Source organism: Chloroflexia bacterium SDU3-3, assembly GCA_009268125.1.
In the GTDB taxonomy this organism is placed as follows: domain Bacteria; phylum Chloroflexota; class Chloroflexia; order Chloroflexales; family Roseiflexaceae; genus SDU3-3.
Genome location: WBOU01000022.1, coordinates 1 through 57,002, shown reverse-complemented (window position 1 = coordinate 57,002; position 57,002 = coordinate 1). Strand labels below are relative to the sequence as shown.

At 67.2% G+C, this 57,002-nt stretch carries 50 protein-coding genes, 1 tRNA gene and 1 pseudogene (1 of these 52 running past the window's edge); 30 read left to right on the top strand and 22 right to left on the bottom strand.

Going from position 1 to position 57,002, the window contains the following annotated elements; translation table 11 throughout:
* The 3 genes from F8S13_25175 to F8S13_25165 form a co-directional block, all read right to left on the bottom strand.
* Positions 1-873, bottom strand: the 5' portion of a protein-coding gene (locus tag F8S13_25175; GenBank protein KAB8140140.1) for a tetratricopeptide repeat protein. It extends 612 nt beyond the left edge of the window; the window shows 873 of its 1,485 coding nt (coding positions 1-873); the start codon lies at positions 871-873; its stop codon lies beyond the left edge, outside the window.
* Between the two features lie 128 nt (positions 874-1,001).
* Positions 1,002-1,607 (bottom strand): superoxide dismutase, encoded by a 606-nt coding sequence (locus F8S13_25170; GenBank protein ID KAB8140139.1) that lies wholly within the window; start codon positions 1,605-1,607, stop codon positions 1,002-1,004.
* Between the two features lie 121 nt (positions 1,608-1,728).
* Complete coding sequence (locus F8S13_25165) at positions 1,729-2,370, bottom strand: transcriptional regulator (GenBank protein ID KAB8140138.1); 642 nt, start codon at positions 2,368-2,370, stop codon at positions 1,729-1,731.
* A 266-nt stretch (positions 2,371-2,636) separates the two neighbouring features.
* Between F8S13_25165 and F8S13_25160 the strand changes: the two genes are divergently transcribed.
* Complete coding sequence (locus F8S13_25160; protein KAB8140137.1) at positions 2,637-4,019, top strand: S8 family serine peptidase; 1,383 nt, start codon at positions 2,637-2,639, stop codon at positions 4,017-4,019.
* Positions 4,020-4,475: 456 nt separating this feature from the next.
* On the opposite strand, the gene F8S13_25155 is transcribed toward F8S13_25160, so the two are convergent.
* Positions 4,476-5,735 carry a PAS domain S-box protein gene (locus F8S13_25155; GenBank protein KAB8140136.1) on the bottom strand — a complete coding sequence of 420 codons (1,260 nt, stop codon included), beginning with the start codon at positions 5,733-5,735 and terminating at the stop codon, positions 4,476-4,478.
* A 104-nt stretch (positions 5,736-5,839) separates the two neighbouring features.
* Positions 5,840-5,915, bottom strand: a tRNA-Arg gene (locus F8S13_25150).
* 404 nt (positions 5,916-6,319) lie between these two features.
* On the opposite strand from F8S13_25150, the gene F8S13_25145 reads away from it, so the two are divergent.
* From F8S13_25145 to F8S13_25120, 6 genes are all read left to right on the top strand, one after another.
* Positions 6,320-6,670: a 50S ribosomal protein L19 gene (locus F8S13_25145; GenBank protein ID KAB8140135.1), complete on the top strand. Its 351-nt coding sequence runs from the start codon at positions 6,320-6,322 to the stop codon at positions 6,668-6,670.
* A gap of 17 nt (positions 6,671-6,687) precedes the next feature.
* Complete coding sequence (locus tag F8S13_25140; GenBank protein ID KAB8140134.1) at positions 6,688-7,446, top strand: methyltransferase domain-containing protein; 759 nt, start codon at positions 6,688-6,690, stop codon at positions 7,444-7,446.
* Positions 7,431-8,093: a ribonuclease HII gene (locus F8S13_25135; GenBank protein KAB8140133.1), complete on the top strand. Its 663-nt coding sequence runs from the start codon at positions 7,431-7,433 to the stop codon at positions 8,091-8,093. The genes F8S13_25140 and F8S13_25135 overlap by 16 nt, the downstream gene beginning before the upstream one ends.
* A complete protein-coding gene (locus tag F8S13_25130; protein ID KAB8140132.1) occupies positions 8,090-8,812 on the top strand; it encodes a hypothetical protein in 723 nt (240 codons plus the stop codon). Before F8S13_25135 ends, F8S13_25130 begins: the two co-directional genes overlap by 4 nt.
* A 249-nt stretch (positions 8,813-9,061) precedes the next feature.
* The gene (locus F8S13_25125) at positions 9,062-10,093 is read left to right on the top strand and encodes a hypothetical protein (protein ID KAB8140131.1); all 1,032 of its coding nucleotides are present in this window, start codon (positions 9,062-9,064) and stop codon (positions 10,091-10,093) included.
* Positions 10,094-10,192: 99 nt separating this feature from the next.
* Positions 10,193-12,688: a phospholipid carrier-dependent glycosyltransferase gene (locus F8S13_25120; protein ID KAB8140130.1), complete on the top strand. Its 2,496-nt coding sequence runs from the start codon at positions 10,193-10,195 to the stop codon at positions 12,686-12,688.
* A gap of 807 nt (positions 12,689-13,495) precedes the next feature.
* On the opposite strand, the gene F8S13_25115 is transcribed toward F8S13_25120, so the two are convergent.
* Together F8S13_25115 and F8S13_25110 are read right to left on the bottom strand one after the other, a co-directional pair.
* Positions 13,496-16,960: a cyclic nucleotide-binding domain-containing protein gene (locus tag F8S13_25115; GenBank protein KAB8140129.1), complete on the bottom strand. Its 3,465-nt coding sequence runs from the start codon at positions 16,958-16,960 to the stop codon at positions 13,496-13,498.
* Between the two features lie 8 nt (positions 16,961-16,968).
* Entirely contained in the window at positions 16,969-17,778 is an 810-nt protein-coding gene (locus F8S13_25110; GenBank protein KAB8140172.1) for a hypothetical protein, read from the bottom strand.
* 1,025 nt (positions 17,779-18,803) lie between these two features.
* Between F8S13_25110 and F8S13_25105 the strand changes: the two genes are divergently transcribed.
* The 16 genes and pseudogenes from F8S13_25105 to F8S13_25030 all read left to right on the top strand — a co-directional run bounded on the left by F8S13_25105 (position 18,804) and on the right by F8S13_25030 (position 31,861).
* Positions 18,804-20,060, top strand: a complete 1,257-nt coding sequence (locus F8S13_25105) for a 3-isopropylmalate dehydratase large subunit (protein KAB8140128.1) — start codon at positions 18,804-18,806, stop codon at positions 20,058-20,060.
* A 117-nt stretch (positions 20,061-20,177) separates the two neighbouring features.
* Positions 20,178-20,786, top strand: a complete 609-nt coding sequence (locus F8S13_25100; protein ID KAB8140127.1) for a LysE family translocator — start codon at positions 20,178-20,180, stop codon at positions 20,784-20,786.
* Between the two features lie 46 nt (positions 20,787-20,832).
* The gene (locus F8S13_25095) at positions 20,833-21,336 is read left to right on the top strand and encodes a homoaconitate hydratase (protein KAB8140126.1); all 504 of its coding nucleotides are present in this window, start codon (positions 20,833-20,835) and stop codon (positions 21,334-21,336) included.
* A gap of 3 nt (positions 21,337-21,339) precedes the next feature.
* A complete protein-coding gene (locus F8S13_25090) occupies positions 21,340-22,404 on the top strand; it encodes an isocitrate/isopropylmalate dehydrogenase family protein (GenBank protein ID KAB8140125.1) in 1,065 nt (354 codons plus the stop codon).
* Positions 22,405-22,493: 89 nt separating this feature from the next.
* A pseudogene (locus tag F8S13_25085) lies at positions 22,494-22,586 on the top strand (FmdB family transcriptional regulator).
* Between the two features lie 207 nt (positions 22,587-22,793).
* On the top strand, positions 22,794-22,961 hold the full coding sequence (gene lysW, locus F8S13_25080; GenBank protein KAB8140124.1) for a lysine biosynthesis protein LysW: 168 nt from the start codon (positions 22,794-22,796) through the stop codon (positions 22,959-22,961).
* Positions 22,962-23,020: 59 nt separating this feature from the next.
* Entirely contained in the window at positions 23,021-23,872 is an 852-nt protein-coding gene (lysX, locus tag F8S13_25075; GenBank protein KAB8140123.1) for a lysine biosynthesis protein LysX, read from the top strand.
* Positions 23,873-23,983: 111 nt separating this feature from the next.
* Positions 23,984-24,601, top strand: coding sequence for a GNAT family N-acetyltransferase (locus F8S13_25070; protein ID KAB8140122.1), 618 nt, complete (start codon positions 23,984-23,986; stop codon positions 24,599-24,601).
* 49 nt (positions 24,602-24,650) lie between these two features.
* On the top strand, positions 24,651-25,685 hold the full coding sequence (locus tag F8S13_25065) for an N-acetyl-gamma-glutamyl-phosphate reductase (protein KAB8140121.1): 1,035 nt from the start codon (positions 24,651-24,653) through the stop codon (positions 25,683-25,685).
* Positions 25,686-25,709: 24 nt separating this feature from the next.
* Positions 25,710-26,195, top strand: a complete 486-nt coding sequence (locus tag F8S13_25060) for a GNAT family N-acetyltransferase (protein ID KAB8140120.1) — start codon at positions 25,710-25,712, stop codon at positions 26,193-26,195.
* Positions 26,038-27,801, top strand: a complete 1,764-nt coding sequence (locus tag F8S13_25055; GenBank protein ID KAB8140119.1) for a pyruvate carboxyltransferase — start codon at positions 26,038-26,040, stop codon at positions 27,799-27,801. Before F8S13_25060 ends, F8S13_25055 begins: the two co-directional genes overlap by 158 nt.
* 114 nt (positions 27,802-27,915) lie before the next feature.
* The gene (locus tag F8S13_25050; protein KAB8140118.1) at positions 27,916-28,551 is read left to right on the top strand and encodes a chromate transporter; all 636 of its coding nucleotides are present in this window, start codon (positions 27,916-27,918) and stop codon (positions 28,549-28,551) included.
* Positions 28,548-29,057, top strand: coding sequence for a chromate transporter (locus F8S13_25045; GenBank protein KAB8140117.1), 510 nt, complete (start codon positions 28,548-28,550; stop codon positions 29,055-29,057). The genes F8S13_25050 and F8S13_25045 overlap by 4 nt, the downstream gene beginning before the upstream one ends.
* Before the next feature lie 77 nt (positions 29,058-29,134).
* Entirely contained in the window at positions 29,135-29,938 is an 804-nt protein-coding gene (locus tag F8S13_25040; GenBank protein ID KAB8140116.1) for a [LysW]-aminoadipate kinase, read from the top strand.
* Positions 29,935-30,630 carry a histidine phosphatase family protein gene (locus F8S13_25035; protein ID KAB8140115.1) on the top strand — a complete coding sequence of 232 codons (696 nt, stop codon included), beginning with the start codon at positions 29,935-29,937 and terminating at the stop codon, positions 30,628-30,630. The genes F8S13_25040 and F8S13_25035 overlap by 4 nt, the downstream gene beginning before the upstream one ends.
* A 58-nt stretch (positions 30,631-30,688) precedes the next feature.
* Positions 30,689-31,861: an aspartate aminotransferase family protein gene (locus tag F8S13_25030; GenBank protein ID KAB8140114.1), complete on the top strand. Its 1,173-nt coding sequence runs from the start codon at positions 30,689-30,691 to the stop codon at positions 31,859-31,861.
* Between the two features lie 78 nt (positions 31,862-31,939).
* Here the strand turns inward: F8S13_25030 and F8S13_25025 are convergent, their stop codons facing one another.
* From F8S13_25025 to F8S13_25005, 5 genes are all read right to left on the bottom strand, one after another.
* Positions 31,940-32,272, bottom strand: a complete 333-nt coding sequence (locus F8S13_25025) for a cupin domain-containing protein (protein KAB8140113.1) — start codon at positions 32,270-32,272, stop codon at positions 31,940-31,942.
* Positions 32,273-32,676: 404 nt separating this feature from the next.
* The gene (locus tag F8S13_25020; protein ID KAB8140112.1) at positions 32,677-33,957 is read right to left on the bottom strand and encodes an insulinase family protein; all 1,281 of its coding nucleotides are present in this window, start codon (positions 33,955-33,957) and stop codon (positions 32,677-32,679) included.
* 43 nt (positions 33,958-34,000) lie between these two features.
* Positions 34,001-35,299 carry an insulinase family protein gene (locus F8S13_25015; protein ID KAB8140111.1) on the bottom strand — a complete coding sequence of 433 codons (1,299 nt, stop codon included), beginning with the start codon at positions 35,297-35,299 and terminating at the stop codon, positions 34,001-34,003.
* Between the two features lie 56 nt (positions 35,300-35,355).
* Positions 35,356-36,279 carry a hypothetical protein gene (locus tag F8S13_25010; GenBank protein KAB8140110.1) on the bottom strand — a complete coding sequence of 308 codons (924 nt, stop codon included), beginning with the start codon at positions 36,277-36,279 and terminating at the stop codon, positions 35,356-35,358.
* A 559-nt stretch (positions 36,280-36,838) separates the two neighbouring features.
* A complete protein-coding gene (locus F8S13_25005; protein ID KAB8140109.1) occupies positions 36,839-37,858 on the bottom strand; it encodes an aminoglycoside phosphotransferase family protein in 1,020 nt (339 codons plus the stop codon).
* Between the two features lie 96 nt (positions 37,859-37,954).
* Between F8S13_25005 and F8S13_25000 the strand changes: the two genes are divergently transcribed.
* Positions 37,955-39,121, top strand: coding sequence for a DUF711 family protein (locus F8S13_25000; GenBank protein KAB8140108.1), 1,167 nt, complete (start codon positions 37,955-37,957; stop codon positions 39,119-39,121).
* Positions 39,122-39,526: 405 nt separating this feature from the next.
* Here F8S13_25000 and F8S13_24995 read toward each other — a convergent pair whose 3' ends face one another.
* The 3 genes from F8S13_24995 to F8S13_24985 all read right to left on the bottom strand — a co-directional run bounded on the left by F8S13_24995 (position 39,527) and on the right by F8S13_24985 (position 43,629).
* Complete coding sequence (locus F8S13_24995) at positions 39,527-42,343, bottom strand: CHAT domain-containing protein (GenBank protein KAB8140107.1); 2,817 nt, start codon at positions 42,341-42,343, stop codon at positions 39,527-39,529.
* 2 nt (positions 42,344-42,345) lie between these two features.
* Positions 42,346-42,861: a hypothetical protein gene (locus F8S13_24990; GenBank protein ID KAB8140106.1), complete on the bottom strand. Its 516-nt coding sequence runs from the start codon at positions 42,859-42,861 to the stop codon at positions 42,346-42,348.
* 195 nt (positions 42,862-43,056) lie between these two features.
* A complete protein-coding gene (locus F8S13_24985) occupies positions 43,057-43,629 on the bottom strand; it encodes a sigma-70 family RNA polymerase sigma factor (GenBank protein KAB8140105.1) in 573 nt (190 codons plus the stop codon).
* A gap of 491 nt (positions 43,630-44,120) precedes the next feature.
* Between F8S13_24985 and F8S13_24980 the strand changes: the two genes are divergently transcribed.
* The 5 genes from F8S13_24980 to F8S13_24960 all read left to right on the top strand — a co-directional run bounded on the left by F8S13_24980 (position 44,121) and on the right by F8S13_24960 (position 48,768).
* Positions 44,121-45,335 carry an MFS transporter gene (locus F8S13_24980; protein ID KAB8140104.1) on the top strand — a complete coding sequence of 405 codons (1,215 nt, stop codon included), beginning with the start codon at positions 44,121-44,123 and terminating at the stop codon, positions 45,333-45,335.
* Positions 45,336-45,343: 8 nt separating this feature from the next.
* Entirely contained in the window at positions 45,344-45,937 is a 594-nt protein-coding gene (locus F8S13_24975; GenBank protein ID KAB8140103.1) for a hypothetical protein, read from the top strand.
* Complete coding sequence (locus F8S13_24970) at positions 45,937-46,512, top strand: SCP2 sterol-binding domain-containing protein (protein KAB8140102.1); 576 nt, start codon at positions 45,937-45,939, stop codon at positions 46,510-46,512. The genes F8S13_24975 and F8S13_24970 overlap by 1 nt, the downstream gene beginning before the upstream one ends.
* Before the next feature lie 9 nt (positions 46,513-46,521).
* On the top strand, positions 46,522-47,151 hold the full coding sequence (locus F8S13_24965) for a response regulator transcription factor (protein ID KAB8140101.1): 630 nt from the start codon (positions 46,522-46,524) through the stop codon (positions 47,149-47,151).
* Positions 47,152-47,784: 633 nt separating this feature from the next.
* Positions 47,785-48,768 (top strand): YHS domain-containing protein, encoded by a 984-nt coding sequence (locus tag F8S13_24960; GenBank protein KAB8140100.1) that lies wholly within the window; start codon positions 47,785-47,787, stop codon positions 48,766-48,768.
* Positions 48,769-48,774: 6 nt separating this feature from the next.
* On the opposite strand, the gene F8S13_24955 is transcribed toward F8S13_24960, so the two are convergent.
* The 3 genes from F8S13_24955 to F8S13_24945 form a co-directional block, all read right to left on the bottom strand.
* Positions 48,775-49,335, bottom strand: a complete 561-nt coding sequence (locus tag F8S13_24955) for an AAA family ATPase (GenBank protein ID KAB8140099.1) — start codon at positions 49,333-49,335, stop codon at positions 48,775-48,777.
* Between the two features lie 108 nt (positions 49,336-49,443).
* Positions 49,444-50,460, bottom strand: coding sequence for an NAD-dependent epimerase/dehydratase family protein (locus F8S13_24950; GenBank protein ID KAB8140098.1), 1,017 nt, complete (start codon positions 50,458-50,460; stop codon positions 49,444-49,446).
* Positions 50,461-50,475: 15 nt separating this feature from the next.
* The gene (locus tag F8S13_24945) at positions 50,476-51,471 is read right to left on the bottom strand and encodes an aldo/keto reductase (protein KAB8140097.1); all 996 of its coding nucleotides are present in this window, start codon (positions 51,469-51,471) and stop codon (positions 50,476-50,478) included.
* Between the two features lie 197 nt (positions 51,472-51,668).
* Between F8S13_24945 and F8S13_24940 the strand changes: the two genes are divergently transcribed.
* Positions 51,669-52,580, top strand: a complete 912-nt coding sequence (locus F8S13_24940) for an AraC family transcriptional regulator (protein KAB8140171.1) — start codon at positions 51,669-51,671, stop codon at positions 52,578-52,580.
* 110 nt (positions 52,581-52,690) lie between these two features.
* Here the strand turns inward: F8S13_24940 and F8S13_24935 are convergent, their stop codons facing one another.
* The 4 genes from F8S13_24935 to F8S13_24920 form a co-directional block, all read right to left on the bottom strand.
* Positions 52,691-55,180: a copper-translocating P-type ATPase gene (locus tag F8S13_24935; protein KAB8140096.1), complete on the bottom strand. Its 2,490-nt coding sequence runs from the start codon at positions 55,178-55,180 to the stop codon at positions 52,691-52,693.
* Between the two features lie 155 nt (positions 55,181-55,335).
* Positions 55,336-55,590 (bottom strand): heavy-metal-associated domain-containing protein, encoded by a 255-nt coding sequence (locus tag F8S13_24930; protein KAB8140095.1) that lies wholly within the window; start codon positions 55,588-55,590, stop codon positions 55,336-55,338.
* Positions 55,591-55,659: 69 nt separating this feature from the next.
* A complete protein-coding gene (locus tag F8S13_24925) occupies positions 55,660-56,307 on the bottom strand; it encodes a DUF305 domain-containing protein (protein ID KAB8140094.1) in 648 nt (215 codons plus the stop codon).
* Positions 56,308-56,456: 149 nt separating this feature from the next.
* A complete protein-coding gene (locus F8S13_24920; protein ID KAB8140093.1) occupies positions 56,457-56,825 on the bottom strand; it encodes a four-helix bundle copper-binding protein in 369 nt (122 codons plus the stop codon).
* Positions 56,826-57,002: the final 177 nt, after the last annotated feature.

Sequence of the window (57,002 nt, the reverse complement as noted above, 5' to 3'; positions counted from 1 at the left end):
GCCTGCGGCGTCGCCGGTGCGCAGGCGGGTGTAGGCCGCATACGACTGGGCGCGCACCGCCAGCGGGCTATCGCTGGGCACAGCGTCGAACTGGGCCAGCGCCAGCTCGGCCATGCCCGCCGAGAGGTAGGCCTGCCCCAGCTGCATGGCGCGCTCGTCTGGCTGGCCCTGGATGGCTGCCGCCAGCAGGTCGGGCGCGGGGCTAGGCTTGGGCAGCAGCGGCGCGACCATCAGCGGGTCGGGCAGGGCGGGGGCGATGCCGCCGATGCCGCCCAGCAGCGCGCTGGCCTCGCCCGCGCTGTCGCTGGCGCGCAGCGTGGCCAGCCGCAGCTGCACCGCCCAGCGCCACTCCTGGGGCAGCCTGGCCTGCCGCAGCCCATCGAATGCCTGCTCGGCGGCGGCGTAGTTGCGCCCGCGCAGCAGGGCCTCGGCCTCCAGAACGCGGGCGTAGGGGGCCATGTCGGCGTGGTCGTCGATCAAGCGCCAGGAGCGGATGGCATCATCGTAGTAGCCCTGGGCCAGCGCGCTGCTGCCCTGGTAGAGCCGCACTAGCGTGTAGTCGCGGCCAGCCACACCCATGCGCAGCGCGCTGCCGAAGCTACGGCTGGCGGCGGCGTGCTCGCCGCGCACGGCCTGGATCATGCCCAGCCGCGCCATGCTCTGCGCGCTGGGGTGCTGGCTGGCTAGGCTGCGGTAGATCTGCCACGCCGCATAGTAGCGCCCTGCGCCGAACATGGCGTCGCCCTGGCGCATGTCGTGGTCTGGCTCGTCGCGGAACACTAGCTGTGCGCCTGCCAGCACAATGGCCAGGGCGGTGACTAGCGGGAACACGCGCAGGATATGGTGGGTGGTAGGGATGTTCCAGATCTGCATGGGTGGTTGCAATAGACCGCGGCTACTAGGGAGATCATAGGTGGTTCTGCGGCAGCCGTCAACCTTGCGGCAAAACAAAAGGCGAGCCGCAGGATGCAGCTCGCCAGAGATCGTTGGGTTGGTGATGACTACGCGCCGTAGAGCTCGGCGACCTTGGCCCAGTTGACTGTGTTCCACCAGGCGCTCAGGTAGTCGGGGCGCTTGTTCTGGTACTTCAGGTAGTAGGCGTGCTCCCACACGTCCACGCCCAGGATGGGCGTCAGCCCCTGGCTGATCGGGCTGTCCTGGTTGGCGGTGCTGATCACCGAGAGCGTGCCGCTGGCATCCTTCACCAGCCACGACCAGCCGCTGCCGAAGCGCTTCACGCCGGCATCGTTGATCTTGGCCTTCAGCTCGGCGAGGCCGCCGAAGGTGCTGTTGATCGCATCGGCCAGCGCGCCGGTCGGCTCGCCGCCGCCGTTCGGGCCCATGATCTCCCAGAACAGCGTGTGGTTGGCATGGCCGCCGCCGTTGTTGATTACGGCCTGGCGGATCTCGGAGGGCACATCGTTGATGTTGGCCAGGATCTCCTCGATCGGCTTGGCCTGCAGCTCGGGGTACTTCTCCAGCGCGGCGTTAAGGTTATTCACGTATGTGGCGTGGTGGCGATCGTGGTGGATCTGCATGGTCTGCGCATCGATGTGCGGCTCCAGTGCAGCGAAATCATACGGCAGCGGCGGAAGTTCGAAAGCCATAGGGATTCCTCCTCCAAAACTCGGCAAGAGAGAACGCTCTTCGTACACCTGTACGAAGAGCCGACGCGTTTGGTTTTCTTAGGTGGATGGGTGCCGCATATCTGATTGCGGCGGCTCCGCCCTAGAGGGCTGAAGCGGGGATGCGATAGCGACAGCAGGTGTCATCTTCGGTGATGTTCTGCTCGCGGATGATCGGCGTGCCCAGCAGCGACTCGTAGAGCGTTAGCTCGTGCGAGCAGATCTGCTGATAGGAGCGCGCAACGCAGTCGATCGGGCAGTTGTGCTCGGTGAGGATGACGGAGCCGTCAGGCTCCTGGGAGACTTCGCACATATAGCCCTGCTCGTTGAGGATCTCGGCCAGCGCGAAGACTCGTTCGCGCGGGGTCTTGTCGGCAAGCTGCAGGGCATACTGCTTCTCAAGCTTGCCGCGGCGGTAGGCGAACAGCCGGTTGATGGCCTCGTCGCCGCCCAGCATCTCGACAAATTCGAGGGTTTCCAGGGCGATTTTGTCGTAGCGCTTGGGGAAGAGCTGCTCGGCGTTTTCAGTGAGTGAGTAGAGATGGCTAGGCCTGCCGATACCTCGGCGAACATCGGCGATGCGCACCAGATTGTCGCGCTCAAGCAGCGCCAGATGCTGGCGCACGCCCACCGCACCAATCCCGAGTGCAGAACTGAGCTCAGCAGCGGTCATCGAGCCGTTCTGCCGAAGCAGGCCCAGAATCTCTTGCCGAGTTTCGCCTTGTTCGCGATGTTCAAGCACCATGGTGTCCTATGCTCTCTCGTTAATCAGTTCCTCTGGCCGTAAGTATAGCACTGCTGGTTTGAGTTTGTCAACTATTTACTTTCGAAAGTCAAATAATATTTTATGTGGCTAGGCCCCCCTGTCATCCCACGGGCCTCCATCGTAGGGTTGGTATGCCCTTGGTTCGTGCGCCACGTATAGTGGTGCTCGTCCTAGTCGCAATCAAATTGATACCATTTTGTCTATATTGTCCCTGAAGACAATATCGCAAAGAGAGATATTGCGCCATGTTGTCGCGTAGAATCTTTTTTGTGGCCCTTGGCATTGTTCTCATGGCGCTCCCCGGTGCGCAGGCCAGCGCCCAGCCCTCCTCTCAGAGCACGTGGCCCCCTGCTACGCTGAATGCCTCGATTGCGACCGACCGCGTGCTGGTGCGCCTGGCGGATGGCTCGCCAGCACTGCCCGGTGCCGCACCCCTGTTCGGCCAGTGGTACACGGCTCCCGTGGTGCCCGGCACCCCGCCCCAGCAGGCGCTGGCTCAGACGCGCGCGCGCTCCAGCGTGGTCGCCGCCGAGCAGGACTATGTGATCCAGATCAGCGATGCGGCGGTGCGCACAAGCAGCCCGGCGCAGCCCGGCGCAATCAGCGGCGCCCTCGCTTCGTATCAGTGGCACCTGCGGGTCACGCAGGCCCCGGCGGTCTGGCCGCTCACCACCGGCGCTGGCGTGGTGGTGGCGGTGATCGACACCGGGATCGCGACCAACGCCCCCGACCTCGGCTGCCACAGCTTCACCTCGCCCTACAACGCCATCACTGGTGCGGAGGGGTTGGCCGCCGCCCAGGATGACAACGGCCACGGCACCCACGTGGCTGGCACGGTGGCCCAGTGCGAAAATAATGGTATGGCCAGCGGCGTCACCCTGATGCCGATCAAGGCGTGTGACGAGTCGGGCAGCTGCCTCATGTCCAACGTGGCCAAGGGCATCGCCTGGGCCAGCAGCCACGGCGCTGCTGTGATCAACCTCTCGCTGGGGGCCGACTGCACCGGCGTGGGCACCGGCCAGTGGCCCGACTGCTCGTCGGATGTTGTGAATGATGCGATCGCGATGGCTACTGCCGCCGATGTGGTGATCGTCGCGGCGGCGGGCAATTTTGGCGAGTCGACGATCGATTTTCCCTCCAACCACCCCAACGTGATCGCGGTGGGCGCGCTGGATGTGCTGCAGCAGCGTACGCGCTATACCAACACAGGCAGGGGGATCAATCTCACGGCCCCCGGCGGCGATCTGTTTGCCGATGTGGATGGCGATGGCTATGCCGATGGCGTGGCGCAGCAGACGCTGGGGGCGCTCTGCGGTATGCCGAGCGAGTTTGCATGGTGCCTGCTGCAGGGCACCTCGATGGCCGCGCCACATGTCTCGGGCGCCGCCGCGCTGCTGCGGGCCGCCGCCCCCACTGCTACTCGCGGCGAGATCCAGGCGGCGCTTGAGAGCGGCGCGACGGATCTGGGTGTGGCTGGCTACGATGAGATCTATGGCTATGGGGCGCTGCAGGTTCAGGCGGCGCTACACATCCTACGGCCCGACATCGATATGACCACCCCGCCTGAGCAGCCTACCTCAGGGCTGCACACGACACACTCGATCTATCTGCCGCTGTTGGCGCGCTAGGGCGCATGTGCTAGGGGCTAGCTAGCCAAAAGCAGCGCGGGCAAAGAGCTGCGCTGCTTTTGATTTGTCGGGAATGGTGCGCTGCTGGGCAGCCCTGCTGCTAGTGGGGAGAAACAGGTCGATCTATCCTATAATATGGCCTTATCCGCACGTTTGATTCTATGCATCATTGTAACAACTGAAAAGAGAGGCGAATCTTCCATGCTGAAGCACGTCAAGAATCTGCGCGTCTATATTCTTTTGTACCTTCTTTTCTTTATCGGAATGATCGGTCTCGCGATCTATGCGGAGATCCCGTGGTACTGGGGGGTGGTCATTGGCCTGATCGGCATGGTGATCGAGGTCGGGCGGCACTACATACCCTTTTTTGACTAGGCCCTGCGGGCGCAGAGCGCAGCAAAAAGCCGCTGCCCAGAACAGTCTGGGCAGCGGCTTGGCGTATCGGGCTGGTGCGGGCTACTGATCGTGGCCAAATGCCGCCGCAATGCTCTGCTGCAGATCGCGCTGGGTGGTGATGGTGCCGAGATCCACGCCGAGGTGCACTAGCGTCTGCGCCACCTCGGCGCTGATGCCGCTGAGCGTGACATCGGCCCCCAGCAGCTTGGCGGCCTGGGCCGCGCGCATGAGCGCGTTGGCCACTTGGGTGTCCATGATCTTCACGCCGGTGAGGTCGAGGATGGCCTTTTCGGCCTGGTGGGTGCTGATGCCCTCGAGCAGGGCTTCGAGGATCTGCATGGCGCGGTTGCTGTCGATCGTGCCCACGATCGGCATGGCGATGATGCCCTCGGCCAGCGGGATGAGCGGGGTCGAAAGCTCGCGTAGGGTGGCCTGCTGGGCCTGGATGATCTGCTCCTGCATGGCGGTGTGCTCGGCCTCGGCCTCGACCACAGCGGTGATGTCGCGTACCATCAGGCCGATCAGGCTCTCGCCAGCGAGGGTCTTGAGCATGAAGGCCGTGACGGCCACCGGCACCAGGTGGCCAGCTTTATGCCGATAGTTGGTGCGCCCGCTCCACTTGCCAGTGCTGGCCAGGGTGCCGCGGATGTCCTCGGCCTGGGAGAGGTCGAGCACATCGTTGCCGTTCATCCCCAGCAGCTCATCGCCGCGCCCGATGATCGAGCGGAAGGCCGAGTTGGCGTAGAGGAAGGTGCGGTCGCTGCTCATATAGGCGACGCCGTCGGGGGCGTTCTCGATCATCTGGTCGAAGATCTGCAGCCGCTGCTCGTTGTTCTGCTGGTCGGTGATGTCGCGGAAGAATGAGATGAACTGCTGCGGCTGATTCTGCTCGTCGGAGATCACGAAGATCGACGCCATGCCGGTAAATGGCGTGCCGTCGATCTTGGTCTCTTCGATGGCCCCGTGGAAGTAGCCGGTGGACAGCAGTTGCTCGAAGAACTTCTGAAATTGCCCGCTGTCCTGGTGCCGCGCGTGCGAGACCACATCGCGCCCGGTGAGCGGCTCGTCGTCGCTGAAGCCGTAGAGCTTTCGATAGGCGTGGTTGGCGAAGGCGATGGTGCCCTGCAGCGTGGTGACCAGCACAGCCTCGTGGCTGCGCTCGGCCAGGATCTGAAAGGGCCTGAGCGCGACGACCTGGGCCTGCAGGCGGTGGTTTTCCTCGTGCAGGCGGGCTAGCTCGGCCTGAAGCGATTCGATAGTTGGGGTATTGCTCGACACAGCTGCCTCGTTTTTGCAGTGATTGGCTAAGGGTAGATCTATGCTGGGCTATAACGATTTTGTCTCTAGTATCGCAGCGGGGCGTTACGTGCAAGTAACCGCCCAGCAACAAAAAGCGCCGCGCGATTGATCGCGTGGCGCTGCGTTGGTACCCCCGAGCCGACTCGAACGGCTGACCTGCGGTTTAGGAAACCGTTGCTCTATCCACTGAGCTACGGGGGCGGGCAGGATCTATTATAGCCGAGCCGCTAGCGAGCGTCAACGTTATGTGGGTGTGGGTCAGGGTCTATAGTGTTCTCGATAGAGCGCCGATTCGTTTACCACCAAGACTCTAAGACACCAAAAAAAGGCAACCAAAAACCACGAAGGCACAAAGATTCGAAGAAAAGTAGTAGAAATCTTCGAGCCTTCGCGTCTTGGTGGTAAAAAATCTTCAGTGGATCACGAACCCATAAACCCTTGGATGTGGGCCCTGCAGGCGGTGCGGTGGCATTTGCCCCATGTCCACACTTATGTTATAATCTGCCGCAGGCTCAACCAATGGTCAGGCGCTTTTTGGGGCCGATGGGGAAACAGCTCTATCGGGGCCCCATTTATTTGTGTAAAAAGGCAAAGGCTGGTTTCGCATGTCGCAGCAGATTTTGAATGAGATTGAGCAGCGCCAGTACAAAGCTGATATCCCCAGCTTCCGCGTTGGCGACACGCTCCGCATTGGCGTGCGCGTGGTCGAGGGCAACCGCGAGCGCGTGCAGGAGTTCGAGGGCGTGGTGATCAGCCACCGCAGCGGTGGTATCAACGAGAACTTCACGCTTCGCCGCATCGCCTCGCACGGCATCGGCGTCGAGCGCACCTTCCTGCTCCACTCGCCCCGCATCGAGAACATCCGCGTGGTTCGCCAGGGCAAGGTTCGCCGCGCCAAGCTGTACTACCTGCGCGGTCTCACCGGCAAGGCTGCCCGCATCAAAGAGCGGCGCTAGCCGCCTAGCTGGCACCCATGGCTGGGCGTGATCACAACACGCAGGCGCAGGGTGGGCCAGCGGGCATAGCATATGGCGTCTACGCGCGCCTGGTGCGCTGGGCCTTCGCGCGGTTCTACCGCGAGCTGGCCTGGACCTACGACACCGTGGCGGCGATAGTCTCAGGCGGTCAGTGGCCCCAGTGGTCGCTGGCCGCTTTGCCGTTCCTGCGGGGGCGGGTGCTGGAGCTGGGCTGTGGCACCGGGCACCTGCAGCTGGCCCTGGCCAGCCGCCCGCAGCACGCCGCCGTGGGGCTGGATGTCTCGCGGCAGATGCTGGGCCTCACGCGGGGCAGGCTGGCCCGCGCCGGGCTGGCGGCCCCGCTGGTGCGGGCCAGCGCCGGGGCTGTGCCGCTGCCCACCGCCGCCTTCGACACCGTGGCCGCCACCTTCCCCAGCGAGTACATCGTGGCCCCCGCCGCCGTGGCCGAGGTGGCCCGCGTGCTGCGCCCTGGCGGGCGGCTGGTGGTGGTGCTCTCGGCCCAGCTGCGCGGGGGCGGGCTCTACCACCGCGCGCTCGACCTGCTCTACCGCGCTGCGCTCCAGCGCCCCGTGCTGGCCCACGACCCGCCGCCAGCGCCCACGTCGCTGGTGGGCCAGCGCTACGCCCAGGCCGGGTTCGCCGTGCGCGAGCTGTGGCACCCGGCGGGCGGCGCATCCCTGCACATCATCCTGGCCGAGCGCCCTGGTGCGCCCCAGGCCCACACCGAAGAAGGCAACCCGTGGCACCCACTGTAAACGAGGAGCTGCGCCTGCGCGCGGCGGGCCACCGCGTGATCGCGGGCATCGACGAGGCCGGGCGCGGCTGCTGGGCCGGGCCGGTGGTGGCCGCTGCCGCCGTGCTGCCCGATGCCGTGCTGGAGCGGCCCGAGCTGCTGGCGGGCGTGGATGACTCCAAGGCGCTCTCCGCCGCCCAGCGCGACACGCTCTACGCCCGCGTGACCCAGGCCGCCAGCGCGTGGGGTGTGGGCGTGGTGCCCGCCCACGTGGTCGATAGCCACGGCATCCTGGCGGCCACCAAGGTGGCCATGCAGGTGGCCCTGCTCTCGCTGCCCGCCCTGCCCGACGCGCTGCTGATCGACGCCGTGCAGCTGCGCGACTGGCCCTGCCCGCAGCGCGCCATCATCCGGGGCGACGCGCTGTGCCTCAGCATCGCCGCCGCCTCGATCATCGCCAAGGTCACCCGTGATAGACTGATGACCGAGCTGGGCAGGCACCTGCCCGCCTACGGCTTTGCGGCCCACAAGGGCTACGGCACCGCCGCCCACGCCAGCGCGCTCGCGCGCCACGGCGTCACGGCGCAGCACCGCCGCACCTTCCGGCCGATCGCCGCGCTGCTCGACCAGATGGCCGAGAGCGAGCAGAAAAGGAGCATAACGCCATGACCGTTGACTTCGCCGCCAGAGAGCACGTGCAGAAGCTGCGCCGCGCCGGGCTGCGCCCCAGCGAGGCGCTCATCCATACCATTACCCGCAGCGGGGCCGCCGCTTTCGCCCCGCTGCTTGAGCTGGCCACCAACTTCGAGCTGTTCGACGGCGAGGAGCCGGAGATCTTCGCGCCCATCCACGCCCTGCGCCTGCTGGGCGAGCTGCCCCAGCTGGCCATGATCGAGCCGCTGCTGCGCAAGTACCCCGTGGCCACCTACGGCGAGTGGGATGAGCTGCCGCGCCTCTGGGCCACCGAGACGCCACAGATCATCGGGCGGCTGGGCGCGGCGGCCCACCCCGCCCTGTGGGCGATCGTGGACTCGGCGGAGTGGGAGCCGACCGCGCGCACCATGGCCACCATCGCGCTCTCCAACACTACCGCCGTGGCCCCCGAGCTGCGCCAGCCGCTGATCGAGGCCTACCGCGAGCGCATGCGCGGCAGCGAGGACATGGTGGTGCGCACCAACGCCGTGGTTGGCCTCACCGGCCTCGGCTCCAGCGAGGACTACCAGGAGATCATGGCGCTCTACCGTGGTAGCACCGTCAACAAGGGCGTAGTGGCAGCCTCCACCGCCCGCCAGCTGCTGCTGGGCGGCGGCGAGAAGACGATCGCATGCACCACCCACACCCTGGCCGAGCGCTACGAGCAGCACGGCCCCAACGAGAGCGCCGAGTAGCAGGCCCGGCGCAGATGGCGGCAGATCGCACATCGATCTGCCGCCATCTTCATTTCTGCCCAACGGCCAGCGTAAGAATCGCCCTCTTCTGAACCCTTCGCGTCCATAAAGATTCCTCTATACCGCCGAGACCCGCCCCAAGACCGATGGAAGTTCGGTGCTTCTCGGGCATAATAGGCCGCGCACCCCTTCACGAGCGACCTATACGGAGACGGAGTTTCGCCTTTTTTGAACGGAAAGATTTTGCGCATGTCCTCGCAGCTGATCAGCAACACCATCCGCAGCTCCAACATCCGCCGCATCATCACCAGCGTGATCATCGCGCTGATCGTGCTGGGCGTCGGCCTGCTCAACATCCGCTACATCGCCAACTTCTTCGCTGGCCCGCGCGATATCGACCACAGCGAGCTGCTGCAGATCGACGATGCCGACAAGGTCTCGCGCAACTGGGTGAATGTGAAGGCCGACCAGGCGATCGACACCGGCTACCAGATGGTCGAGACCAGCCGCACGGGCCGCGAGACCGTGGAGTCGAACTACCTGGCGCTGGTGATCGACGACCGCATCCTGCTGGTCGAGTCGCCCAGCGCCGACGAGGTGACTGAGGTCTCGGGCGCGCTGATCCCGATCTCTAACGAGATCCGCACCAAGATAGTTGCCGAGATCGAGCGTGAGGAAGACCTGGACGATGTCTTCCTGCCCTACATGCTCGACGCTGGCAACTTCCGCATGCCGGGCTATATCGGCATGGGCATCGGCGGTATCATCCTGCTGTTCTGTGCCTGGGGCGTGTTTTCGGGCGTGATGAACACCGACCCGACCCGCCACCCGATCATGCGCCGCCTGTCGCGCTTCGGCGACCCGACCATGACGGTGTCGGAGATCGAGAACGAGCTGCTGGCCCCGCGCTGGCAGCACGACAAGCTGCGCATCACCACCAGCTGGCTGGTCTACACCGTGGCCGCCGACTTCAGCGCCATGCGCCTGAACGAGCTGGTGTGGATGTACAAGCAGGTGACTCAGCGCCGCGTGAACGGCATCCCGGCGGGCAAGACTTTCACCGCCATCTTCTGCGATAGCCACGGCCAGCAGATCACCGTGCAGGGTAAGAACGAGCAGGATGTCGAGGCGATGCTGACCGAGGTGCACGGATTCGCGCCGTGGGCTTTGGCGGGCTACAACAACGACATCGAGCAGGCCTGGAAGAAGAACCGCGCCGCCCTGATCGAGGCCGTGGCCCAGCGCCGCGCCCAGCCGCAGCAGCCCGAGACCGAGGCCTAGCGACCCACACAGCCTATACAGCCACACCGCCAGGCGCGGGGACGATCCATGGTACTATCGTCCCCGCGTTCTCTTTTTGTACTACTGGCAGGTTCGCCCGTGAAGCTCCCCCCCACCGCCGCCCGCTGGCGCATCGCGCTGCTGGCCTGCGCCGCCCTGGCCCACCTCGCGCTGCTGCCCGCCCTCCCGCTGGGCCTGCGCGGCACCCTCGCCCAGCTCATCCTGCTGCTGCCCGGCGCGCTGCTGGCCCTGTGGCTGCTGGGCGACGAGACCGACGGGTGCGAGCTAGCCCTGCTGGCCCTGGCGGGCGGCGTGGCCTTCCAGTCGCTGGCGCTCTACGGCATCTACCTACTGCCCGCCGCCATGCCGTGGTGGCTGGTGCTGCTGCCCTTCGACGCGGCGGCGCTGGCCGCTGGCTGGCGGCTGCTGGCCGCCTCGCCGCGCGCCGCCGCCCCGCCGCCCCGCGCCGAGCTGCTGGCCCTGGCCGCCGTGCTGCTGGCGGGCGCGGCCTTCCGCCTGCCCTACCTCGGCCACGCCGAGTACCAGGGCGACGAGGCCCGCGCCATCCTGATGGCCGCCGACGCGGTGCGCGGGCGCGAGGACATCCTGCTCTGGCACTCCAAAGGCCCGGTCGAGATCCTGCTGCCCGCCGCGCCGCTGGCCCTGCTGGGCGCGGCCAACGAGTGGGCCGCGCGCCTGCCCTTCGCGCTGGCGGGTCTGGGGGTGCTGCTGGGGGCCTATGTGCTGGGCCGCCGCGTGCTGGGCAGCGGCCTGGCCGGGCTGGTGGCCGCCGCCGCGCTGGCCTTCGACGGCTTCATGATCGGCTTCTCGCGCCTGCTGCAGTACCAGATGGTGCTGGCGCTTATGGCTGTGGCCGCCGTCTGGTGCGCCTGGCGCTTCCGCCAGGGCGCGGCGCGGCCCGCCCGCCTGCTGCTGGCCGTCGCGCTGTTCGCGGCCACCGGCCTGCTGGCCCACTACGACGGGCTGTTTGTGCTGCCCGCCCTGGCCTGGCTGGCCATCGCGGGCGGCGTGCAGCGGCGCTGGCGGCCCGCCCAGTGGCTGCGCATGCTTGGCCCGCCGCTGCTGCTGGCCGCCGCGCTGCTGGCCAGCTTCTACGTGCCCTTCTTCCTGCACGAGCACTTCCTGCGCACGCTCAAGTACCTGGGCAAGCGCACCGGCCAGACCGACGGCGTGGCGCTGTTCAACAACCTGCCCGCCTACTACATCCGCGCCACCTTCTACTCCACCGCCTACCAGATCATCGCGCTGGGCGCGGCGCTGCTGGCGGGCATGCTGGCCTGGCTGTGGCGCTACGGCAGGCCGCGCCCGCTAGGCCTGGCCATGGCCGCCCTGCTGCTGCTGGCCAGCGTCGCCACCCTGGCGGGCTGGCCGCTGGCCCTGCCCAGCGGGCTGAACCTAGCGCTGCTGGCCTTCGGCCTGCCCCTGGCGGCGCTGGCGCTCTCCCCAGCCACGCCCGCCCCGCTGCGGGCCGTGCTGGTCTGGTTCGCCGCGCCCTTCCTGGCCGAGTCGTTCGTGCTGGGCGACCCCAAGACCCACTTCTACACCATGTACCCGGCCTGCGCCCTGCTGGTGGGCCTGGCGGTGGCCCAGCTGGTGGGCCTGCTGCGCCGCCGCGCCCGCCCGCTGCTCTGGCCGCTGGCCTGCGGCGGCGCGGCGCTGGCCCTGCTGGCTGCGCCCTTCCTCGCCATCGCCTACCTGCGCCAAAGCCCCGAGTACCGCTTCACCTTCGGCCAGAAGCCAGCGATCTACCAGGCATTCACCACCACCGATCTGGTCGCGGTCGGCGGCTTCTTCGGCTTCCCGCACAGCGCCGGGTGGCGCGCGGTGGGCGAGCTGTACCGCACCGGCGCGATGCGGGGCACCTTCGGCAGCAACGAGGACTACCTGATCGGCCACTGGTATACCCGCCGCGCCCCGCGCTGCGACACCAGCCCCGACTACTATGTGCTGGCCGACATCCCCTTCGACCAGAACAAGCTGCCCGAGGACCAGATCCGCCAGCAGTTTCACCTGTTCGCCACCATCCGCGTGGGCGGCGAGCAGAAGATGCAGATCTACAGCCGCCAGCCCGTGCCCGCCCCGCGCGAGCTGTCGCTGGAGCAGGATGGGGCCAGCTACGACCAGCAGCTGCTGGTGGACGTGTGGCAGCGCCACACCATGCTGGATGTGACGCCCGCCCAGCACACGGGCGCGCAGTGGCCCGGCGGACTCACGCTCAAGGAGTACGACCTGGGCCTCACCGCGCTCTACGGCGGGCAGGACAACACCCTCAAGCTCACATGGAAGGCCGAGCAGCCGATCGACCGCGAGTACACGGCAGCGCTGGAGATCGTGGATGCCTCGGGCGCGGTCGCATCCGCCGTGGCCCCGCCCTGCGTGGAGTCGCCCACAACCCAGTGGCACACCCACAAGAACAACCCCGTGACCTACCCCTGGGTGGTGGATGACGCGCTCGCGCCCGGCAGCTACACGCTGCGCCTCACCCTGCGCGAATCGGCCAGCGGCGCGGTGCTGCCCATGGCCGACGGCGCGCAGTCGCTCGATCTGGCCACGATCCAGGTGCGCCAGCGCTAGATCGGGCCAGCAGAGGAGGAAAAATCGGGCTTCGGCACCATGCCAGCGTTCCCGCGCTGGGGCAGGAGATCTGCGCTATCGTATCTCCCCCTTCGGCGCAGATCTGTACCAGCGGGATAGCCCTCGCCCGCAGCGGGAGCACCTTCACCCGCAGCGGTATCGCCTTCACCCGCAGCGGTATCGCCTTCACCCGCACCGGGATCACCTCCACCCGCAGCGGATATTACTTTTCTAGGCGTGGCATAGGGACACGGCAAATACTGCACAACCGCCTGCCAGACCATGCACCGCGCCCACAACGCACATGAGCCATGATCGCTGCTCCACCCCACCACCCGGCCCATGCGGCGAAGGTGTCGCTGATGTTTTGATGGCCATATGCACAAACACCAGCCGCCAGCGAACAGCACAGGAACGCCTCAAATTGGCGTCCAGGGGCCACTCCCCTGGCGGGGGTTCAGGGGCGCGGAGCCCCTGACGCCGCCCGCGTAGGGCATTCACCCACCACGAAAGAAGAACAGGTATCACTGATACAACCACAAGGTCGGGCCGACCTTCACCCGCAGCGGGATCGCCTCCACCCAAACCATGCAAACCTTTTCACCACCAAACAAAAGCACGAAGATCGCTTGATCTTCGTGCCTTTCCATCTCCATGGTTATTCGTCTTCTCCGTCCCTTGGTGCCTTGGAGTCTTGGTGGTAAAAGACCTTCGCGCCTTCACCTCTTCGTGGTATTCGTCTTCTCCGTCCCTTGGTGTCTTGGAGTCTTGGTGGTAAAAGATCTTCGTGCCTTCGCGTCTTCGTGGTTAATCGGTCGTGCGCAGCTCCAGCTTGCGGGCGCTGCCCACCTGCTCCAGGCCGCGTGCCGTCGCCGTGTTGCCCATGGCCAGCGCGCGCACCGCCTGATGGGGCAGCGCCAGCACGCGCAGCTCGGTGGCCGCCAGCACATAGGCGCGGGGCGGCGTGCCATCGATCAGCTCCAGCTCGCCGAAGAACTCCTCCGCGCCCAGGCGGTTCACCAGCCGCAGCCGCTGCTGGCCGCGCTCATCCTCGCCCGCCCGCACCATCACCGCCGCGCCGCCCTCCTGGATCACATACAGCACGCCCGAGGGCTTGTCTTGGCGGATGATCACGCTGCGCGGTGCGAAGCTGCGCTGCTCGGCCAGCTGGGCCAGGCTGCGCAGCGCGCCGCGCGGCAGGTCGGCGAAGATCGGCACGCGCTCCAGCAGGCGCAGCACCGCCGCGCTGTCGGCGGCCTGGGCCGCGTGGGGCGCGGCCTCGCGGATCAGGGCGATCAGCTCGGCGGCGGGGATGAACAGCAGCGTCGACTCGACCGAGGTGTAGAACGAGTGGGCCGCCGCGCGCTGGCTGGTCAGCTCATCCACGCCCACGGCGCTGGCGCGGTGTAGCTCGGCCACCACCGTCTCGCCGTCGCGGCCCAGCACCTCGCCTGCCTCCACGATCCAGACGCCGGGCGGCGCGTCGCCAGCGTGCAGCAGCGCCTCGCCCGCACGCAGGCGCTGGGTGCGCGCGCTGCGGGCCAGGGCCAGCAGCTCATCGTCGTCGCAGGCCAGCAGGGCCTCCACCTCGCGCAGCAGCCGCATGCGGCCCACCATGGCGTCGCCGAACGCGCCCGACAGCTCCCTGGCCCAGGGCGTGTCGGGGAAGCACAGCCGCCCCGCCGTCTCGCGCTCGGGCCAGGGCAGCGCGTCGTAGGCGGCCTGGATGGTGCGGCGGGCAAAGGACGCCCCGGCGATATCCTCGATAGTGGAGACCGTGTAGCGCAGCACCTCGGCGAAGCGTGCGCCCTGCACATCCAGCGGCTGGGCCTCCAGCCGCAGCGCCACCTCGGCCAGGTCGCGGTCGAGCCGCACGCCCCAGTTGGCCGTGGCGGCCAGCACATCCATGCGGTCGTCGAAATCCTGGGTGCGCCGCGCGCCGTACACCGCACGCAGCAGGCGGTAGCACCCGGCGTAGCACATCTGGAAGGCCCGCACCAGGCGCTCGGACTCGCTCAGGCCGGGCTGGTGATCCCACGCCAGCTCGGCGGGGGCGATCTGGCGCAGCGTGGCCAGGTGGGTGATCCACGAGGCCGCCCACAGGCCCGAGGCCAGCACATCCAGCCCCAGCGACGAGGCCCGCAGGTCGGTGATGTAGGCCAGGGCCGAGGCCGCCGCCGCCATCCACATCAGCCCCCACGACCAGATCAGGCGCGAGTCGGCCAGGCTGAAGATATAGGGTAGCAGCAGGGCCAGCGCCAGCGCGCCGAAGTAGGCGGGCGCGGCGGCCAGCAGCGCCAGCATGGCGGCGCGGCCCAGGGCGGCGGGCGGCAGCGGTGCCACGATCATCGTCAGCTCGCGGATCATCACCAGCCCGCCCACGCCGAAGGCCGCCATCAGCATCAGGGCGGTGGCCAGCTGCACCCGCTGGGGCGCGAAGCGCACGCTCACCTCCAGCTGGGCGGTGAACGCGGCCAGCAGCAGCAGCAGCAGCGCCGCGCCGTCGGCCACCTGCCAGAACCACATGCCCGGCAGGGCCAGCCGCAGCAGCGCGCCGAAGCCCGCCAGCACGGTGGCCGGGGCCAGCGCGCCCAGCGCGGGCGCGATCGCCGCGCCCTGGTAGTCGGGGCGCACCACCAGCAGCGCCACCGCCGCCACCACCCACAGCCCCAGCGGGATCAGCTGGCCGTAGCCCACGCCCTGGCCCCGCCCCAGCAGCAGCGCGGCGATCAGCACCGCCCCGCCGCTCACCCAGGCGATCAGGTCGGGCCTGCGCCCGTAGCCGTTGCGGATGAGCCAGGCCACCGCGCTGCGCACCCCGCCCAGCGCCACAAACACCAGCCCGAACACCACCGGCACGATCACGAACAGCACCAGCGCCGCCGCCGCCGCCCGCTCCAGCGCCCCGCCCGAGGCCCACAGGCCCACCACGGTGCCCCAGATCCAGCGCTGCCAGAACTGCAGCGCGAACCAGACCGCCGCCGCCGCGTAGAGCGTGGCCAGCGCACCGTACAGCGCAAAGATCCGCTCGTCGCGGCTGAGCGGCTGGGATACTACCAGCCAGCCGCGCAGGCCGTGCTCGTGGGCGTGCTGGCGCTCGGCGCGGGTGGCCAGCCGCAGCTTCTGCCACAGCGGCCCGCGCACGAAGGCCAGGGCGCGCTGGCGCAGATCGGGCAGGCGCAGCACATCCACCAGGATGAAGTAGCCATCTAGCTCCAGCAGCGGGTTGGCGTTCATCAGCGTGGCGATGTAGCAGGTGAAGGCCAGCTTGGTGGCCACCGGCGCGAGCGCCGCCTCGGGGTGCAGCCAGGCGAAGCCCGCCGCCAGCCCGCCCACCAGCAGGTCGGACATCGGCCCCGCCGCCGAGACGATCACGCGGTGCAGCCGCCGCGAGCGCCAGATGTCGCTGGTGTCCACATAGAAGGCGGGCAGGCCGTAGTACAGCATCATGCCGCCGCCGCGCAGCCGCCGCCCGAAGTGCTTCACCGCCAGGGCGTGGGCGCTCTCGTGCAGGAAGAACGAGACCAGCAGGGCCAGCCAGAGCGTGGCCACCTGGGTCGGCACGCCGCCCGCGTCGGCCTGGGCCACGCCGCCGGTGAGCATCAGCGCGAAGGCCGACGCGCCCGCCACGGCCAGCGCCAGCCACAGCAGCGCAAACACCGGCGTGAACAGCAGCCAGCCGCCGAAGCGGTAGATCGCGCCGTAGATCCCGTCGATATCGCGCAGCTCGAAGCGCCGACCGGCCAGCACGCGCAGCACGCGGCGGCCCCAGCCCTCGGCGGTGCGCTCCTCCAGCCGGGCCGCCAGCGCGCGGTACACGCCCACCGGCCTATCGACCAAGAAGCCCTCGGCGCGCAGCGCCTGCACCAGCTCGCCCACCGGCAGCAGCTGCTTGAACTGCAGAAATGCGCCCGTGGCCAGCTGAGCCACCGTGCGCGTGCCGTCCATCTGGTGCCAGATAGCGCGCTGCGCCGCCGTGAGCTGCAGGTAGGTGCCGCGCGGGCTGTGGATGATCGTCAGCTGCTGCCCGCCCTCCGCCACCTCCTCCTCGGCGATATCGGGCACGGCCACCGGGCGGTACTGCGCGGGGTCGACCCGCTGCGCCAGCGCGGCGTACAGCCCAGGGCCGGGCGACGCGGGCAGCTTGCCCAGGCGGCTGTGCCAGCCCCTGCGGGCCGCAGCGGGGCGCGCAGCCTCGCGCCGTAGCTCGGCCCACAGCCCCTGCGGCTCAACCGCAGCATCGGCGGTGTTGGAAAAAAGACGTCGTGTCATCAAAGCCTCTAGCGCTCATCCAGCCAGGCCAGCCACTCCTGCTCCAGCGCAGGCAGATCCTTACCATACACGCCCGCGTAGTCCGCCGAGCCAGGCGCGCCCGCGCCGCTCACGTACAGCGCGTCGAACTTCTCGCGCCCGTAGCGCCCGATCAGGAACTCGACAAAGCTCGCCCACTCATAGTACAGCGTGTTCATCGCCGCGATGCCCAGCCCGGCGTAGTGCGTGGCCAGCGGGTAGTGGTCGCCCGCCGCGCGCTGGGCCTGCACAAAGCTGCGGAAATCGGGCTGGCCGCCCAGCCAGTACTTGCCCGCGCCGTAGGTCGCCATCCCCTCGGAGAGGATGAGGTCGGCGCTCAGGTGGCGCTCGCCGTAGCGATCCTGCTCCAGCTGGTGCACCAGCTCGTGGGCCAGGATGTTCACCGCGCGCTGGGGCGCGATGCTGGGGCAGGTGAACACCTGCACATCGCGCACATCGGTGTAGGCGATGCCCTGCAGGCCGCAGCTCGCGTCGGCCACAAAGCTGGCCGTGAGCCGCGCCTGCGCACCGCCGCCGAAGCGCGCCGACACATAGGCCAGCGCCTCGCCCACCTGCGCGCGGATGGCCGCCTCTTGGCCGGGGTAGAGGTCGGCGGGCAGGGCCACATCCAGCCCGCCCTGGGGTGCGGGGGCCACCGTGGGCGCCGCTGCGGCGGGCGGCTGCGCCCCAGGCTGCCACTGCGACACCAGCGCGGGCGTGCCGCCGCCCGGCAGCAGCAGCGCGATCGCCACCAGCGAGATCAGCGAGATAGCGACCAGCGCGGCGGGCGGCAGCCGCATCGGGAGCGGGCGGCGATTCTGCATAGGGCACCTGTTGCGGGTAGAAGCGGGCTGCAAAGAAAAGTATACCATCACCCAGCGCCCATGCGTCCTCGGCCAATGAAGGAACCGCTACCACCAAGACGCCAAGGCACCAAGGCGACAAAGGCCATGCGCATAGGGTCGGAGCTAACCCTCACCCACCCGGGCCATGCGGCGAAGGTGTCGGGGATGTTTGGATGGCCATCTGCACGGATGCCAGCTATCTAAAGACCGCATAGGGATGCCCAGCTTGGAGATGCCAACAGGGCGATGCCCACACATAGTGTGATTTTGCTGCGCAGGGCCTTCGGCTGCTGCTGCGCGCCTTCGCGCCTTCTATTCATCGCCTTCGGCAAACTGCCGCTTGACGAACGCTGGCGGCGGTGCTATACTCACGCCGGTTTAGTCAAATCGTCTTTTAGGGAACCATGAACCACACCACGTTCCAGCAGAAACAGCAGGTGAAAAAACCGGACATCACGTCTGGTTAGCTTGCTTGTCGCGCGAATGTGTACAGGCCCGCTTCACCAGACATACGGTGGAGCGGGCCTTTTTGCATATCTATACCAGGAGCCAGCACCCATGAAACAGCTACTATCGACCAAACAGAAAACCCAGATGCAGCACGCCGCCGTCGCCCGCAGCCTGAGCATACCTGTTGAACGGAGAAGTAGCCATGGTGAACCTGAACGCACAGCATAGCCCTGCCCGCGCTGGCCACCGCGCGCCTGCCGCCCGCCCCATGGGCGCGGCCCGCCGATCTGTCCGCAGCCAGCGGCCCTGCTGCCGCCCCCGGTTCCACGTGCTCCTCCCCGCCTGCACGCCGCAGGCGCTCCCTTCGCCTCAACACGATCTCCGCCGCACGCCAGCGCGCTGGTGTGCCGAATCGCCGCGCGCCGCGCGAATCGGCGGGTTACGCCCGCGTGCTACAACATGGGGCAGCGCGCCCCGCCCCGCTACCGCGTCTTTTGCAACCCAAGCCTACTAAAGGAGCTACCGACACCATGGCACAGACACTGGCTGAGCAGATCCTCTCGCACGCCGCCGGGCACGAGGCCCACGCTGGCGAGAATGTGGTGGTGAATGTCGACCTGGTGATGATGCACGACAGCATCTCGCCCAGCATCATCAAGGTGCTGCACAACGAGCTGGGGGCCGAGCGCGTGTTTGACCCATCCCGCATCGCGGTGGTGGTGGACCACGTGGCCCCGGCGGCCACCGTGCAGAACGCCGAGCACCAGGCCAACCTGCGCCGCTGGGTGCGCGAGCAGCAGATCCAGCACTTCTTCGACGTGGGGCGCGGCATCTCGCACCCCGTGCTGGTGGAGGAGGGGCTGGCCCGCCCCGGCATGCTGATCATCGGCAGCGACTCGCACTCCACCGGCTATGGTACCGTGGGCGCGTTCGGCTCGGGCATGGGCACCACCGACATCGCGCTGGCCCTGGCCACCGGCCAGACCTGGATGCGCGTGCCCGAGACGGTGCGCGTGCAGGCCAGCGGCGCGCTGCGCCCCGGCGTCAGCGCCAAGGATCTGGGCCTGCGCGTGGCCCGCGAGATCGGCGCGGATGGCGCGACCTACCAGTCGGTTGAGTGGCACGGGCTGGACGCCCTCTCGCTGGGCGAGCGTATGACGCTGGCCACCCTCTCGATCGAGGTGGGCGGCAAGGCGGGCATCGTGGCCCCCACCGGCCCGGCCATCGAGGCCCACGCGGCGCGGCTGGGCTACCAGGTACCCGCGTGGCTCAGCGTGCAGGATGGCGCGACCTACAGCCGCGTGGTGGAGGTGGATCTGGGCACCCTAGAGCCGCAGATCAGCGTGCCGCACCACGTGGACAACGTGGTGGACCTGAGCGACCTGGGCCAGGTGAGGGTGGATGTGGTCTACCTGGGCACCTGCACCAATGGCCACTACGACCATATGGCCGCCGCCGCCCGCATGCTGAAGGGCCGCCGCGTGGCCCCCGGCACCCGCCTGATCGTGGTGCCCGCCACATCCGAGGCCATGCTCCAGGCCACCAATGACGGCACGCTGGCCACGCTCATCCAGGCCGGCGCGACCATCGGCACGCCGGGGTGCGGCGCGTGCATCGGGCGGCACATGGGCGTGCTGGCGGGCGGCGAGACCTGCCTGTTCACCGGCAACCGCAACTTCCGTGGCCGCATGGGCTCGCCCGAGGCCCAGATCTACCTCGGCTCGCCCGAGGTGGCCGCCGCCACCGCGATCACTGGCTACATCACCAATCCCGCCGAGGTTCTGTAGGGCGGGTGCCGCCGCGCTCTTGAGCGGTGCGCGCAGCGCAAAGCGGGAAAGATACCCTTTCATCTTTATCAATCTCGGTAGCTTTGCGATAGATGGCTTTGTTTGATGGAGGAAGGCATGAATCTGCTGCTTCAGGGACTGCTGATCGGCTTCTCGATCGCAGCGCCAGTCGGGCCGATCGGGGTGCTGTGCATCCGGCGGACGCTGGCGGATGGTCGGACGGTTGGGCTTGCCACCGGGCTGGGGGCGGCCTCGGCGGATGCGGTGTTCGGCAGCGTTGCCGCGTTTGGTCTGGCGATCATCTCCGGCTTCCTGATGCAGCAGCAGACCTGGATCAAGCTGCTGGGCGGCGCGTTCCTGTGCTACCTAGGCGTGCGCACGCTGCTCTCGCGGCCCGCCGAGCAGGCGGCGCAGGCGGGCGGCAGCAGCCTGCTGGGCGCGTATGCATCCACCTTCTTCCTCACGCTCACCAACCCGGCCAGCATCGTGCTGTTCAGCGCGGTGTTCGCCAGCCTGGGCCTGTTCGGCGGCGTGGGCGGCATGGCGCTGCTGCTGGTGCTGGGCGTGTTCCTCGGCTCGGCGCTGTGGTGGCTGCTGCTCAGCGGCGGGGTCAGCCTGCTGCGCTCGCGCTTCAATGCCGCCGCGATGCTGTGGGTGAACCGCATCTCTGGCCTGATCATCTTTGGCTTTGGCGCGGCGGCGCTGCTCAGCCTGCTGGCCCGCTAGCTTTTTACCAGAACGAACGCCCGCGCTGCGGGCAAGGAGAATAGACATGGCTCGCGTCTGGATCTTTGGCCCCAACGTCAACACCGATCAGATCGTCCCTGGCCGCTACGCCCCCTATATGCTGAAGGATGAGGCCATGCTGCGCCAGTACCCCTTTGTGGAGGCCCGCCCCGAGTTTGCGGGCACGGTGCAGCCGGGCGACCTGCTGGTGGCCGGCCCCAACTTCGGCTGCGGCTCCTCGCGCGAGTACGCGCCGCTGGCCCTGAAGATGGTGCAGGTGGGCGCGATCATCGCCCCGCTGTTCGCCCGCATCTTCTACCGCAACGCGCTGAACCTGGGCATCCCCTGCTTCGAGGCCGACCTGACCCAGCTGCTGCGCGACGGCCAGGAGGTCGAGACCGACCTAGAGCACGGCCTGATCGTGGCCGACGGCCAGCAGATCCAGCTGCCGCCGCCGCCCGCCTTCCTGCGCGAGGTGTGGGCCGCTGGCGGGATCGTGCCCTACTACAAGCAGCATGGCCGCTTCCCCGGCCAGCCCGAGGCGCAGTAGCCCATGGCCACCACCACACCGAGCATCCTGCTCATCCCCGGCGATGGCATCGGCCCCGAGGTGACCGAGGCCGCCGTGGCGGTGCTGCGCGCCAGCGGCCTGCCGCTGCAGTTCGCCGAGGCCGAGGCGGGCTGGGGCACCTTCCAGCGCCAGGGCGCGGCCCTGCCGGATGCCACGCTGGCGGCGGCCCAGGCCAGCGACGCCATCCTGTTTGGCGCGGTGGCCTCGCCCAGCCACCCGGTGCAGGGCTACCGCAGCCCGATCGTGGGCATGCGCCGCGCCCTCGACCTGTACGCCAACATCCGCCCGGTCACCTCCATCCCCGCCACGCTGGCCGCTGGCCGCGCCGCCGTGGATCTGGTGGTGGTGCGCGAGAACACCGAGGGCCTGTACGCCGGGCGCGAGCGGCTGGAGGACGGCGGCGCGACCGCCATCGCCGAGCGCGTGATCACCCGCGCCGCCAGCGAGCGGATCGTGCGCACCGCGCTGGAGCTGGCCCGCGCCAGGGGCCAGGCTGCCGCGCGCCCCGCCCGCGTGACGGTGGTGCACAAGGCCAATGTGCTGCGCGAGACATGCGGCCTGTTCCGCAGCGCCGCGCTGGATGTGGCCGCCGCCTTCCCCGATGTGGCCGTAGATGAGCTGCTGGTCGACACGGCGGCGCTCCAGCTGGTGCAGCGCCCCGAGCGCTTCGACGTGATCGTGACGACCAACCTGTTTGGCGACATCCTCTCGGACATCGCCTGCTACTGGGGCGGCGGCATGGGCATGGCGTCCTCGGCCAACCTGGGCCGCAGCACCGCGCTGTTCGAGCCGGTGCACGGGGCCGCGCCCGACATCGCGGGCCGGGGCGTGGCCAACCCGCTGGCCGCCATCGGCTGCGCGGCCATGCTGCTGGATCACCTGGCCGCCCGCGTGGCCGACCCCGCGCCCTACCTGGCTGCGGCCCAGCGCACCCGCGCCGCCGCCAGCGCCACGCTGGCCCACGGCCCGGCCACCCCCGACCTGGGCGGCAGCGCCACCACTGCCCAGGTCACGGCGGCGGTGATCGAGCTGATTCAGTCGGCGTAGCGCAAAAATATGCGTAGGTGATGTGAATCGGCGCGATTGTGCGAAAATAGCCAGTAGATTGATAGAACGTCTTGTAGATTGATACAAGGTCAGGGGGAACTGACGGAAGGTCAGGGGGAACTGACGGAAGGTCAGGGGGAACTGACGGAAGGTCAGGGGGAACTGACGGAAGGTCAGGGGGAACTGACAGAAGGCCAGGGGGAACTGGCCGAAGGTCAGGGGGAACTGACGGAAGGTCAGGGGGAACTGACGGAAGGTCAGGGGGAACTGGCCGAACGGCTGGAAGCAGCCACATTTTCTCGTGAAGACAGCGCGCGTCGCTCGGCGGCGCGGCTACAATAGCATTGAACCCGCAGGCGCGCACGCGCCACACAGCAAGGAGCACAGCCATGGAGACCACATGCCCAGAGTGCGAGGCCACCATCAGCCTGAACGCCGACACCGTCGAGGGTGAGATCGTCACCTGCCCAGACTGCGGGGTGGAGCTTGAGGTTGTGAGCGTCAACCCGCCCGAGCTGGCGCTTGCGCCCGAGGTTGGCGAGGACTGGGGCGAGTAGCTTTTCCACCGTAGCGCGCCGCCACCTGGGCGGCGCGCACAGCTTTAAGGAGCCACACCATGCGAATCGGAGTTCTCTGCTCGCGCATCCGCGTCGAAGAAAAGCTGATCTTCGCCGAGTTCGAGAAGCGCGGCGTGCCGTTCGAGCGCATCAACGACCAGGACATCGTCTTCGATCTGAACAGCGGCAGCTACCCCTACGATGTAGTGCTGGAGCGCAGCATCGAGCACAACAGCGCGCTCTACACCCTCAAGATCCTCAACGACGCGGGCGTGCCCACCGTCAACACCTACCAGGTGGCCGACACCTGCGGCGACAAGTTCAAGACCACCCAGGCCCTGATCAAGGCGGGCGTGCCCAGCCCGCAGACCCGGCTGGCCTTCACCCCCGAGGCGGCGCTGGCGGCGCTGGAGGATCTGGGCTACCCGGCGGTGCTGAAGCCCTGCATCGGCTCGTGGGGCCGCCTGATCGCCAAGGTCAACGACCCGCAGTCCGCCGAGGCCCTGCTGGAGCACAAGCAGATCCTCGGCTCATACCACCACTCGGTGTTCTACATCCAGGAGTACATCCAGAAGCGCGAGGATCGCGACATCCGCGCGTTTGTGGTGGGCGGCGAGTGCATCGGCGCGATCTACCGCACCAGCCAGCACTGGATCACCAACACCGCGCGCGGCGGCAAGGCCACCAACTGCCCCGTCACCCCCGAGCTGGCCGAGATCTGTGTGAATGCGGCCAGCGCCGTGGGCGGCGGCGTGGTGGCGATCGACGTGCTGGAGGACACCGAGGGGCGGCTGCTGGTGAACGAGGTGAACTACACCATGGAGTTCCGCAACAGCATCGAGACCACCGGCGTGAACATCCCGGCGCATATCGTGGAGTACACCCTGGCGGCGGCGCGGGGCCAGGCCTAGCCCTGCGCTGGTCAGGTTGCAACTCTGGAATGAGTCTTGGCAGATAGAGTTATGCTATGCTCTCCCAGATCCAGCCTTATCGCTCTGTGATAGAACCTTTGGGAGGAAGCTATGACCCATCCAGAACCGCAGCTCCGTATCGAAGTTGTGCCCGGCGAGCGCATCTACCTGAGCCACCCGCATCGCAGCGACCTGCCGCTCTTCGCCCGCTGGTTCGCCGACCTTGAGCTGACCGCCTACCTTGGCGCGTCTGGCCGCTCGTACACCTACGAGGATGAGGAGGGCTGGTACAGCAGCCGCAACAGCGACAGCACGCGCACCTTCGCGATCATCGTGCGCGAGACCGCCCAGATCATCGGCTCTGTCTCGCTGATGAAGATCGACCACCAGCATGGCCGCGCCGAGCTGGGCATCGCCATCGGCGAGAAGAGCGCCTGGAGCCAGGGCTACGGCACCGAGGCGGTACGCCTGATGTGCGAGTACGGCTTCACCTTCCTGAACCTGCACAGCATCCACCTGTGGCACACCGGCTTCAACGAGCGCGGCCACCGCGCCTACCTGAAGGCCGGCTTCCGCGAGGCCGGGCGGCTGCGCGCGGCCCGCCTGTTCGACGGCAGGCGCTACGACGACATCCTGATGGACATCACCCGCGAGGACTTTGGGGCCACCGGGCTGGGCCGCCTGATCGGCCAGATCGCGCCGGATGACGAGGCCCTGGCCAAGAACTGAAAGCAGTGGGCCGCCCGTAGGCGGCCGGTATCGCAAGAGGAATGAGAAGATGCTACGTGTCTCCATCATTGGCGGCAGCGGCTATGTGGGCGGCGAGCTGCTGCGGCTGCTGCTGGCCCACCCGGGTGTGGAGGTTGCGCATGTGACCTCGGAGCGGCTTGCGGGCAAGCCGGTGGCCAGCACCCACCCCAACCTGCGCGGCCACACCAGCCTGCAGTATGTGCCTGCCAGCAAGGTCGCGCCCTGCGACGTGCTGTTTCTGGCGCTGCCCCACGGCTCGGCGGCCAAGCGGATCGAGGAGTTCGCGGCGCTCGCGCCAAAGATCGTCGACTGCTCCGCCGACTTCCGCCTGCGCGATACGGCCGCCTACGAGCGCTGGTATGGCGAGGAGCACCCCAACCCCGCGTGGCTGGGCCGCTTCGTCTACGGCCTGCCCGAGATCTACCGCGAGCAGATCCGCGCGGCCAGCTACGTCTCGGGCGTGGGCTGCAACGCCACCGCCACCAACCTGGCGCTGCTGCCGCTGGCCCGCGCGGGCCTGATCGACACCGACCGCGACGTGATCGTGGAGGTGAAGGTTGGCTCGTCCGAGGGCGGCGCGCAGTCGAGCGACGCCTCGCACCACCCCGAGCGCTCGGGCGCGGTGCGCTCGTTCGCCACCACCGGCCACCGCCACACCGCCGAGGTCATCCAGGAGACCGGGGTCGAGCGGGTGCACCTCTCGATCACCGGTATCGAGATGGTGCGCGGCGCGGTGGCCACGGCCCACGCCTTCGCCAAGAGCGCGATCACCGAGAAGGATCTGTGGCGGGCCTACCGCGCCGCCTACACGCCCGAGCCATTCGTGCGGATCGTGCGCGAGAAGCAGGGCATCTACCGCCTGCCCGAGCCGAAGATCCTGGCCGGCACCAACTACGCCGATGTCGGCTTCGCGCTGGATGAGGCCACGGGCCGGATCGTCAGCATCTGCGCGATCGATAACCTGGGCAAGGGTGCCGCAGGCTCGGCCGTGCAGTGCATGAACCTGATGTGCGGCCTCGAAGAGACCGCAGGGCTTGAGTTCTGGGGGCTGCACCCGGTGTAGCCCCGCCAAGGGAGCACCACAACCATGACACACCACGCATCGCCCGCATTCCACATCCGCGAGGCCAGCCCCAGCGAGGCCGACCGCGCCGCCGAGATCATCCGCACCGCCTTCGAGGAGGAGGCCGTGCTGGACCCGCCCACCGGCGCGATCCGCGAGACGGGCGACAGCGTGCGCGGGAAGATGCAGCAGGGCGGCCTCGCGCTGGCCGAGATCGACGGGCGCGCGGTGGGCTGCGTGCTCTACGAGCTGCGCGAGGGCCACCTGTACTTCGGCAGGCTGGGCGTGCTGCCCGAGCACCGCGGCCAGGGCGTGGGCGGCGCGCTGATCGCCTACGTGGAGGCGCGGGCGCATGCGCTGGGCGCACCCCGGATCGAAATCGCCGTGCGCACCGCGCTGCCCCTCACCCGCGCCCGCTACGAGCGGCTGGGCTACGCGCTGGTTGAGGAGCGCTGCCACGAGGGCTACACGGTGCCCACCTACGCCGTTCTGGCAAAAACCTCTAGCTAGTGTGCGAGGGACGCGCACCGCGAAGCCGAACCGGCGCAGTGGCCAGCGGTGTTCGTCTTTCGCCCCTCCCTCGTCTCAAAGGAGACCGGCTGTGACAGGCACAGATCTACCATTGCCGCCGTTTCTGGCGGGCGAGAACCCGGCCCAGGAGCGCTACCGCGAGGCCACCGAGCTGTTCGCGCTGTTCGACTACCTGAAGGCCCAGGGCTTCGGGGTCTTCTCCATCCGCGAGTCGCTCCAGGCCGTGGGCGAAAACCGCGACGGCACGCTCCAGGGCTTCCACCTCAGCGCCGAGGAGGCCTGGGAGAGCGTGCGCTTCATGGACCGGCTGGGCGTGGGCGTGGTGGAGCTGCCTTCCAACCCCGCCAACGAGCCGGGCCAGGTCTGGAACCAGAGCCTGCTGGAGCGGGCCAGGCAGGCTGGGCTGGCCATCGACTTCGCGGCCCACGCCCGCTGCGTGCCGTCCGACATCGACGCGGCCTTCGGCTCGGGCTTCCGCCGCGTGCACCTGTACATCGGCACCAGCCCGATCAAGCAGGCTACCGCCAACGCCAGCATCCCGCAGCTGGCCGAGAAGGCCGCGCAGAGCATCCGCTACGCCCGCGAGCTGGGCTTCCACACCGTGCGCATCAGCACCGAGGATGCCTTCCGCACCCCGCTGGAGGACTACGAGCAGTTCTACACCGCGCTCCAGCGCCTGCTGGCCGAGAGCGCCACCGAGGTGGATGGCATCGGCATCCCCGACACCGTGGGACTCTCGTCCATCCCCGAGCTGGGCGACCGCATCGCCATCCTCCAGCGCGCCGGGATGCGCTTCCAGTTTCTGGAGTGCCACATCCACAACGACATCGGCAACGCCGACCGCATGTACGTGGACACGCTGCTGCTCTGCCAGCGGCTGGGCATCACCATGCTGCCCGACTTTTCCATCCTGGGCATCGGCGAGCGCAACGGCACCATCGGCCTCTCCTCGCTGCTGGAGGCGATCTACCGGCGGCTCATCCTGCTCTACCCGCGCAAGATGGCCGAGATCCGCCGCGCCATGCGCGATCGGCTGGGCACGCTGCCCTCGGGCGAGCTGTTCGTGAACTGCTACCGCGACATGGACGCCTTCTTCTACCATATCTTCGCCAGCAACGGCTTTATCTTCGACCGCAGCCCGTTCTCGGCCAACACCGAGTACGATGGCTCGGGCGTGCACGCTGACACCACGGCCCGCGCCTATCGGCTGGCGCTCTCGCGCAATGTGGAGGGCCAGGACGCGATCGACATCGGCAACAGCGCCTACGCGGGCGCGCTGCCGCCCTACGACATGCCGCTGCGCACGCCGGTGCTGGCCTGCTTTGGCTGCGGCAAGGCCAACGTGCGCTACTGGCGCGAGCGCGAGCGCCTGCTGCCCCGCCCGCAGGACGAGCTGCGCACTACGCTGCGCAGGCTGGCCAGCCAGACCGGCCTACCCCTGGCCGACACGCCGCCCGACGACCGCGTGGATGACGTGATCGCCCAGCTCATCCGCCGCTACAGTATCGCCCAGAACGGCATCTCGCACGCCGAGGCCATGGAGCTGGTGCTGATGTTCTACCAGCCGGGGGTCTACAACGCCTGATGCTCGGCTCCGCTTCTATAGGCCGCTTCAATGCGGGCTATAGCCAGAGGCGGATTGTACGCGGCCCGCTCGCGGCCTATACTTTCTATTAAAAGATTGTAAAAGGACACGAGCATGGCAATAGTAGAGCAGGCCGAGGCGATCGCGCCCGAGCAGCGCGGCGCGACCACGCCCACGCTGCGGCATCAGCTGGCGGTGTGGGCGCGGATCGGCACCCAGTCCTTCGGGGGCGGCACGGCCACCCTGTTTCTCATCCGGCAGGCGGCGGTGGAGCGCGAGCGATGGCTGACCGAGGCCGAGTTTAACCGCTTCTGGAGCATCTGCCAGATCTCGCCGGGCATCAACCTGCTGGGTCTGACCATCCTGATCGGGGCGAAGCTGGGCGGCGCGGCGGGTGTGGCCGTGAGCCTGCTGGGCCTGATGCTGCCCAGCGTGGCGGTGACGATCATGCTGACGGCGGGCTACGCCAGCATCCAGCAGGTGCCGCAGGTGCAGTCGGCGCTGCGCGGCATCATCCCGGCTACGGTGGGCTTCAGCCTGCTGCTCTCGTTTCAGATGCTGCGCCCGATCGTGGCCGAGAGCCGGCGCGAGGGCTGGGGCAGCCTGGCGGCCACGCTGGCGCTGCTGGCGGGCGGCGTGCTGGGACTGGGCCTGCTGCACATCCCCATGCTGGCGCTGCTGTGGGGCGCGGGTCTGGCGGGCGGCCTGCTGGCGTGGCGGCGGGCCGCGCGGGGAGGGCAGGCGCGATGATCGACCCGCTGCTGTACTTCCTCATCCTGCTGAAAGGCTCGTTGTTCTCGACCACCGGCGGCGGCAACCTGCCGATCGTGCACGAGGACATGATCGCGCAGGGCTGGGCGGGCGAGCGCGACTTCGCCGAGTCGCTGGCCCTGGGCCAGATCTCGCCCGGCCCCAGCGGCTTCTGGGTGATCGCCTTCGGCTACCTGACCTATGGGCTGATGGGCGCGCTGCTGGCCACGGCGGCGATCATCCTGCCGCCCATGCTGGTGCTGCTGGTCAACCGCATCTATCAGCGGATCGGCGGCCACCCGGCCACGGCGGGCTTCCTGCGCGGCCTGATGCTGGTGGCCGTCGGGTCGATGTTCGTGGTGGTGGCGGGCATCATGCGCACCGAGCTGAACCTGCCCAGCCTGCTGATCGCCGCAAGCACCATCGCGGTGGTGGCCCGCCTCAAGATCTCGCCGCTGCCCGTGCTGCTGGCTGCGGGCCTGGCCGGGGTGCTGCTCTATCGATAGCCTGCGGGATCTGGTCGCCGACGGCGCGGCGCTTGCCCAGGCCATGGAAAACCTTCAACCAACGGGAGAAACACGCGATGATTGTGATTAAAGTCGGCGGCGGGCAGGGGATCGACTACGACGCGCTATGCGCCGATCTGGCCGCGCAGTGGAACGCGGGCGAGCGCCCCATCCTTGTCCACGGCGGCTCGCACGAGACCAACGTGCTGGCCGAGCAGATCGGCTACCCGCCGCGCTTCGTCACCTCGCCCTCGGGCTACACCAGCCGCTACACCGACCGCAGGACGCTGGAGATCTTCATGATGGCCTACAGCGGCAAGATGAATAAGCTGATCGTCGAGCGGCTGCAGCGCCTGGGCATCAACGCCGTGGGCCTGAGCGGGCTGGATGGCCGCGTGCTGGAGGGCCAGCGCAAGGCCACCATCCGCATCGTGGAGGACGGCAAGCAGAAGGTGCTGCGCGACGACTGGACCGGCACGGTGGAGAAGGTGAACGCCGGGCTGCTCCAGCTGCTGCTGGATGCGGGCTACCTGCCGGTGGTCGCGCCGCTGGCCGCCAGCACGGCGGGCGATGCCATCAACGTGGATGGCGACCGCGCCGCCGCCGCCGTGGCCGCCGCGCTGAAGGCCGACACGCTGCTGCTGCTCTCCAATGTCCCCGGCCTGCTGCGCAGCTTCCCCGATGAAAGCTCGCTCATCCGCCGCATCCCGCGCGCCTCGGTGGAGGAGTACTTGCCGGTGGCGCAGGGCCGCATGAAGAAGAAGGTGCTGGGCGCAGCCGAGGCGCTGGCCCAGGGCGTGGGCCGCGTGGTGATGGGCGATGCCCGCAGCACCCAGCCGATCACCAAGGCGCTTGCGGGCGAGGGGACGGTGATCGCATGACGGAGATCTGGCTTATCCGCCACGGCCAGAGCGAGTCGAACGCGGGGGCGCGCGTGGGCGCGACCGAGCAGATCGGCCTGACCGCGCTTGGCCAGCAGCAGGCGGCCTTCGCGGCCCAGGCCTTCACCCGCGCCCCCTCGCGCGTGATCACCTCGGCCTACCGCTGCGCCAAGGCCACGGCCCTGCCGCTGCTGGATCGCTACCCCGGCACGCCCTGCGAGGAGTGGCCCATCCACGAGTGCGCCGCGCTCAGCGACGAGCACCGCCTCAACACCACCATCGCCGACCGCACCCCGCTGCTCGCGGCCTACTGGCAGCGCCGCGACCCCGACTACTGCGACGGCCCCGGCGCTGAGTCGTTCGTGCAGCGGGTGGTGCGCGCCCAGGCCGCCCTGGAGCTGCTACGTGGCGTCGGCGAGCCGTTCGTGGCGGTGTTCGGCCACGCCCAGTTCTTCCGCACCATGCTGTGGGTGCACCTAGCCCAGCCCTCCACCCTCGACGCCTGCGCGATGGACGACTACTGCCACTTCACCGGCAGCTTCTCGTTCCCCAACGCCGCGATCATGCGCGTGCTGCTCGCGCCCGACCGCAGCCTGTTCTTCGGTGCGCCCAGCACGGCCCACCTGCCCGCCCGCCCGCTCGAACCGTGGGGCGGCGCGCTGGCCGAGCAGGCCCTGCGCAAGGACGATTGAGCGGGGAATGGGGATTAGGCGGCGCACTTTTTTCACATGAAGCAAGGGAGAAACCCCTATGACCGATACAACCAGCGCAGCAATCATCGCCGCCGAGCAGGCCCACACCATCGGGGTCTACCCCAAGCGCAACCTGGCCCTGGTGCGCGGCGAGGGCGCGGCGGTGTGGGATGCCGAGGCCCGCGCCTACATCGACTGCGTGGGTGGCCAGGGCGCGGCCAATCTGGGCCACGCCCACCCGGCGGTGGTCGCCGCCATCCAGCAGCAGGCCGCCACGCTGATCAGCTGCCCCGAGATCTTCTACAACGACCAGCGCTCGGCCTACATGGCCGAGCTGGCCGCCGTGCTCCCGGCGGGGCTGGAGCGGATCTTCCTGTGCAACTCGGGGGCCGAGGCGGTGGAGGGTTCGATCAAGGCCGCGATCGCGCTCACCGGGCGGCACGGCGTGGTGGCCACCGTGCGCGGCTTTCACGGGCGCACGCTGGGCGCGCTCTCGGCCACCTGGGAGCCAAAGTACCGCGAGCCGTTCCTGCCCCTGGTCGAGGGCTTCTCGCACGTGCCCTACGACAAGATCGAGGCGCTGGACGCGGCGGTGACCGAGCAGACGGCGGCGGTGATCATCGAGCTGGTGCAGGGCGAGGGCGGCGTGCGCCCGGCCAGCGCGGCCTACGCCCAGGCGGCGGCGCGGATCTGCGCCGAGCGCGGCGCGCTGCTGATCGTGGATGAGGTGCAGACCGGCTTCGGGCGCACTGGCACGCTGTTCGCTTGCGAGCGCTACGGCATCACGCCCGACATCCTGGCCATGGCCAAGAGCATCGCGGGCGGCATGGCCATGGGCGCGTTCGCTCTGCGCGGCGCGCTCGGCCCCATGCCCCCGGCTAGCCACGGCACCACCTTCGGCGGCAACCCGCTGGCATGCGCCGCTGCCCGCGCCGCCCTGCGCGCCCTGGTGGAGGAGCGCCTGCCCCAGCAGGCCGAGGAGAAGGGCGCGTACCTGGTGGAGAAGCTGCGGGCGCTGCGGCTGGCCAAGGTGCGCGAGGTGCGCGGCCTGGGCCTGCTGGTGGGGCTAGAGCTGAAGGAGCGCGTGCAGCCCCACCTCCAGGCGCTGATGGACCAGGGTGTGCTGGCCCTGCCCGCTGGCCCCAACGTGCTGCGCCTGCTGCCGCCCCTGGTTATCACCTACGAGCAGCTCGACCGCGTGGTGGCCACCATCGGCGAGGTGCTCTCGTAGGGCGGGCGCGCGAGACATGGGAAAAGGGCGCGATCGAAGTTTTTCGATCGCGCCCTTTTTTGCTGAGAAGGAGGCCAGCTAGCCCTGCTGCCCGCGATCCTGCGCCAGCAGATCCTCGCGCGGCGGGCTGAAGGTGTCGATCACCAGCGAGTCTTCCAGGGCCTCGACATCGTGTGGCATGTTGGGCAGCATCAGCAGCGAGTCGCCCGCGCCGATCTCGTGGGGCGTGCCCGCCAGGTGCATGCGCAGCCGCCCGCGGATGACGTGCGTCACCTGCTCGTGCGGATGGTGGTGCAGCGGCAGCGTGCTGCCCTTTTGCAGCGTCACCTCCATCTGCATCAGGTGCTCGCCTGCGGCCAGGGTACGCCGCAGCACGCCGGGGGCCATCTCGATCCATCGGTCTGTCGTCATCGGTTGCCCTCTATCTCTACAGTTGGCGGTCGCCGGTTCTCGTTGCTGCGGCGCAGCGATGTGCTGAGCTGATCTCATCGCGGGCGGACACGAGATCCGCCCCTACGGCGGTGTGGGCGATGAACGCCCATTGCCGACATCGAAAATGCCGCGCGATGTGTGCATCGTATCCCAACGGGTGTAGGGGCGAACCTGGTGTTCGCCCGCATTGCATACATTGCGTTCATCGCACGCGACACGATGCGGCCAATGTATCTCAATGCTCATCATCGCGGGCGGATCCGAGATCTGCCCCTACGGCGTTGCGCTGTATTTTGGATGAAGGCGGATCTTGTGTCCACCCTCATCGAAAACACGGCTCCTCCGAAACTTGGGGCCTTGGAGTCTTGGTGGTAAAGGTTTTCTTAGCCCGCGATCGCAGGCCCCGCCGTCACCACCGCGTAGCTGCTGGTGGAGAGGTACTTGCGCGTCACGTCCACGATCTGCTCAGCGCTGATCGAGCGGATGATCTCCGGGTAGCGGCGGATGTAGTCCAGCCCCAGGCTGTAGCGCTCGATGCCCAGCAGCGTGCCCGCGATGCCGTCGTTGGTCTCCAGGCCCAGCACGGTGCTGCCGGTCATGTAGTCGCGGGCATCGGCCAGCTCCTCGTCGGTGGGGCCTTCGGCGGCGAAGCGAGCGATCTCGTGGACCATGGCGCTGATCGCCTTCTCCACATCCGCCGGGTTCACGCCCGCCAGCGCCACCCACGGGCCAGCGCCCATGTCGGCCTCTAGGCTGCTGCCGCAGTAGTAGGCCAGGCCCTGCTGCTCGCGCACATTGTCGCCCAGCCGCCCGCCCATGCCGATCCGGCCCAGGATCATGTTGGCCACGCTGGCCGTGTAGAAGTCGGGGTCGGTGCGGGCGATGCCGTGGACCGCCCAGATCACGTCGGTCTGGCTCTTGCCGGGCAGCGCGATGTCGCGTCGCTCGATGCCGCTGATTGGCGTGGGCTGGGGCAGCGCCAGCGTGGGCGGCTGGCCCAGCGGCTCCCAGTGCCCGAAGCTCTGCTCCAGCAGCTCCACCACGGCCTGCGGCTGCACGTCGCCCACGATCGCGATCGTGGTGGCGGCGGGGTGGTAGTTGCGGTGGAAGGCCACCAGATCGTCGCGGGTCAGCTTCTCGATGCTGGCGATGGTGCCGCTGCTCAGGCGGCTGTAGGGGTGCTCGGGCGGGAAGAGCATCTGGCGGATGGCCCGCGACGCCTGGGTGCGGGTCTCCTGCTCGCTCTCGCGCAGGCCGGTCAGAAACTGGCCGCGCAGCCGCTCGATCTCCTGTGCGGGGAAGATCGGCTGCGACAGCATCTCGGCCAGCACCTCAAGGATGAGCGGCAGATCCTCGGCCAGCGCCCGCCCGCCGAAGCCGCTGGCGTGCTGGCCGCCGCCCGCGTTCACGCTGCAGCCGCGCTCCTCGGTCTCGGCTACGATCTGCTGGAAGCTGCGGCGCTGGGTGCCGCGTATGAGCGACGCGCCGGTGAACACGGCCAGCCCGTTCTTCTCGGCGGCCTCGTGCACCGCGCCCGCCCGCACCTCGCCGCGCACGCTCACGGTGGTGCTGGCCGGGTTGCGCTGGATGAGCGCCACCATGCCGTTTGGCAGCACGTGCCGCGTGGCCGTCTCTATTGCGTCGCCCCCTGGGGGAGTTGTCATGCTCTGGCTCCTTTGAAGGTGTCGCACTGGACACCGGATCTGGCTAGGCCTCGTCCTCGGCCTCGCCCGCTTCGTCCTCGGTGGGGATGAAGTAGCCCACCGTGCGGTTGTTCTCGTGCAGGTAGGTCTGGGCCACGCGCTGCACATCCTCGGGGGTGACGGCGGCCACCTCATCCAGGATGGTGTCGAGCCGCTTGTAGCTGTCCAGCAGCTCCCACATGCCCAGCTGGAGCGCCTGCTGGGTCACGCTCTCGCTGGAGTAGGCGATCTGCGCCCGGGTCTGCTTGATCGCCTTGGCCACCTCGGCGGGCGAGACGCCCTCGGCGCGCACGCGCTCGACCTCGGCCACCAGGGCGCGCTCGACATCCTCGCAGGTGTTCGGCTCCTGCACGGTGGCGTCTAGCTCGAACAGGCCGGGGTCGAACGAGGGCCGGAAGCCGCTGCCCGCGTAGGATGCGATCTGGGTCTCGACCAGGGCGCGGTAGATGCGGGCGCTGCGGTTGGTCTGCGCGCCGCCGCCGAAGCCCAGGCCCTTCGCGCCCGAGAGCACCGCGTCCAGCACGATCAGCGGGGCGAAGTCGGCGTGGCGGCAGTCCACGGCGTGGTAGGCCACCTGCACATACTGCGCCGCGCCGGGGCGGCGGATGACCACGCGGCGCTCGCCCTGCTGCTCCGGCTCCACGGCGCGCACGGCGGGCAGCGCCGGGCCTGCGGGCAGGTGCGCGAAGTAGCGCTCGATCTTGGCCAGCATCTCGGCGTGGTCGAAGTCGCCCACCACCACCAGCACGGCGTTGTTGGGCATATAGTAGCTCTGGTAGTGCTGGTACAGCTCGTCGCGGGTCATGGCCAGCAGGTCGCTCTTCCAGCCGATGATCTCGTTGCGGTAGGGGTGGTACTGGTAGGCCGAGGTCATCATGGCCGAGCCGAGCCACCACTCGGGGTCGTTCTCGTGGCCCTCGCGCTCGGAGATGATCACGGTGCGCTCGCTCTCCACCTCCTCGGGGTCGAACAGCGAGTTCATCATGCGGTCCGACTCGATCTGCAGGCCCAGCTCGATCTTGTCCGAGGGCAGGGTCTCGTAGTAGGCGGTGTAGTCGTAGGATGTGAAGCCGTTGAAGGTGCCGCCGTTGCGGGCGATCAGGCGGTCCATCTCGCCCTTGGCGATGGTGGGCGTGCCCTTGAACAGCATATGCTCGACCCAGTGCGAGATGCCGGTGGTGCCGGGCACCTCGTTGCGCGAGCCGACGCGGTACCACACCCAGCAGGTGGCCACGGGCGCGGCGTGCGACTCGCGCAGCAGCACCAGCATGCCGTTGGGGAGGCGGTGCTCGTAGGTTGTCATCGCTAGCCTTTCTGTAAGGTAGATCTATGGTTCACGTGGGGGCGGCGCTGCCCGTCTTACTCCCGCCCATCGGGGAAGAGCGCGGCCCGCGCGCGCTTGGGCCATGCCGCGTCGTCGCGCAGCACCTCGCCCATGCACACGAGGTCGGCGCAGCGGTCGGCCAGCACGCTGTTGGCGAACTCGGGGTCGTCGTTCAGGTCGCCCACCATCACCGGCACATCCACCACGGCGCGGATGGCCGCCGCCAGCGGGGTGCGCCAGCCGGGGAAGTAGGCCATGGGCACCGCGCCCACCGTGGGTGCGAACACCTCCACCAGCCTGGCCCCGGCGATGCTCATGCGGCGGGCGATCACCCGCGCGTCCTGCAGCGTCACGCCGCCGGGGGTGAACTCCTCGACCAGCAGCCGCAGCCCCACCACCATGCGCGCGCTGAAGCGGGCGTGCATGCGCTCCACGGTGTCCTGCAGCAGCTGCATGCGCCGGTCCAGCGGCCCGCCGAAGCGGCCCGCGCGCTGGTTGGTCAGCGGCGAGAGCAGCTGCTGGAACGGCCCGCCGTCCACGCACGAGAGCAGCACGCCGTCGGCCCCGGCGCTGCAGGCCCGCTGTGCCGCTGCGATCCAGGCCTTGCTGATCTGGCCCAGCCCCTCGTCGGAGAGGCTGGCGATCACGATCGGCTGGTCGATCTGCACCAGCGCGCAGCTGCCCGCGCTATGGATACGCTCGATACAGCTTCCGAGATCTGCTATCTGTCGGTCGTGGTAGAGTCCGAGGTGGGGGATGGTCTGCGCGCTCGGCGCGAGCGGCCAGGCCGATTCGAGCACCACCGCGCCCGCACCACCTGCGGCCCGCGCGGCGTAGAACGCGGTGAAGGCGGGCGAGATGCTGCCATCTCTGCTCGCGTGGCCGCTTGGCAGCCCGGCAAACACAATCCGGTTCGGGAGTCGCGTCGGGCCGATACTCAGCGGGCTGAAGAGGTGCATAGGCAGTGGGCATTCTCAATGTGCGCGTGTGGGGGAATTATAGCCCAGCGATCTTGCCGCCGCAAGGCGCGAGATGTTCACCACCAAGACACCAAGGGACCGATTCACCACGAAGACGCGAAGGCACGAAGATGTTTACCACCAAGACACCAAGGGGCCGATTCACCACGAAGGCGCGAGGCATGAAGATTTTCACCACCAAGACACCAAGACACCAAGGGAATAAAAGGCACTAGGAAATGGTGAAAAGCCAGCCATCCCCACCTGGCCCATACGGTGAAGGTGCGCCCCTAGGCGCCGCCCGCGCAGGGCACGCACCCACTAACCATGAGCAACCGCCATCATGCATAGCACTTACTGCCATTGTTCTAGAGAACATATGTATATTGACCTCATGCATCATAAAACAATGCGTAGATTGACGGGGGAAGAGAGGGAAGAGACCGAGGAAGCGGGGGAAGTGACCGAGGAACAAGGTTACACTGCTCGTGAGGCCATAAAGCGTCGCCAGCGCAGCCCGACCGCAAGCACCACCCACGGTCGGGCCGCGCCGCCCGCGCTACATGCCCATACGCCTGAACACGCCGTCGATCTGCTCACGCGCCCACAGCTCCAGCCCGTTGTCCTCATACTGCCGGAAGGCCGGCTCGACGATCAGGATGAGCAGCAGGTGGATGTCGTAGAGATCGCGGCGTGTGTGGGCCGCCTCGTCGGCCAGCAGCCGCGCGCCGTAGCCCTCCGCGAAGGCATCCGACTCGCTATGGCAGAAGAACTGGTTCTCGATCAGCGGGTCGGCCCACATCGCCCGCTCAAAGTCGATCAGGCCCGTCACCTGCCCCAGCTGTTGGTCGTAGAAGATATTGCCGTCCCACAGATCCCAGTGCACTAGGCTGGGCGTGCGCACGGCATCCAGCAGCGGCGCGTGGCGCGCCACTAGCGCGCGGATGTCGGCGGCGGCGCGCGGCAGCGCCACCCCCATCTCCTCGCCATCGGTTAGAATATCATCCATCATCGCGTAGAAGGCCGCGCCCCAGGTGGGCATCGGCGCGGGCACGCCGGTCATCGGGCCGAAGCCTGGCCCGGCGATCCGGTGCATCTGCGCTAGGAAGCCGCCGATTTGGCGCTCCACCCCCGCCACCGCCTCAGGCGAAAGCTCGGCCTTGATCTTGTTTAGCGGCGTGCCCGGCACGAACGACATGATCAGGTAGTCCTGGCCCAGCAGGTGGTGGCTGGTGTCGAAGGCTAGCACGGCGGGCACTGGCGCGCTGGTGCGGGCGTGGGCTAGGCCCATGGCCGCGGCCTCGGCGCGCATCAGCTGGTGCTCGTAGCGCATCACCCGCACATCGGCGGGCGGCGCGGCCTTCAGCACGGCGCGCTGGCCGTCGCTCAGCTCCAGCAGGTACGCGGCGTTGAAGTAGCCATCGGTCAGCTCGCGGCTCTGCGCGAGGTGGCGGTCGGGGCCAAATGCCGATGCGACGATCTGGCTCAGCGTCGAGTGGTCGATCTTGGTCTTGGTTCGGCTGTACATAACGTGCTTCTTTGCTCTGCGGGCGGGTACGCCGCGATTGTAGCACCGCATGCTGGCGGCTTCATCCCGCCGGGGGCGGAGCCGCGCTACGCGATAATGATGAGCAGGCTTGATCAGCGCGGCACGCGCGAGGAAAGGGAGAGGATCATGCAGATCCGCACGATCACGGTGGGCGCGAGGGAGGACTCGCTGGCCCAGGCCGCTGCGGCGGCGCGGCTGGCGCGGGCCAGGCTGGAGGACGCGGGCTATGTGGTCCAGAACATGCGGCTGGCGCTTTCGCTGGCATCGAATGTGTGTGGCGATATGGCTACCATCGCCCGTGGGGCCGAGGAGCTGGCCCTAGAGCACGGCTTTGGCTTTGTGTCGCTCGGCCCGCTAGAGGGCGATCGGCTGGCCGCCGCCGCCGAGGTGATCGGCTCGACCCAGGCGGTCTTCGCATCGGCCCAGATCGTCACCCCCGACGGCCAGGTGCTGCCCGAGCACCTGCGCGCCGCCGCCGAGGCCATGGTGGCGCTCGCCCAGCTCTCGCCCGATGGCTTCGGCAATATGCGCTTCGCTGCGCTGGCCAACGTTGGCCCCGGCTCGCCCTTCCTGCCCGCCTCCTACCACGACCGGGGCGACCCCTGGCTGGCCATCGGGCCAGAGGCCTCGGCGCTGGCCCGCGAGGCTGTGCGCGGCCTGCCTGCGCCGGGCCAGCCGCCTGCGGCGCTGGGCGCGGCCTCGCGCCAGGCCATGGCCCAGCTCACCGCCCTGATCGAGCGCCACGACGCGGGCATCCGCGCCGCCCTGGGCGACCTGGCGGGCCAGACCGGGGTGCGCTACGCTGGCTGCGACTGGTCGCTCGCGCCCCGCCCTGGCGACGAGACCAGCGTGGGCGCGGCCATCGAGGCGATCAGCGGCGTGCCCTTCGGGGCATGGGGCACCATGGCGGCGGTGCGCGCCCTCACCGCCGCCATCCAGGCGGCCCAGGTCACGCGCCTAGGCTTCAGCGGGGTGATGCTGCCCGTGCTGGAGGACACCGTGCTGGCCCAGCGCTGCGACGAAGGCCGCTACACCCTGCGCGACCTGCTAGCCTTCAGCGCGGTGTGCGGCACTGGCCTAGACACCATCCCGCTGCCTGGCGACGCCAGCGCCCCCGCCATTGCCCAGGTGCTGGCCGAGGTCGCCACGCTCTCGGCCACCTACCGCAAGCCGCTCACCGCGCGGCTCATGCCCATGGCCGGGCTGCGCGCGGGCGACCCCACCCGCTTCGACCTCTCCGCCGACCCAGCGATGGCCAGCTATTTCTGCGCGGCCCGCGCGCTGGCGCTGTAGGCAAGCAAAGCAGAGGCCTCGCAGGTGTACCTGCGAGGCCTCTCTTTCGTCAATTATGCGATTGATGGGCACAATGGACGCATGCGCTGTTAGACTAGCACTCCCAAACAAAGCCATTAGGCGAGGACGCTGGCACGACCGGGTTGGGCGTGGAAGTGCTCTCGCCGGCGAAGGTGGGCTGCACGGACACGAAGTTTGCGAACAGAGCCAGAGCAACGGCGATGCTAGCGACCAGGGTTTTGAGTTTCATGAATTTGTTCCTTTTATATACGCTACTATTGAGAAGGGATAGGCAGATGTATTTTTAATAGATACATCTGATCTTAATACCTACCTTGAGATGCATCGATGATGAAGACCTCTCCTTCCTTGTGCTTCATTCGAGCTTTGTAGAATATTGATCGTTTAATACCCACCTATAAGAACAAAGCTAGCCCAGAAAAATGGGTGAGCATGCTCTTTTAAGGTAGCAAGTTGAGCATTACGTAGTGCTGTGGTTGGAGAATGGCCATTGATAAGATTGGTATAAAACGATCGCATAAGGTTCGTGGTGGCGATATCATCAGCAACCCACAAACTTGCCAGCAATCGCTCTGCACCAGCGGCAAAGAACCCTCGGATAAGCCCGAGCAGCTCATCTCCTGAGGCGATGAAACTCACGCCTGTTTCACATGCGCTCAATGCGACAAGACTGCCTTGAAGATTGAGCTCATAGATATCGTGGACTGTTAGCCATCCATCAGCCAGCTGTATCGCCGAGAAAAGCGGGTTATCTGGGCGGAAAATACCATGGCTTGCAATATGAATGATTTTGGACTGGGCTGCATACTTGCGAAGGTTTGTTAATGTTGCAGCTTCTTCCATGAGCAGTTGGCTATTTGGTAGGATCTGATGCAGAGATAGAAGCTCTTCATTTATGTGAGGTGCATTTGCATCAGATGCGCCCAGTAATAAGGTATCTCCATCAGGGCACTGCCAGGCCTCCCTACTACGATAGAGTAAAGTTGCGCTGAGCGTGTATGAGATCTCGCAGCGCTCGATGAGATATTGCTTGCCATCATGGAGCGCGTGGAATGGAACATAATGTAGCGTATGATAAGGTGCAATTATAATATGCTTTGTATTTAGGTGATTTGTAAATGGTCTGAGCAATAAATCATAGAGATTCTGAAGATGTGATTTTGTCCTATGCTCTAGCTGTGCAATATGTGCCTGAAGTCGTGATGATCCATAGCGTAGTGTATCGATCTGAAAATGGAACTGCCGGACAACAGCTTCGATCTGTTGTTGTTGAGCAATATTACGATAAACCGTAGTATGGTCTTTGTCAATAAGGAGTGCGATGATCTCATCGTTGATAACAAAATATTCGATTAAGACGGTGTTATCAGGTAGCGATTTTTGGAACACATCTAGGCTTACGGTGTGATATGGTGCTGCTTTGCTAAGGTTACCCTGCCGCAGCTGACGCATAAGATCAAGCATCTGCATCTCGCGGATTTGGGCATCCTTATAGAGGCGATCATATCCATCATCAGCTGGTAGACTCAGTTGGCTATAGATCCAACCTAGCTCGGTGGATAGCTGCTCGATTTTTGCAACCATTTGTTGCTCTTCAACATTGCTAGGTTGGATCTGCATTTGAATTGATCCTCCCACCATGTCCAAGAGCGCACGTGAACGTGCTTGTTCGATGGTCTGAAAAGCGAGTTCAATATTCTGCGTACCAGCCTCACCTAGCGCGAGGCGAGCCAACTCAATATAGGGCGTCAGTTTATTTAATAAGAAAGCGCTACGTAGTTCATCGGTTGGTAGCGGAGCGCGTATGGTCTCAATCAGGCTAATTGCGCGTTGGAACAGGGTTTGGGCACGGTCAATCTCTCCTACTTTCATGGCAAGCATGCCGAGAGATGTAATGCATAGTCGCACGATTTCCGGCAGCGGTTGCTGTTCTGCCTGGGTTAGGGTTGTCGTAAATATCTCTTCGGCTTCGGTAGGCAGGCCGAGGGCGGTTGCACATTGGCCACGCACCCATCTGGCCAGCAGCATCTTTCCGATCACATTGGTCGCAAGCAGCGCCCCTTCTGCCTGCGCAGCCGCATCATAGGCTTGGCTATATTCGTGCTGTTCATAGAGGATCTGTGCGCTCACTAGCGCAACTTCGGCGCTGCCCACCGAATTCCCTTCGGCAAGGTACGCATTACTAGCTTTTTGGGCAAGGGTGTGAGCCTCGGCAAGCCGACTCACGGCAAGGCACGCACGGGCATGGTTGGCCCAGGTATTTGCCAGCTCGCCGATCATTCCGCGCTCGGTAAATATCTGCTCTGCCCTTACATAGATAGATTCAGCCTCATAGGTGAGGTTTAGGTTGAGATAGGTATCGGCGATACCGAGTTCTGCGATTGCTGAACCATGGGTTCCAAAAGAAGCATACAGCCTGCGCGAGCGTCCGAGGTAGTCAAGCGCGCGATGGTACTGGCCTTGGAGGAGCGCTAGCCAGCCAAGGTTTTCTTCAATAGAGGCATGGATTTCACCCTCCTCATTTTTATCGAGTCGAGTGAGGGCCTGCTCGCAGAAATCTGCTGCCTCCTTGAGCCGACATTGAGAGGCGAGGATATTTGCTAGGTTGCTCTCAACACCAGCGATTTTCCGGTGTTGCCCTGCCTCAATGAAGTGGTCGCGGGCTAGGAGGAAAAATTGCTCCGCCTCGACATATTGCCCGCGTCTTCCGTAGGTATTGCCAAGGTTCTGTTCGATCTTGCCGACCGAGATCAGGTCGTTCTGCTCCAAGAGTATCGTGCGGGTTTCTAATCCGCAGGCGATCGCCTCATCATATCTTCCAAGGATGGCAAGGGCATGCATCCGGCTGAACTGCGTGTAGCTTGCCAGCAGTGGAAGCTGTTGCTGCTTGAAGTCTTCGATTGTTTGATCGAGAAGCTGAAGGCTCTGCTCGGCCTGGCCTTCAAGGTGGAGCGCAACCATCCCTTCAACCCATCGAACATATGCTGCAATGGTTGGTGAGTTTGTGAGATTGGCCGCAGCGCGCAGCGTATCCACGCATGCAATCGCTCGGCGCGCGTCCGATACCTTCGCATCGTCGTAGATCGTCTTGATCTCCCAGGCGAGCTGGACATCAATATCGGCGACACATTCTGCCAAGATGAGGTAGCGTGTCGCCGTGTCTGCGCTGACGAGGTGTTCGGCTAGGGCACGCCGTTCCATGGTTAGCCTTCGATGTGCAGGCGGTCGATGACAATCTCGGCATCTTCAAGCTCAAGGCTGAGCGTGTAGGTGCCTGCGGCGATCGGCGGCAGCTCAAACTCGGCCAGATCGTTGAGCTTGGCCTCCCAGCGGGTGCCCGCCAGCTCCAGCGCCACGCTGCCCGGCCCCTCGGGGCCAAGCACCTGGCCGGAGATGGTCCAGCTGCCGCCGCTCGGGGCGATGCGCAGGTCGATGTCGTGCATGCCAGCGTTGAACAGCAGCTGGCGGGTGCTGGCAAACCCCGAGCGCACCCCGAAGGCGGGCTGAAGCCTGCTGTCGAAGCGCAGCGCGGCGCTGACGCGCTCGCGCAGGCTGGGGGCACGCGGCGGGGCCAGCGGGCGCAGCAGCCGTGCGGCGCGCGCTACCACCTCGGGCGGTGCGCTGAGGCTCTGGTCGTCGCGTATGTGCGTGATGACGCGCTCGAGCCATGCAAGCGTCACCGCATCTTTTGGGAAAGCCAGCGCGCGCGCACGCAGCACGGCACGCTCCTCGGGCGGATATTGCCCTTCGGCAAGGGCCACAAGTTGCTCAAAGGTACACCGTGCGGATGCGCCACTCATGTTATCTACTCCAATAGCCATGAATTCTACTAAGGACAGTGTGGCGCCAGGCTGAAAAAATACATGCGGGCGGCGTGCTTGACATGCGGCGCGGTGTACTCTGTGGCCTGCGGGCTACTCAAACCCCATTTCCTCAAGCTTGCGGCGCAGTTTCTCAAGGCAGCGGGCGCGCGTTGGCCCAATGCTGCCCGTGCTGATGCCCAGCGTGGCTGCAATTTCGGTGTAGGCCGGGGTCTCATCCTGATAGTAGAGCATGGTCAGCAGCTTGGTGCAGCGCTCCCCCAGGGTCTGGATCGCGAGCCGGATCTGGTGCTGCTCTTCGATCTGCGTGACCTGATCATCGGGTAGGGCCGTGTCGGCGATGATGATCTCGCCATTTTCTTCATCATCCCCGAGAGCGATGTGGGATGTAAGGGCGCGCTGCTCTTGCTGGATGACCCGCCATGTCTCGCGTTTGGCTACGGTGGTGAGCCACGCGCTGATCCGCTCGGGCTGCTCGATCGTGCCGATCTTTTGCACTAGGAGGGCAAAAACACGCTGGAACACCTCGGCTGCTAGATCTTCGCCGAGGCCAGCGCGGCGTGGGATGGTATAGACTAAGCGCTGGTAGCGCTGAACAAGCTGTTCCCATGCATCGGCATCGCCGAGGCGGCAGGATTGTAGCAACGCCTCGTCGGATGGCTCCATTGTTTTCTCTCCCAACCACAAACGTGCCAACAGTATACATTAAAAGGCGCGTGTATTTTTTTGATCTTTGGCAACACTGTCTGAGTACACAAAGGTTGAGAAAGTGTAAAGGAGCAACCCTATGTGGTAGAAACCGCATGTGAATAGGGAATAGTGCTGTCTTTCATCCTTCGTTGCCTACCCGCAGTGGCCCTACGCCGTCGAAGATGCGTGGCTTTCTCTCATTCTTTTTATCGGCGTACGGTTGCGGTTGATCCACTGCTCGCCTTACGGCTGGGCAAGAGCGACCAACCAGGGGAGGTTTGCCTGCTACAGACCCCATGGCATCCACGGAAGATGCCCTTTACCGCTATAGGGTGGCGGGCGTGGCCCCTAGGCCTGTCCGCCGCTCGCGTCTCATTCCCCTCCCGCGCCTCCGGGCGCATCCCCCACCATGGTATACTGGCCACCTGTGCTGAATCGGCACAATCTAGTGGTAGGTATAGCGCAACATGGCCACGCTTTCTCCCGCGGCACGGCGTCGCGGCCTGATCTCGGTGCTGATCGACACCTTCTTTATGTGGGGTGGCTTCTTTATGGTCATCCCCATGATCTCGGTGCACTATGTGCAGGGTCTGGGCTGGAACGCAGCGCTGATCGGCCTGGTGCTGGCGGTGCGTCAGCTGACTCAGCAGGGCCTGACGGTGTTTGGCGGCATGCTGGCCGACCGCTTCGGGGCCAAGATCCTGATCTGTATTGGTATTGCCATCCGCGTGGTGGGCTTTGCGATGATGGCGCATGCTACCACCTTTCCCTTGCTGATGCTGTCGGGGGTGCTGGCCGCGCTGGGCGGCGCGCTGTTCGACTCGCCGAAGTCGGCGGCGATCGCGGCGCTGACCGAGCCAGAGACCCGCAGCCGCTACTACGCGATCATGGGCGTGGTGAGCGGGCTGGGCATGACGATCGGTCCGGCGGTGGGCGCGTGGCTGCTGCCCTATGACTTCGCGCTGGTGGCCTACGGGGCCACGGCCTGCTTCGTGGTGTGCCTGCTGATCAGTATTTTCCTCCTGCCGCCGGTGCGGGTGGCCGCCCAAGAGGGCGGCATGGCCACCCAGGGTCTGCGCATGGCCGTGGGCGACAGGCCCTTCGTGCTGTTTACCGCCATGCTTATGGGCTACTGGTTTATGTGGGTGCAGATGTCGATCTCGCTGCCGCTGGTGGCCACCACCATAAGCGGCAACGAGTCGGCGGTGAGCTGGGTCTACGCGCTGAACTCGGGGATGTCGATCGTGCTGCAGTACCCGCTGGTGCGGCTGGCCGAGCGCTGGCTGCGCCACGAGCAGCTGCTGGTGGTGGGCGTGGCCCTGATGGCGGTGGGCCTGGGCCTGATCTCGCTGGCCACCACCACCGCCGCTGTGCTGGGCTGCGTGGCGATCTTCTCGCTGGGCGGCCTGCTGGTCGCGCCTTCGCAGCAGACGGTGATGGCGCGGCTGGCCAACCCGGCGGCGCTGGGATCGTACTTTGGGTTTGGCTCGCTGGCGCTGGCGTTCGGCGGCGGGCTGGGCAACCTGGCCGGCGGCTGGCTCTACACCCTGGGCGGCCAGATCGCGCTGCCCGCGCTGCCCTGGCTCACCTTTTTTGTGGTCGGCGCGCTTTCGGCCATCGGGCTGGCGCTGGTGGGCCGCGCGGCCCCGCGCCCGGCGGCTGGCCAGAGCGGTGCCGCGTAGGAGGGGGTATGGAGAATCCGCGCTTCTCGCCGCCGTTCTGGCTGATCGGCGTGCTGGTGGCTATCGCGCTGGTGCTGATCGGGCAGTATGTGGGCGGTGCGGTCAACAACCAGGCCCTGGTAGACACCTTCCGCCCGCAGCCGACCGACCCAAGCGCGCCGCCCGCAGCGGGCAGCCTGCCCCAGGTGAGCCTGCCGCAGCTGCCGCCCGACGCCCAGGCCGCGCTCAAGAGCCTGGGCGACCGCTTCGCCAGCGGCGCGGCGGTGCCCGCGCTCACGCCGGTGGCCAGCGGCGCGCGCGCCCGCGTGGAGGTGAGCGCTCTGGCCCGCGATGGCGGCAATGTGAAGGTGCGCGGCACGATCACCAACACCGCCGCGCAGCCGCTGGATGTGCCGACCACCGCCTTCACCTTTCGCGACAGCGCGGGCGTGACCTACACCATCGGTGGCGGCGGGGCCACCAGCATCCAGCCGCAGCAGTCGGCCCCCTTCGACCTGAGTGTGCCGCTGCCCGCTGGGCGCGGGCTGGCGATGATCGTCACGCTGCCGCCCGACGAGCCGATCCAGCAGACGCTGGTGGTGGAGACGCTTGACGCGCCGTGATGCGCGTTTTCCCTTTTTGTAGCAGAAGGAAGAGCCACATGTCCGTTGTCTCGCAGTACTATGAGAATGAGGTCCAGCAGGTGTTCGAGCGCATGCTGCGCGAGGCGGGGCCGGAGATCGCCGCGCAGCCCGATTTCACCACCACCTACCACGTGGCCGGGGCCGAGGGCGGCACCTACGGCCTGCGGGTGGCCCAGGGGGCGCTCAGCGTGGTGCCCGGCGGTATCCTCGACAGCGACATGCAGATCTTCGCCAATGTGGATGAGTGGCGAGCTGGCCTGGATGTCGGTATGGCCCACCCCTTCTACTACTACCAGAAGCGCAAGATCGACCTGCTCAAGGGCTTTCGCGGCAAGGTGACGCTGGAGCTGGCCCAGCCGGACGGCGAGCCGATGCAGGGCAGCCTGGTATTTGGCGGCGCCGATGATCCCGAGGTGACGCTGCGCATGGCCGCCGACGACTATCTGGCCATGATGAGCGGCAGGCTCAATGGCCAGATGGCCTTCCTGACCGGCAAGCTGAAGTTCGAGGGTAGCCTGCCTCTGCTGATGCAGCTTGCGGCGCTGAACAGCTAGGGGGCAGCTATGGCGATCCGGGTGGTGATAGCCGATGACCACGGGGTGGTGCGCAAGGGCATCCGCGAGCTGCTGACCGACGAGCCGGATATCGCCGTGGTGGGCGAGGCTCGCGACGGCCACGAGGCGGTGGACCTGGCCCTGGCGCTGCGCCCCGATGTGGTGGTGATGGATATCGCCATGCCCGAGCTGTCGGGCGTGGAGGCCACCCGCCAGATCTGCGCCGCCGCGCCCGCCGTGCGCGTGCTGGCGCTCACCGCCTACGCCGACCCGCCCTACGTGTCGGGCCTGCTGGATGCGGGGGCCAGCGGCTATGTGCTGAAGACAGCGGAGAGCCGCGATATCGTGCGGGCGGTGCGGGCCGTGGCGGCGGGCCAGCGCATGATCGACCCCGCCGTGGCCCAGATCGTGGCCCAGCACCCCCAGCGCAGCGCCGCCGACCTGACCGAGCGCGAGCTGGGGGTGCTGCGGCTGGCGGCGCGCGGCCTCACCAACAAGCAGATCGCCGCCGAGCTGGCGATCAGCGACCGCACGGTGCAGAACCACCTGGCCAATATCTACGCCAAGCTGGGCGTGGCCTCGCGCACCGAGGCGGTGACGGCGGCCATCCAGCGCGGCGACATTCGCCTGGGCGAGTGAGCGCACGAGTGAGGCAGGTGAGCGCACGACGAAGCATGCAGGAAAAATCGCGCTGCCTCGTGCGCAGCCGCCTCGTCGCTACGGATGGGATTATGGCCAGCCGCCCCATCGCACACCTTCGCCGGATGGGCGAGGCCGCACGGCACTAGCCCGCAGGCCCTGCCAGCCCGCCCCGCTGCGGCGGGGGCACAAGGCTTCAAGCCTTGCCTACGGCTGGGGCGGGTGGAAGCATCCTTGCGCTATACCCTACCTACCCCGCCCATGCGGCGAAGGTGCCGCTCGTGCACACTGGCCATATGCACAAACACCAGCTACCAGCAGATGGCATAGGAACGCTCAAAATTGAGGGATCGAAGGGGGTTACACCCCCTCGCGGGGTTCCTAGGGGCAGTCCCCTAGGCGCTGCCCGCGCAGGGCATCCACCCAGCAACCAAGCGGAACTACTCGCACGTTCGGCCCGACGCGGAACTATCCCCGAAAAGTGATACCATCCACCGCCCAAGCACCACCGCCATCATCACATAGGCCAGCAGCGCGGCCACCGCCGCCTTTTTCAGAGCGAAGCGACACCATGCCAGGGGCAGCGCTATAGCGCCAAAAGCCCCACCCAACACCACCCCTCGGAGAACCCCAATGGAACATCAAGATGAGCAGCCCATCCTTGTGCGCTCGCAGGCCCTGCGCGAGCTGGTGCGGCGGGCCGAGGCCATGACGCGCGGCGACTTTGCGGCGCAGGGCCAGCCGCTGGATGGCCAGCCTGCCCTCGAAGACCTGCGCCGCGCCATCGACGTGCTGGGCACGCACACCGAGCAGGGCCTGCGCCGCCAGTACGCCTACATCGCCGCGCTCAGCACTGCCCAGGAGGCCGAGCGCAGCCGCCTGGCCCGCGAGCTGCACGACGACATCGTGCAGCGCCTGATCGCGCTGGGCCACAGCGTGGAGCGCGCCGGACGGCTGATGGAGCGCTCGCCCGACCATGCCGCCGAGCAGCTGCGCGAGACCCGCGCCAGCGTCACCGCGTTGGTGGACGACCTGCGCGGGATCATCGGCGACCTGCGCCCGCCCGCGCTGGAGGAGTTGGGCCTGCTGCCTGCGGCGCAGCTGCTCATCCAGCGGCACCCGGCCCAGGGCGTGGAGGCCAGCGTGGCCCAGCAGGGCGCGGCGCGGCGGCTGGCCCCGCAGAGCGAGCTGGCCGTGTTCCGCATCGTACAGGAGGCCTGGGCCAACATCGCCCGCCACGCGCGGGCTAGCCGTGTCGAGATCCGCCTGCGCTACGCGACCGATGGGCTGCACCTCACCATCGTGGATGACGGCCAGGGCTTCACCCCGCCCGCGCCCGACAGCGCCGCCGAGGGCCACTGGGGCCTGCGTGGCATGCGCGAGCGCGCCGAGCTGACCGGCGGCACGCTGGATGTGCGCAGCCAGCCGGGCCAGGGCACCGCGCTGGCGGTGTTCATCCCCTATCCTGGCGAGGATGGCCGCGACCCCGTGTGCGGCATGGCCGTCGGCCCTGGCGACCTAGGCGCGACACACGATGGCCGGATCTTCCGGTTCTGCTCGCCGGCCTGCCGCGACCTGTTTCTGGCTCAGCCCGATCAGTACTTGGCGCGGGGCTAGGGCGCATCACCCTTGGGCGCGGCGCATCCGCTCGAAGGCCGAGGGCCTAGCCCGCCGCCGCCAGGCCGCGATGATCTGCGCGGCGTTCTCCTCTGCGCTGTGCGCCGCGCTGTCCACCTCGAAGTCGTAGCTGCCGAAGGAGTGGACCACCGCCAGGTGGTCGCGCGCCTCGCCGATGGCGCGGTCGCCGCGCTCGCGCTCGCGGCGCTCCAGCTCCTCCAGCGGGCAGCGCACGCCCACAAAGAACACGTCGTAGGGCGCGAGCAGGTCGACCAGCTCGTCCATCCACTCCTGGAACTCGATCACGTGGTCGACAATCAGGCTGTTCCCGGCGCTGAGGATGGCGGGCAGGCAGCGGTGGAACGCCGCAAAGAAGCGCGGCCTCTGCTCCTTCCATGTGAACTCCGGCGGGTGCGGGCGGCGCGGCGGCAGCATGCCCGCCTCGACAAACTGATCGGATGCGATATGCCAGAAGGGCCGGTCGAGCGTGGCCCGGATGGCGCGGGCCAGCGTGGACTTGCCCGCGCTCGACGGCCCGTTGAGCAGGATAACGTAGCTTTTCTCCAAAGGTGCACTTCATCGCCTAGCGAAATGCGAAGCTTCTGCAGCGCATTGCCTGCGCTGGCCGTACTCTACCGCGCTTACGCCAGTTTGTCTTGCTGTTGGCGTGCCTGCCTAGCCCTGCCCCCACCCGATCAGGCTCTGGGCGCAGTCTATCACCGTCTCGCGGGCTGACCGGGGCTGCCAGCCCAGCAGCTGCCGTGCCTTGGCTGCCGTGTGGCGGTTCTTCCTGCCCAGCGCGGGTGTGATCGACAGCAGGTCGCGGTCAAAGCGTGCCACCAGCTGGATCAGGATGTCGGGCAGCGTGTGGGTCGAGATGCCGCGCGCCGCGTCTCCAAGCCGGGCGCGCAGCTCGCCCGCGATCTCGCTCATCCACATGAACTCGCTCACAGCGATGAAGCGCTGGCCCGCCGCGTGCGGGTGGGTCATGGCCCGGATGTGGATGTCGGCGAGGTCGCGCACATCCACCACCTCGAAGCCGATGCGCGGCACGCCCAGCGCGCTGCCGCGCATGATGCGCTGGATGACCTGGGCGGTGCCGATATGCGCCGCCGAGAGCACCGGCCCGAAGACCGCGCCGGGCAGGATGGTACTTAGCTCGGTCTGTCCCCGCGCCTCTTCCTCGATATACTTCCAGGCGGCTAGCTCGGCCAGCGTCTTCGACTTTCGATAGGCGCTGATCCGGGTGTCGTTGGGGTCGGTCCATACGCTCTCGTCGCTGATGCTGTCGTCGGTGTAGAGCGTCGGGCTGGCCGCCGCGCACGCCGAGGTCATCACCACGCGCCGCACGCCCGCCCTGGCCGAGGCGCGCAGCACGCGCAGCGCGCCATCGCGGGCCGGGGCGATCAGCGCATCGGGGCCGCCCGCCGCATCCAGCGGCGAGGCGACGTGCAGCACATAGTCGCACCCCGCCACCGCCGCATCCCAGCCCGCATCATCCAGCAGGTCGGCGGCGAAGAACCGCAGCTGCTCGCCGGGGTCGATAGCCGCGCCGATCTGGGCGCGCACTTGCGGTTCCTTGGCTAGGCTTCGCACGGTGGTGCGCACCGTGTAGCCCTGCCGCAGCAGCTCGACCACGCACCACTCGGCCACATAGCCGCTCCCGCCGGTCACCAGCACCGTCTCGCGCATCTCCGCCTCCTCTTTCTAGCGGTCGATAGTGGCCATGATCCAGTCGGGGTAGCGGTTGCCCAGGATGGTGCCCGTGGGCATGGCCTGGTCGAGCCGCGCCATCTGGTCTGCATCGAGCGCCACCAACAGGCCGCCCATGTTCTCCTCCAGGTGCGTGCGGCGCTTGGTGCCGGGGATGGGCACGATGTCGTCGCCCTTGTGCAGCAGCCAGGCCAGCGCCACCTGGCCCGCCGCGCACCCAACCTCGGCGGCAATCTGGTGGACGATCTGGGCCGCGCGCATGTTGGCGTCGAAGTTTGCGCCCTGGTAGCGCGGGTCGATCCGGCGGGTGTCGCCCTCGGGGTAGTCCTCGGCGCGCGTCACCGCGCCGGTCAGGAAGCCGCGCCCCAGCGGCGCGAATGGCACGAGGCCGATGCCCAGCTCGCGTAGCACGGGGATGATCTCCGGCTCTAGGTTGCGCTCCCACAGCGAGTACTCGCTCTGCAGCGCCGAGACGGGGTGCACCGCGTGGGCGCGGCGGATGTTGGCCACGCCCGCCTCGGAGAGGCCGAAGAAGCGCACCTTGCCCTCCTTCACCAGCTCGCCCACGGTGCCCGCCACCTCCTCCATCGGCACGGCGGGGTCGACGCGGTGCTGGTAGAGCAGGTCGATATAGTCGGTCTGCAGGCGCTGCAGCGAGCCTTCCACCGCCTCGCGGATGTGCTCGGGGCGGCTGGCCCGCTCGGTGCCCACCTGCTTGCCGTCCTTGAAGCGGAAGCCAAATTTGGTGCCGATGATCGCCTGCGCGCGCCGCCCTTTGAACGCGCGGCCCAGCAGCTCCTCGTTGGTGAGCGGCCCGTATCCCTGGGCGGTATCAAAGAAGTTGCAGCCCAGCTCGATGGCGCGGTGCAGCGCCGCGATCGACTCGCGCTCGTCAGCTGGCCCGTACGACTGGCTCATGGGCATGCAGCCCAGCCCGATGCCCGAGACCTCCAGCCCCTGCGTGCCCAGCTTGCGTGTGTGTGCGGCCATGGTCAACCCTCGCTTTGTGTCAATGAATGATCGATAGGGAAATGGTACGTGGCGGCGGGGCTGCGGGCTAGTCCGTTTCTGCCGCTCATTTGCCTAAAGCTGCAAGAGCTGCGCGGGGCGTTCTATGCGATAATGGAGTGGAGGGCTAGGGCAGGGTCGAGCGTGGGCAAAAAGAGAGGCGTGGCACTGTGGAAGATCTGAGCGAGCGGCTGGCGGCCACTATCGCGCTGACCGAGCGCGTGACCAAGGCCGACGGCAAGGCCAAGACGAACATCCCATTTCTTACCGTGGTGCGCAACACCCGCGCCACGCCGCCCATCCCATCGGTGCTGTCGCCGTCTTTTTGTCTTATCCTGCAAGGCGGTAAGCGCATCCAGTTCGGCGAGCAGATCGTGGACTGTCCGGCGGGCAGCTTCTTGGTCTCGGTGATCCGCATGCCAGGACTGGCCCAGGTGGTCGGCGCGTCGGCTCACACGCCCTACATCGGCCTGCGCATCGACCTAGCCCCCGCCGAGGTCGCGGCGGTGCTCTCGGAGTCGGGCCTGCAGGTGCGGCCCCCCGAGGGCCAGCCCAGCATCGGGTCGTTCGTGGGCAGGGCGGATGACGAGCTGCTTGACCTGTGCTGCCGCCTGCTGCGGGCCGATGCCAGCCCTCGCGGCGCGGTGTTCCGCGCGTCGCTGATCAAGCAGGAGCTTATCTACCACCTGCTCTCGGGCGACTACGGCCACCTGTTTCTCCAGCAGGTCTTCTTCGAGCAGCAGGGCGACGGTATCGCCCAGGCGATTGTCTGGATCGAGCGACACTACGACTGCGCGTTCACCATCGAGGAGCTGGCGCGGGCCTCGAACATGAGCGTGTCGGGGCTGCACCACAAGTTCAAGGCGCTTACGGCCATGGGGCCGCTGCAGTACCAGAAGCAGCTGCGCCTGCAGGAGGCGCGGCGGCTGATGCTCAGCGGCGCTGCCGATGTGACCGCCGCCGCGCTGCAGGTGGGCTACCGCAGCCTCTCGCAGTTCAGCCGCGAGTACGCGCGGCTGTTCGGCATGTCGCCGCTGCGCGATGTGCGCACCATCCTCCAGCTCGCCCAGGTCGAGGCGCTGGAGCTATAGCCTTGACAGCCTGCGTGTGTTCAGCTGGATGTTGATCCTCTAACAATGCGCCCTATGCCTGAGAAATGGCATAGGGCGCATTATTCGTGTAAAGTGTTGTGCGGCCAGAACTAGAGCCGCACGCCGCGCAGCCGCAGCGAGTTGCTCACCACGAACACCGATGAGCAGGCCATGGCCCCGGCGGCGATCATGGGGCTGAGCTGGATGCCGAGCGGCGCGTAGAGCAGGCCAGCCGCCAGCGGGATGCCGATCACGTTGTAGATAAACGCCCAGAACAGGTTCCAGCGGATGGTGGCCATGGTGCGCTGGCTGAGTGTGATCGCCTGGGCCACCGCGCGCAGGTCGCCGCGCAGCAGCGTGAGGTCGGCGGTCTCCATGGCCACGTCGGTGCCAGCGCCCATGGCCACGCCCACATCGGCCTGGGCCAGCGCAGGCGCGTCGTTGATGCCATCGCCCACCATGGCCACGGTCGCGCCCTGCTCCTGCGCGCGCTTCACCTCGGCGGCCTTCATCTCCGGCAGCACCTCGGCGCGCACCTCGGCGGCGTCCAGCCCCACCTGCCGCGCGATGGCCTCGGCGGTGGCGCGGTTGTCGCCGGTGAGCATCAGCACCGCCGCGCCGCGCCGCTTCAGCTCGTCGATGGCGGCGGCGGATGTGGGCTTGAGCGTGTCGGCGATGCCCAGCGCGCCTAGCGCCGCACCGTCGGCGGACACCACCACGGCGGTCTTGGCCTCGCGCTGCATGCGCTCGATCTCCCCCCGCAGCGCGCCGATCTCGATCCCGCGCTCAGCCATCAGGCGGGGCGAGCCAACCAGCACCGCCGCGCCATCGACCATGGCTTGGATGCCGTGCCCGGCCAGCGCCTCGAACTGCTGGGGCTGGGCCAGCGCCACGCCGCGCTCCTGGGCGGCGCGCACCACCGCCTCGCCCAGCGGGTGCTCGGATGCCCGCTCGGCGCTGGCGGCCAGGCGCAGCAGCCGCGCCTCGTCGGCCCCAACCATGTCGGTGACGGATGGCCGCCCCTCGGTGATCGTGCCGGTCTTGTCGAAGATGACCGTCGTCAGCTTGCTGGCGCGCTCCAGCGCCTCGGCGTTCTTGATCAGGATGCCGTGCGCCGCGCCCGTGCCTGTGCCGACCATGATCGCGGTCGGGGTGGCCAGCCCCAGCGCGCAGGGGCAGGCGATCACCAGCACCGCCACCGCGAAGATCAGGGCCTGGGTGAAATCGCCGGTGGCGAGCATCCAGGCCACAAAGGTCAGCGCGGCGATGCCGATCACCACGGGCACGAACACCGCCGACACCTTGTCCACCAGCTGCTGCACCGGGGCCTTCGACCCCTGGGCCTCCTGCACCAGCCGCACGATCTGCGCCAGCGCTGTATCCTTGCCCACACGGGTGGCCCGGAATTGGAACGCCCCAGCGCGGTTGATCGTCGCACCGATCACGCTGTCGCCCACGTTTTTCTGCACCGGCATGCTCTCGCCGGTGATCATGCTCTCATCCACGGTCGACTGGCCCATGGTGATCACGCCGTCGGTTGGCACCTTCTCGCCGGGCCGCACGCTCACGATATCGCCAGCGCGCACCTCGGCCAGCGGCACCTCGGCCTCGGCCCCGCCGCGCAGCACGCGGGCGGTCTTGGGCTGCAGCCCGATCAGCGCGCGGATGGCCGCGCCGGTCTGGCTCTTGGCCCGCGCCTCTAGGAACTTGCCCACCAGGATGAGCGTGATGATCACCGCCGCTGTCTCGAAGTAGACATGGCCCGCCATCCCGGCGAGCAGCACCGCTAGGCTGTAGAGGTAGGCGGCGGAGGATCCGAGCGCGATCAGGGTGTCCATGTTGGCCGTGCGCGCCCGCAGCGCCTTCCAGGCGTGGATGTAGAAGCTGCGCCCGCTGTAGAGCTGCACCGGCGTGGCCAGCGCCAGAAAGATCCAGTTGAGCAGATCGTCGCGGGCAGGAATCATCTTCATCATCTCATCCATGGGCATCGATGGCATCTGCTCGGCTATGGCGCGACCCGCGCCGATCAGCCACGGCTGGATGAAGCCCAGGTCGCGGGCCATGGAGACCACGAACAGCGGCAGGGTGAAGATCACCGCCACCACCAGCTTGCGGCGCTTCTCATCCAGCTCGGCCTGCCGCGCCTGCGCCTCGCTGTCCACCTGCGCGCTCTCGGCGGCGGGCATGATCACGCCGTAGCCCGCCTTCTCCACCGCCGCCCGCAGCGTGTCGAGGCTGGCCACCCCCGGCGCGTAGGTGATGCTGGCGCGCTCGGTGGCGAGGTTGACGTTGGCCTCGACCACGCCCTCGGCCTTGCGCAGCGCCCGCTCCACACGGCCCGAGCACGACGCGCAGGTCATCCCCGTCACCGGCAGCTCCACCTGCTCGGTGATCACGCCGTAGCCGCTGCGCTCCACGGTGGCGATGAGGGCCTGTGGCTGAGCCTGCTGCGGGTCGTACTCGACATGGGCCTGCTCGGTGGCAAGGTTAACGTTGGCCTCGACCACGCCCTCGGCCTTGCGCAGCGCCCGCTCGACGCGGCCCGAGCACGACGCGCAGGTCATCCCCGTCACCGCGAAGGTGATATGTTTTGTTGTCATATGCCAAACCTCTGGAATAGTGCTCCTGATAGCCTCAGTGTAGCGCGGCGGGGCGGCGGGCGATACCCGCCAAATAGCCTACGCACCCTGGCCGGTGCCAGCGGCATAGCAAAGCGGCGGAGGAATGCTCCCCCGCCGCTCTTGGATGGGCCGCGCTAGTTGCCGCAGCCGCAGTCGCTGGCCTTCTTGGCCGCCGGGGCCTCGGCGTGGTAGCCTGCCGCCCCAATCGCCTCGCTGATCTGCGTGGGGGTCACGCCCTCGCCAGCGGTCACGTGCACCAGCTTGGTGGGGATCTCGGCCACCACGTTGGTCACGCCCGCCAGCGCCGTTACCGACTTGGTGATCTTGGCAGCGCAGCCCTTGCAGCTCATATCGTTTACGGCAAATGTGTGGATCATTGTGTGCTCCATTTGTTCATCAGGGTAGCGCCATGGTAGCGCGCCGCTGGCGAGTATACCACCCGCCAAATGGCCTACGCGCTACTTGCCGTACCAGGCCTTCTGCCAGCCCTGCATCTGCGTGATCTCGCCCTCCTGGGCTGCCACAATCGCATCGGCAAGGCTCTTGATCTCGGCGTGCTCGGCGCGCTGCTGGGCGTCCTTGGCCATGGCGATCGCGCCCTGGTGGTGGGCGATCATCGCGATGATAAAGCGCTGGTCGAACGGCACGCTCGCATCATTTTCCACCTGCATATCGCCCATCGACATACCCATGCCGCCGGTGCTGGCCAGCTCGGGGTACCATTCCGTGCGCCACGCCTGCATTTTGCCGATCTCCTCCTGCTGCGCCGAGATGATGGCCTGCGCCATCGTCTTGATCTCCTCGTGCTCAGCGCTCTTCAGGGCCTCGTTGGCCATGGCGATCGCGCCCTGGTGGTGCTCGATCATGCTATCGATAAACTGCGCGTCGTATGGGGCGGCAGCCATCTCCGGCATCGCGGTCATATCCATATCGCCCATTGCGGCGTGGCTATCGGCTGTTGGTGTGGCTGCTGGTGTTGCGCTGGCTGCTGGTGCTGCGCTGGCTGCTGGCGCTGCGGTTGGCGTCGGTGCGGTGGCAGCCTGCCCACAGGCGCTGATCAGGCCAAGAGCTAGTAAACAGGTAAGACCTAAAATGCTTTTCGTCATGCGTTACTCCTCGTGCTATGCATAAAACCATAGGTAGGCAAAGCGTATATGCTGGGCGCTGGTGGGCGCTACCCGCCAAATGGCCTATAGGCGCACAAAGCGCCGCTGGCGGATATTCGCCAGCGGCGCTCTGCCGATCTCCACGGTTGCTATGCCATCGCCGCCATCTGCGCGCATGACTCCGCGCACGAGCGGCACACCTGGGCGCAGGCCATCATCATCTGGTCGCCGTCGGCTAGGCGGGTGCAGTCGTCGGCGCAGGCTGTGCACACATCGGCGCAGGCCTGGCAGAAGGAGGGGTGGAAGGGCGACATGCGCAGCATAAAGTCGGCGCTCGTGGCGCAGGCCTGGGCGCAATCCTGCAGCAGGCGGATGTGCTCCGGCGCGGCGTGCTTGCCGCCCATGCTGAGGCAGTGGATGCTTGTCTGGGTGCAGGCGCTGTGGCAGTTCAGACAGTGGGTGATGCATTCCTGCATCGAGACATCCATCTCCATCTGGTGCTCAGTTGCATGTGACATAAAGCATACTCCTTTCGCGTATTTGGAACTGACTAGCAGAGAGCGTGCCATGTGCTCGCGCCGATTTGACAGCATCGCGGTGGAGTGCTATAGTACGCCTCGTTGCGAGCGGCGGTGCCGCCCGGAACCCGAACAACCAGAGGCGCCACACACCGAGCCGAATGGCCCGTTTGACAC

Excerpts from the sequence above, each read along its gene's own strand:
- F8S13_24995 (KAB8140107.1), bottom strand. The coding sequence starts at position 42,343 with ATGGAACGGCGTGCCCTAGCCGAACACCTCGTCAGCGCAGACACGGCG.
- F8S13_25125 (KAB8140131.1), top strand. The coding sequence starts at position 9,062 with ATGTCCTCGCAGCTGATCAGCAACACCATCCGCAGCTCCAACATCCGC.
- F8S13_24975 (KAB8140103.1), top strand. The coding sequence starts at position 45,344 with ATGGAGAATCCGCGCTTCTCGCCGCCGTTCTGGCTGATCGGCGTGCTG.
- F8S13_25100 (KAB8140127.1), top strand. The coding sequence starts at position 20,178 with ATGAATCTGCTGCTTCAGGGACTGCTGATCGGCTTCTCGATCGCAGCG.
- F8S13_25105 (KAB8140128.1), top strand. The coding sequence starts at position 18,804 with ATGGCACAGACACTGGCTGAGCAGATCCTCTCGCACGCCGCCGGGCAC.
- F8S13_24985 (KAB8140105.1), bottom strand. The coding sequence starts at position 43,629 with ATGGAGCCATCCGACGAGGCGTTGCTACAATCCTGCCGCCTCGGCGAT.
- F8S13_25025 (KAB8140113.1), bottom strand. The coding sequence starts at position 32,272 with ATGACGACAGACCGATGGATCGAGATGGCCCCCGGCGTGCTGCGGCGT.
- F8S13_24925 (KAB8140094.1), bottom strand. The coding sequence starts at position 56,307 with ATGACGAAAAGCATTTTAGGTCTTACCTGTTTACTAGCTCTTGGCCTG.
- F8S13_25040 (KAB8140116.1), top strand. The coding sequence starts at position 29,135 with ATGATTGTGATTAAAGTCGGCGGCGGGCAGGGGATCGACTACGACGCG.
- F8S13_25005 (KAB8140109.1), bottom strand. The coding sequence starts at position 37,858 with ATGCGGTGCTACAATCGCGGCGTACCCGCCCGCAGAGCAAAGAAGCAC.
- lysX (KAB8140123.1), top strand. The coding sequence starts at position 23,021 with ATGCGAATCGGAGTTCTCTGCTCGCGCATCCGCGTCGAAGAAAAGCTG.
- F8S13_24980 (KAB8140104.1), top strand. The coding sequence starts at position 44,121 with ATGGCCACGCTTTCTCCCGCGGCACGGCGTCGCGGCCTGATCTCGGTG.
- F8S13_25095 (KAB8140126.1), top strand. The coding sequence starts at position 20,833 with ATGGCTCGCGTCTGGATCTTTGGCCCCAACGTCAACACCGATCAGATC.
- F8S13_24950 (KAB8140098.1), bottom strand. The coding sequence starts at position 50,460 with ATGCGCGAGACGGTGCTGGTGACCGGCGGGAGCGGCTATGTGGCCGAG.
- F8S13_24970 (KAB8140102.1), top strand. The coding sequence starts at position 45,937 with ATGCGCGTTTTCCCTTTTTGTAGCAGAAGGAAGAGCCACATGTCCGTT.
- F8S13_25060 (KAB8140120.1), top strand. The coding sequence starts at position 25,710 with ATGACACACCACGCATCGCCCGCATTCCACATCCGCGAGGCCAGCCCC.
- F8S13_25165 (KAB8140138.1), bottom strand. The coding sequence starts at position 2,370 with ATGGTGCTTGAACATCGCGAACAAGGCGAAACTCGGCAAGAGATTCTG.
- F8S13_25065 (KAB8140121.1), top strand. The coding sequence starts at position 24,651 with ATGCTACGTGTCTCCATCATTGGCGGCAGCGGCTATGTGGGCGGCGAG.
- F8S13_25070 (KAB8140122.1), top strand. The coding sequence starts at position 23,984 with ATGACCCATCCAGAACCGCAGCTCCGTATCGAAGTTGTGCCCGGCGAG.
- F8S13_25035 (KAB8140115.1), top strand. The coding sequence starts at position 29,935 with ATGACGGAGATCTGGCTTATCCGCCACGGCCAGAGCGAGTCGAACGCG.
- F8S13_25010 (KAB8140110.1), bottom strand. The coding sequence starts at position 36,279 with ATGCACCTCTTCAGCCCGCTGAGTATCGGCCCGACGCGACTCCCGAAC.
- F8S13_25140 (KAB8140134.1), top strand. The coding sequence starts at position 6,688 with ATGGCTGGGCGTGATCACAACACGCAGGCGCAGGGTGGGCCAGCGGGC.
- F8S13_25045 (KAB8140117.1), top strand. The coding sequence starts at position 28,548 with ATGATCGACCCGCTGCTGTACTTCCTCATCCTGCTGAAAGGCTCGTTG.
- F8S13_25030 (KAB8140114.1), top strand. The coding sequence starts at position 30,689 with ATGACCGATACAACCAGCGCAGCAATCATCGCCGCCGAGCAGGCCCAC.
- F8S13_25115 (KAB8140129.1), bottom strand. The coding sequence starts at position 16,960 with ATGACACGACGTCTTTTTTCCAACACCGCCGATGCTGCGGTTGAGCCG.
- F8S13_24920 (KAB8140093.1), bottom strand. The coding sequence starts at position 56,825 with ATGTCACATGCAACTGAGCACCAGATGGAGATGGATGTCTCGATGCAG.
- F8S13_25020 (KAB8140112.1), bottom strand. The coding sequence starts at position 33,957 with ATGACAACTCCCCCAGGGGGCGACGCAATAGAGACGGCCACGCGGCAC.
- F8S13_25170 (KAB8140139.1), bottom strand. The coding sequence starts at position 1,607 with ATGGCTTTCGAACTTCCGCCGCTGCCGTATGATTTCGCTGCACTGGAG.
- lysW (KAB8140124.1), top strand. The coding sequence starts at position 22,794 with ATGGAGACCACATGCCCAGAGTGCGAGGCCACCATCAGCCTGAACGCC.
- F8S13_24965 (KAB8140101.1), top strand. The coding sequence starts at position 46,522 with ATGGCGATCCGGGTGGTGATAGCCGATGACCACGGGGTGGTGCGCAAG.
- F8S13_25055 (KAB8140119.1), top strand. The coding sequence starts at position 26,038 with ATGCGCTGGGCGCACCCCGGATCGAAATCGCCGTGCGCACCGCGCTGC.
- F8S13_25145 (KAB8140135.1), top strand. The coding sequence starts at position 6,320 with ATGTCGCAGCAGATTTTGAATGAGATTGAGCAGCGCCAGTACAAAGCT.
- F8S13_25015 (KAB8140111.1), bottom strand. The coding sequence starts at position 35,299 with ATGACAACCTACGAGCACCGCCTCCCCAACGGCATGCTGGTGCTGCTG.
- F8S13_25090 (KAB8140125.1), top strand. The coding sequence starts at position 21,340 with ATGGCCACCACCACACCGAGCATCCTGCTCATCCCCGGCGATGGCATC.
- F8S13_25130 (KAB8140132.1), top strand. The coding sequence starts at position 8,090 with ATGACCGTTGACTTCGCCGCCAGAGAGCACGTGCAGAAGCTGCGCCGC.
- F8S13_25110 (KAB8140172.1), bottom strand. The coding sequence starts at position 17,778 with ATGCGGCTGCCGCCCGCCGCGCTGGTCGCTATCTCGCTGATCTCGCTG.
- F8S13_25050 (KAB8140118.1), top strand. The coding sequence starts at position 27,916 with ATGGCAATAGTAGAGCAGGCCGAGGCGATCGCGCCCGAGCAGCGCGGC.
- F8S13_25160 (KAB8140137.1), top strand. The coding sequence starts at position 2,637 with ATGTTGTCGCGTAGAATCTTTTTTGTGGCCCTTGGCATTGTTCTCATG.
- F8S13_24945 (KAB8140097.1), bottom strand. The coding sequence starts at position 51,471 with ATGGCCGCACACACACGCAAGCTGGGCACGCAGGGGCTGGAGGTCTCG.
- F8S13_24930 (KAB8140095.1), bottom strand. The coding sequence starts at position 55,590 with ATGGAGCACACAATGATCCACACATTTGCCGTAAACGATATGAGCTGC.
- F8S13_24935 (KAB8140096.1), bottom strand. The coding sequence starts at position 55,180 with ATGACAACAAAACATATCACCTTCGCGGTGACGGGGATGACCTGCGCG.
- F8S13_25000 (KAB8140108.1), top strand. The coding sequence starts at position 37,955 with ATGCAGATCCGCACGATCACGGTGGGCGCGAGGGAGGACTCGCTGGCC.
- F8S13_24960 (KAB8140100.1), top strand. The coding sequence starts at position 47,785 with ATGGAACATCAAGATGAGCAGCCCATCCTTGTGCGCTCGCAGGCCCTG.